Source organism: Streptomyces sp. NPDC055189, from assembly GCF_053606765.1.
Window position 1 is genome coordinate 1 of record NZ_JBSGSG010000005.1, and the last position, 57671, is coordinate 57671.

30 protein-coding genes (1 of these 30 running past the window's edge) are annotated in these 57671 nt (G+C 70.5%); 13 read left to right on the forward strand and 17 right to left on the reverse strand.

Annotated features, from left to right (window positions below; translation table 11 throughout):
• Positions 1-98: 98 nt before the first annotated feature.
• Positions 99-1640: a CehA/McbA family metallohydrolase gene (locus tag ACWFR3_RS05405; protein ID WP_453733228.1), complete on the reverse strand. Its 1542-nt coding sequence runs from the start codon at positions 1638-1640 to the stop codon at positions 99-101.
• Between the two features lie 130 nt (positions 1641-1770).
• A complete protein-coding gene (locus ACWFR3_RS05410; protein WP_453733229.1) occupies positions 1771-2109 on the reverse strand; it encodes a hypothetical protein in 339 nt (112 codons plus the stop codon).
• Between the two features lie 190 nt (positions 2110-2299).
• Here ACWFR3_RS05410 and ACWFR3_RS05415 point away from each other — a divergent pair, with 190 nt between their 5' ends.
• The 3 genes from ACWFR3_RS05415 to ACWFR3_RS05425 all read left to right on the forward strand — a co-directional run bounded on the left by ACWFR3_RS05415 (position 2300) and on the right by ACWFR3_RS05425 (position 6455).
• Positions 2300-2839 (forward strand): hypothetical protein, encoded by a 540-nt coding sequence (locus tag ACWFR3_RS05415; protein ID WP_453733230.1) that lies wholly within the window; start codon positions 2300-2302, stop codon positions 2837-2839.
• Positions 2840-2912: 73 nt separating this feature from the next.
• Complete coding sequence (locus ACWFR3_RS05420; RefSeq protein WP_453733231.1) at positions 2913-3785, forward strand: LLM class F420-dependent oxidoreductase; 873 nt, start codon at positions 2913-2915, stop codon at positions 3783-3785.
• A 36-nt stretch (positions 3786-3821) separates the two neighbouring features.
• Positions 3822-6455: a bifunctional FO biosynthesis protein CofGH gene (locus ACWFR3_RS05425; RefSeq protein WP_453733232.1), complete on the forward strand. Its 2634-nt coding sequence runs from the start codon at positions 3822-3824 to the stop codon at positions 6453-6455.
• 49 nt (positions 6456-6504) lie between these two features.
• On the opposite strand, the gene ACWFR3_RS05430 is transcribed toward ACWFR3_RS05425, so the two are convergent.
• Complete coding sequence (locus ACWFR3_RS05430) at positions 6505-7905, reverse strand: FG-GAP-like repeat-containing protein (protein ID WP_453733233.1); 1401 nt, start codon at positions 7903-7905, stop codon at positions 6505-6507.
• A gap of 384 nt (positions 7906-8289) precedes the next feature.
• Here ACWFR3_RS05430 and ACWFR3_RS05435 point away from each other — a divergent pair, with 384 nt between their 5' ends.
• Complete coding sequence (locus ACWFR3_RS05435) at positions 8290-9408, forward strand: ADP-ribosylglycohydrolase family protein (protein ID WP_453733234.1); 1119 nt, start codon at positions 8290-8292, stop codon at positions 9406-9408.
• A gap of 79 nt (positions 9409-9487) precedes the next feature.
• Here ACWFR3_RS05435 and ACWFR3_RS05440 read toward each other — a convergent pair whose 3' ends face one another.
• Positions 9488-11071 carry a sodium:solute symporter family protein gene (locus tag ACWFR3_RS05440; protein ID WP_453733235.1) on the reverse strand — a complete coding sequence of 528 codons (1584 nt, stop codon included), beginning with the start codon at positions 11069-11071 and terminating at the stop codon, positions 9488-9490.
• A 290-nt stretch (positions 11072-11361) separates the two neighbouring features.
• A complete protein-coding gene (locus ACWFR3_RS05445) occupies positions 11362-12150 on the reverse strand; it encodes an SDR family oxidoreductase (protein WP_453733236.1) in 789 nt (262 codons plus the stop codon).
• A gap of 90 nt (positions 12151-12240) precedes the next feature.
• Between ACWFR3_RS05445 and ACWFR3_RS05450 the strand changes: the two genes are divergently transcribed.
• Positions 12241-13104 (forward strand): hypothetical protein, encoded by an 864-nt coding sequence (locus tag ACWFR3_RS05450; RefSeq protein ID WP_453733237.1) that lies wholly within the window; start codon positions 12241-12243, stop codon positions 13102-13104.
• Between the two features lie 135 nt (positions 13105-13239).
• Here the strand turns inward: ACWFR3_RS05450 and ACWFR3_RS05455 are convergent, their stop codons facing one another.
• The 3 genes from ACWFR3_RS05455 to ACWFR3_RS05465 form a co-directional block, all read right to left on the reverse strand.
• Positions 13240-13449, reverse strand: coding sequence for a DUF397 domain-containing protein (locus ACWFR3_RS05455; RefSeq protein ID WP_453733238.1), 210 nt, complete (start codon positions 13447-13449; stop codon positions 13240-13242).
• A gap of 227 nt (positions 13450-13676) precedes the next feature.
• Positions 13677-14534 (reverse strand): helix-turn-helix domain-containing protein, encoded by an 858-nt coding sequence (locus ACWFR3_RS05460; protein ID WP_363211805.1) that lies wholly within the window; start codon positions 14532-14534, stop codon positions 13677-13679.
• Between the two features lie 386 nt (positions 14535-14920).
• A complete protein-coding gene (locus ACWFR3_RS05465; RefSeq protein ID WP_160505604.1) occupies positions 14921-15703 on the reverse strand; it encodes a GOLPH3/VPS74 family protein in 783 nt (260 codons plus the stop codon).
• Between the two features lie 144 nt (positions 15704-15847).
• Here ACWFR3_RS05465 and ACWFR3_RS05470 point away from each other — a divergent pair, with 144 nt between their 5' ends.
• Together ACWFR3_RS05470 and ACWFR3_RS05475 are read left to right on the forward strand one after the other, a co-directional pair.
• Complete coding sequence (locus ACWFR3_RS05470; protein ID WP_453733239.1) at positions 15848-18697, forward strand: D-alanyl-D-alanine carboxypeptidase; 2850 nt, start codon at positions 15848-15850, stop codon at positions 18695-18697.
• Positions 18698-18949: 252 nt separating this feature from the next.
• Positions 18950-20809: an MFS transporter gene (locus ACWFR3_RS05475; protein ID WP_453733240.1), complete on the forward strand. Its 1860-nt coding sequence runs from the start codon at positions 18950-18952 to the stop codon at positions 20807-20809.
• A gap of 61 nt (positions 20810-20870) precedes the next feature.
• Here ACWFR3_RS05475 and ACWFR3_RS05480 read toward each other — a convergent pair whose 3' ends face one another.
• The 4 genes from ACWFR3_RS05480 to ACWFR3_RS05495 all read right to left on the reverse strand — a co-directional run bounded on the left by ACWFR3_RS05480 (position 20871) and on the right by ACWFR3_RS05495 (position 26863).
• A complete protein-coding gene (locus ACWFR3_RS05480; protein ID WP_453733241.1) occupies positions 20871-21776 on the reverse strand; it encodes a MerR family transcriptional regulator in 906 nt (301 codons plus the stop codon).
• Positions 21777-21846: 70 nt separating this feature from the next.
• Positions 21847-22455, reverse strand: coding sequence for a serine/arginine repetitive matrix protein 2 (locus ACWFR3_RS05485; protein ID WP_453733242.1), 609 nt, complete (start codon positions 22453-22455; stop codon positions 21847-21849).
• Positions 22456-22530: 75 nt separating this feature from the next.
• Positions 22531-24585, reverse strand: coding sequence for a transglycosylase domain-containing protein (locus ACWFR3_RS05490; RefSeq protein ID WP_453733243.1), 2055 nt, complete (start codon positions 24583-24585; stop codon positions 22531-22533).
• 418 nt (positions 24586-25003) lie between these two features.
• A complete protein-coding gene (locus ACWFR3_RS05495) occupies positions 25004-26863 on the reverse strand; it encodes a BTAD domain-containing putative transcriptional regulator (protein ID WP_453733244.1) in 1860 nt (619 codons plus the stop codon).
• Between the two features lie 214 nt (positions 26864-27077).
• On the opposite strand from ACWFR3_RS05495, the gene ACWFR3_RS05500 reads away from it, so the two are divergent.
• Complete coding sequence (locus ACWFR3_RS05500) at positions 27078-27224, forward strand: hypothetical protein (RefSeq protein WP_453733245.1); 147 nt, start codon at positions 27078-27080, stop codon at positions 27222-27224.
• A 74-nt stretch (positions 27225-27298) separates the two neighbouring features.
• Here ACWFR3_RS05500 and ACWFR3_RS05505 read toward each other — a convergent pair whose 3' ends face one another.
• From ACWFR3_RS05505 to ACWFR3_RS05525, 5 genes are all read right to left on the reverse strand, one after another.
• Positions 27299-30304 carry a BTAD domain-containing putative transcriptional regulator gene (locus tag ACWFR3_RS05505; protein WP_453733246.1) on the reverse strand — a complete coding sequence of 1002 codons (3006 nt, stop codon included), beginning with the start codon at positions 30302-30304 and terminating at the stop codon, positions 27299-27301.
• 256 nt (positions 30305-30560) lie between these two features.
• Positions 30561-31280, reverse strand: a complete 720-nt coding sequence (locus ACWFR3_RS05510) for a DUF4097 family beta strand repeat-containing protein (protein ID WP_453733247.1) — start codon at positions 31278-31280, stop codon at positions 30561-30563.
• A 58-nt stretch (positions 31281-31338) separates the two neighbouring features.
• On the reverse strand, positions 31339-31758 hold the full coding sequence (locus ACWFR3_RS05515) for a hypothetical protein (RefSeq protein WP_453733248.1): 420 nt from the start codon (positions 31756-31758) through the stop codon (positions 31339-31341).
• 116 nt (positions 31759-31874) lie between these two features.
• On the reverse strand, positions 31875-32147 hold the full coding sequence (locus ACWFR3_RS05520) for a hypothetical protein (protein WP_453733249.1): 273 nt from the start codon (positions 32145-32147) through the stop codon (positions 31875-31877).
• Entirely contained in the window at positions 32144-32494 is a 351-nt protein-coding gene (locus ACWFR3_RS05525; protein ID WP_453733250.1) for an ArsR/SmtB family transcription factor, read from the reverse strand. The genes ACWFR3_RS05520 and ACWFR3_RS05525 overlap by 4 nt, the downstream gene beginning before the upstream one ends.
• A 254-nt stretch (positions 32495-32748) precedes the next feature.
• Here ACWFR3_RS05525 and ACWFR3_RS05530 point away from each other — a divergent pair, with 254 nt between their 5' ends.
• From ACWFR3_RS05530 to ACWFR3_RS05550, 5 genes are all read left to right on the forward strand, one after another.
• Positions 32749-32967 (forward strand): MbtH family protein, encoded by a 219-nt coding sequence (locus ACWFR3_RS05530; RefSeq protein ID WP_453733251.1) that lies wholly within the window; start codon positions 32749-32751, stop codon positions 32965-32967.
• Positions 32968-33024: 57 nt separating this feature from the next.
• Complete coding sequence (locus ACWFR3_RS05535; protein ID WP_453733252.1) at positions 33025-38091, forward strand: amino acid adenylation domain-containing protein; 5067 nt, start codon at positions 33025-33027, stop codon at positions 38089-38091.
• A complete protein-coding gene (locus tag ACWFR3_RS05540) occupies positions 38088-55394 on the forward strand; it encodes an amino acid adenylation domain-containing protein (protein ID WP_453733253.1) in 17307 nt (5768 codons plus the stop codon). The genes ACWFR3_RS05535 and ACWFR3_RS05540 overlap by 4 nt, the downstream gene beginning before the upstream one ends.
• A complete protein-coding gene (locus ACWFR3_RS05545) occupies positions 55391-56659 on the forward strand; it encodes an MFS transporter (protein WP_453733254.1) in 1269 nt (422 codons plus the stop codon). Before ACWFR3_RS05540 ends, ACWFR3_RS05545 begins: the two co-directional genes overlap by 4 nt.
• 113 nt (positions 56660-56772) lie before the next feature.
• Positions 56773-57671, forward strand: partial view of a TauD/TfdA family dioxygenase gene (locus ACWFR3_RS05550; protein ID WP_453733255.1) — the 5' portion only. The gene runs 43 nt beyond the window's last position; only the first 899 of its 942 coding nucleotides appear in the window; its start codon is at positions 56773-56775; the stop codon falls past the right edge of the window.

The following is a 57671-nucleotide window of genomic DNA, read 5'->3' on the forward strand; positions in this document are numbered from 1 at the left end:
CCCCTGAAAGGCGCGGCGAAGCCGCTGCCTCAGGGGCGCGGGGAACTGCGCGGCCCGCCCCCACCGGCGGTCAGGCGGTCACGGCCCGCGTCAGCCTGCTAGCTCCGGCCCAGGAAGATCGGGTTCGTGAAGGCGGCCAGCGGGCCGGGAAGGCCCGGCGTCACCGGCGCGTGGCGGACCTCGGCCCGTACGTACGCCGCGTACGAAGGCGTCGTCCGCCACTCCGCCGTCCCGGAACCGGATGAGGGCAGCGCGGGGGCCGTGAAGAGAGGTCCCTGGTCCGTCACGAAGTGGATCGTGCAGCCGGGGGCGCCCGTCACGTCCAGACGGACACTCACCGGGGCGTCCTGCTCGACGTAGAGACGGTCGCCGATACCCGCCTGCTTGCCCTTGCCGCCGGTGGCCGTGAACTTGACCGCGACGTTCTTGTTCTCGGCGACATAGCTGTGGCCCGCGCGGATGCCCGCCTGGATGGCGTCGCGAGTCAGGGACTCCGCGAGGACCACCGTCTGCGGGGTGCCGACGGGGTCCGGGTCGCGGTGGGCGTCGCTGTTGCCCGTGGCCGGGATCCACGGCTTGCGGCCCCTCACCGACGCGACCAGCGTGCCGTCCCACTCGGCGAGTGACACCTCGTCGTCCGGGGTGTACGCGCCGTTCCACACCTCCACCGCGTCCGCCTCCGCGAAGCCGAACTTCCAGTTGCAGCCGATGCAGGTGCCGTGCGGATGGGCGGGCACGACGAGGCCGCCCGCGTCGCGGACCTCGCGGGCGAACTTGCCGAAGCGGTTGTCGCGGGCGCGGTAGCGCCAGTCGATGAACGTGCCCGGGTCCGTGCCGAGGGCGACCACGTGGCCGTTGCGCGTGGTGACCTCCTCGCCCAGCATGACCAGGAGGTCGTCGCCGGCCGCTGCCGCCCAGTGGGCGTGCGAGGAGTGCGTGTTGTGGTCGGAGGAGTTGATGAAGTCCAGGCCCGCGGCCCGCGCGAGCGCCGCGATCTCGGCCGGGGTGCGCCTGCCGTCCGAGTGCCAGGAGTGCAGGTGGCAGTCGCCGCGGTACCAGGCGCGGCCACGCCCCTTCGCCCGCTCCGGCGGATAGACGGGCTTGGGCGTCTTGCCGGGCTCCCCGTACTTGAGCGTGATCGTGACCACGTAGGGCAGGCCCTGCGGGGCGACGGTGTACGGGCCGAGCGCGATGTTCCAGGTGCCCGCCTTGACCGGGCCCGGGATGTAGCCGGGGGTGGCCTCGTCGGCGCGGATGAAGAACTCCGTGCGCGCGCCGCCCGACCAGCCCCGGAAGCCCTTGCCGCCGAGGGCCGTGCCGCGCTGGTCGAAGACGCCGATGTCCAGGGCGTTGTTCTGGGTGCCCGCGGGGACGGTGACCTTCTCGTAGGTGTACGCGACGTGGATCTCCCGTACCCCGTCCGGGACTTCGACCGGGAGGTACACGAAGTCGGGTGACCCGGTGGGCAGCGTCCCGCGCACCACCTTGGTCTCGTCGCCACTTCCGGATTCACGCCCTGCGGCGCTCGCGAAGCTCACGCTGTTCAACGTAAGCGCGGCGGCGGCTCCCGTCACGAGCAGACCGCGCCGGTTGAGGGGCGTGTTGGCGGATCTGGTCCGGTGGTGTTCGTCCTCGCACATGTGTCGGCTCCCAGGGGTGTCGGAAGGGACTGCAGGGCAACCCTGGTATTGAGCCGTGAACTCGGGCGCAAGGGAAGGCAATTGACAGACTTACGGGTGGTGTCGGGCCTGCGCCGCTCTCTGCCGTGCTTCAGCGGCCGCCGCGGGCCTTGCGAACGCGGCGGACGGCGATCATGACGACGATGATGATCGCGATGACGGCGATGATTCCGATGATCAGCCCGACCCCGCCCTTGGACTTCTTCTTCTTTTTCGTCTTCTTGGGCTTGGACTGGGACTCGTCCGCCGCCTTGGTGTCCGTCCGGACGGTGACGGCTCCTGTCGCGTACGTCGTCGAAGCAGGAGCCGTGTCCGAAGCCGGTACGACCCTTGGAGCGGCCGCGTACGCCCCCGCGGAAGCCGCACCCCCCAGCAGCGTCCCGAGCAGCAGCAGTACGGTCGCGAAACGAAGTCGAAGTCGAAGTCGCATGAGGAATCCCCCGATTCCGTCGATTGCGCCGATTCAGTCGATTCCGGCGGATCCTAGGCCACCCGGGGCCGCGCGCCTAGGCGCGTGCGGCGGTCGTATCCCCCGCTCCCCCGTGCGGCGGAGGCGTGCGCGCGCCGATCGGCCCGTACGTCGATGTGACGGCCCCGGCCCCGCGGACAGCATGACTCGCATGTTGAAGATGAGCGCATTGCCGGACGTCCCCCGCTGGGCCGTGATCGCCGCCCACGCCGTCCCCCTCGCCACCCTCCCCTCCGGCCTGTGGCGCGTCGCCCTCGCCGCCGGGCTTCCGGTGGCGGACGAGCCCGTCGGTGACTGGGCCGAGATCGTCTACGTCCTCGGGCTCAGCGTCGTCGCCGAGTGCCTCGCCCTGCTGACCCTCGGCCTGGTGCGGGGCTGGGGCGAAGTGGTGCCGGGGTGGATACCGCTGCTCGGCGGGCGCGAGGTGCGGCCGCTCGCCGCCGTGGTTCCGGCGCTGCTGGGCGCGGTCGGCCTCTTCGGGCTCCTGGGCTGGTCCGCCTACGCCCAGTACGCGGACCTGGGGTCCGGCGTCACGGACCACCCCGTCAAGCAGGCGGTGCTCGTGGCCTGCTACGCGCCGCTCGTCGTGTGGGCCCCGCTGCTCGTCGCGGTCACGGTCGCGTACCACCGGCGCCGGAAGGGACACACGGGCCCGGCATGGACTCCTGCGCCGCTGACGGCTAGTAAGTGAGCCCCGCTCCCGTACGAGCAGGCCGTGCGCGCATCACACGGCCGCGTACGACGACGTGACCGGAGGCCACCACATGCGCGTTGCCGCCACGCTCTACCTCACCGACCAGACCATCACCCCTGTCCGCCTGGCCCGCGAGCTGGAACAGCGAGGCTTCGCGGGGCTCTACCTCCCCGAGCATTCCCACATCCCCGTGTCCCGCGAGACCCCCTACCCCGGCGGTGAACTCCCGCCCGAGTGCGCCCGCATGCTCAACCCCTTCGTCGCCCTCGCCCAGGCCGCCGCCGTCACCGACCGCCTTGGCCTCGGCACGAACATCACGCTCGTCGGACAGCACGACCCCATCGACCTCGCCAAGCAGATCGCGACCCTCGACCACCTCTCCGGCGGCGGCCGTCTCACCCTCGGCATCGGCTTCGGCTGGAACAGGGAGGAGGCCGCCGACCACGGCGTCGAGTGGCGCACGCGGCACGCGCTCGTGCGGGACCGGATGGCGGTCATGCGGGCGCTGTGGGCCGAGCGACCGACGGCGTACGAGGGCGAGTTCGCGAGCGTGCGTGCCAGCGAGGTCCACCCGAAGCCGGTGCGTGCGCCCCGCACGCTCATCGGGGGAGCGGCGGGCCCCAAGCTGTTCGCGCGGATCGCGGAGTACGCGGACGGCTGGCTGCCCATCGGCGGGGCCGGTCTTCGCGAAGCGCTCCCCGCACTCCGTGCCGCCTGGGCCGACGCGGGCCGGAAACCCGGCGACCTGTACGTGGCGCTCTCCGCCGTCGAGCCGACCGAGGGCAAGCTCGCCCACTACGAAGAGCTAGGCATCGACGAGGTCATCGTGCAGCTACCGGCGCGCGGAGAGACGGAGGTGCTGCGCGCGCTCGACGGGTTCCAGCGATACGTGCCCCGCACACCTGCCCCGGACGGCCGGCCCGTAACCAGCACTGACCTGTAGCTGTTTCTGTGGGAGGTCGCTCGTATGCTCGGACGCATGACCAACAGCGCGCCGCAGGACAAAGCACCCCAGGAGCCGACCCCCGCGCCGGCACGGCCCACCGCCAACGCCATGCGCCGCGCACTCAAACGCGCCAGGGACGGCGTCGCGCTCGACACCGCGGAGGCCGCCGTGCTGCTCCAGGCGCGCGGCGACGATCTGAAGGACCTCGCCGCGTCCGCCGCGCGGGTGCGTGACGCGGGGCTCGCGGCGGCGGGACGGCCGGGCGTCATCACGTACTCGAAGAAGGTCTTCATCCCGCTGACGCGGCTGTGCAGGGACAAGTGCCACTACTGCACCTTCGTGACCGTCCCCGGCAAGCTGCGGCGCGAGGGGCACGGGATGTTCCTGTCGCCCGACGAGGTCATCGACATCGCGCGGCGCGGCGCCGAAATGGGCTGCAAGGAAGCCCTGTTCACGCTCGGCGACCGGCCCGAGGACCGCTGGCCCGAGGCGCGCGAGTGGCTGGAGGCGGAGGGCTACGACGACACCCTCGCCTACGTCCGCGCGATGGCGATCCGCGTCCTTGAGGAGACGGGCCTGCTCCCGCACCTCAACCCGGGCGTCATGACCTGGACCGACCTCCAGCGGCTCAAGCCCGTGGCGCCGTCCATGGGCATGATGCTGGAGACGACGGCGACCCGGCTGTGGAGCGAGCCCGGCGGCCCGCACTACGGCTCGCCCGACAAGGAGCCCGCCGTGCGGCTGCGGGTCCTTGAGGACGCGGGACGCTCGAACGTCCCCTTCACCACCGGTGTTCTCATCGGGATCGGCGAGTCGTACGAGGAGCGGGCGGACGCGCTCTTCAAGCTGCGCTCGACGCAGCGTTCGTACCACGGCATCCAGGAAGTCATCGTCCAGAACTTCCGCGCCAAGCCGGACACGGCCATGCGCGGCATGCCGGACGCCGAGCTGGAGGAGCTGGCCGCGTGCATCGCGGTGTCCCGGCACATCCTGGGCCCCAGCGCCCGCATCCAGGCCCCGCCGAACCTCGTGGACGCCGAGTACGCGCTGCTCATCGGCGCGGGCATCGACGACTGGGGCGGCGTATCGCCCCTCACGCCCGACCACGTGAACCCGGAGCGGCCCTGGCCGCACATCGACGAACTCGCCGAGAAGACCGCCGAAGCGGGCTTCGAGCTGCGTGAACGCCTCACGATCTACCCGGAGTTCATCGAGCGCGGCGAACCCTGGCTCGACCCCCGTCTCCTCCCGCACGTGCGCGCCCTCGTCGACCCGGAGACGGGCCTCGCGAACCCCGATGCCCGCCCCGCAGGCCTGCCCTGGCAGGAGCCCGACGAGGGGTACGTGGCCTCCTCCGGCCGCACCGACCTGCACCGCACGATCGACACGACGGGCCGTACGTCCGACCGGCGCGACGACTTCGACGAGGTGTACGGCGACTGGGAGGCCCTGCGCGAGCAGGCCGCGCCCGGCATGGTGCCGTCCCGCATCGACGGTGATGTGCGGGCGGCGCTCAAGACGGCCGCCGACGATCCGACGCGCCTGACGGACGAGCAGGCGCTCGCGCTCCTGCACGCGGACGGGCCCGCGCTCGACGCGCTGTGCGGCATCGCTGACGACCTGCGCAAAACGATGGTCGGCGACGACGTCACGTACATCGTCACGCGGAACATCAACTTCACGAACGTCTGCTACACCGGCTGCCGCTTCTGCGCCTTCGCCCAGCGCAGGACCGACGCGGACGCGTACACGCTCTCCCTTGACCAGGTCGCCGACCGTGCCGCGCAGGCGTGGGACGTCGGTGCCACCGAGGTGTGCATGCAGGGCGGCATCCACCCCGACCTGCCCGGCAGCGCGTACTTCGACATCGCGCGGGCCGTGAAGGAGCGCGTGCCGGGCATGCACGTGCACGCCTTCTCGCCGATGGAGGTCGTGAACGGCGCGACACGGACCGGTCTGTCGATACGGGACTGGCTCAGCGCGGCGAAGGAAGCGGGCCTGGACTCGATTCCCGGCACGGCGGCGGAGATCCTCGACGACGAGGTGCGCTGGGTCCTGACCAAGGGCAAGCTGCCCACGGCCACCTGGATCGAGGTCGTGAGCACGGCCCACGAGCTGGGCATCCGCTCGTCGTCCACGATGATGTACGGGCACGTGGACCAGCCCAGGCACTGGCTCGGGCACTTCCGCACCCTCGCCAAGATGCAGCAGGACGCGCTGTCCAAGGGTGTGGAGGGCTTCACGGAGTTCGTGACGCTGCCCTTCATCCACACGAACGCCCCGGTGTACCTGGCGGGCATCGCGCGCCCGGGACCGACGACGCGGGACAACCGCGCGGTGGTCGCGATGGCGCGGCTCCTGCTCCACCCGCACATCCCGAACATCCAGACCAGCTGGGTGAAGCTGGGCACGGAGGGGGCGGCGGAGATGCTGCGCTCGGGGGCGAACGACCTGGGCGGCACGCTGATGGAGGAGACCATCTCCCGGATGGCGGGCTCCAGTTACGGCTCGTACCGCTCGGTCAAGGACCTCGTCGCGATCGCGGACGAGGCCGGGCGTCCGGCGAAACCACGGACGACGCTGTACGGAGAGGTGCCCCGGGAGCGCCAGGAGGCGGCCGCCGCTTCGGACGGCCACCTCCCGGAACTGCTGCCGGTTCTCGACTAGGGGCTCTCGGGGGTCAGGAGCCCCTGGCCGGAGTCCGCAGGGGCAGGGGTCAGCGGGTGATCCTGGAGCCGAAGCGGGCTCCTGCCTCCGGGGTGCCCAGGGAGGACGGGCTGAACGACGTGATGCCGGTCGTCGTCAGGCCCGTCTTGGCGCCACGGAACAGCCAGGCGGCGCCCGAGTCCTTGGTCGTGCCGTCTTCCTGCGGCACGCCCACGGTCAGGTCGGCGAGGCCGTCCTTGTTCACGTCGGTGAGCTGGACCTCCTCGCCGAAGTAGTCGCCCTTCTCCGAGACGCCGGGGACGGCCGCCGTGTCCTGGTTGAAGGCCTGGGCGCCGGTGCCGGTCAGGCCGTTCGCGCCGCCCTTGAGCAGGACGACCGCACCGGCGTCCGCGACGTTGCCGAGGTTCTCGCCGGGCACGCCGACCGCGATGTCGGCGTAACCGTCGCCGGTGGCGTCGCCCGCGGTGATGGAGTAACCGAACTGGTCGCCGTACTCCGGACCGTTGATCTCCGCCGCCTCGCCGGCGCCCGGGACGCCCGCGGTGTCCTGGTCGATCTTCGCGGTGCGGGTGGAGAAGCCGTCCTTGGAGCCGTAGATGACCCGGATCGCGCCCGCGTCGTACACCTGGGTCTCGGAGACCTCGTCGACCTCGTGGGCCACCAGGTCGCCGTACCCGTCCTTGTTCACGTCGGCGATGACGCCGTTCGTCGTGAACTTCTTGGTCGCCGTCGACGTCTTGGAGAGGCCGTCCTTGGTGCCCTTCCACAGGCGCGAGGAGTGCTGCATCTCCTCCATGGCGTGGCCCGTGACGAGGTCGTCGGCGCCGTCACCGGTCACGTCGCCCACGATGAGGTCCTGGGGGCCGTCGTCGCCGTTCTCGACGGACGAGGTGGAGGCGGGCTTCCCGTCGCGGGTGAACGGGCCGTAGCGCACCTCCATCTTGGACTGGTTGTTGGTGACGAGGTCGGTCTTGCCGTCGCCGTTGAAGTCGCCGGCCTTCAGCTGGTCCGTGTAATCGCCCACCAGCGGGCCGCCCTTGGTCAGGCCGGCGGCGGAACCCCAGACCACGGCGTCGACCTTGCCGTTGTTCACGACGAGGTCGGTGTAGCCGTCACCGTCGAGGTCGCCGGCGGTGGAGGTGCCGAAGCGGCCGTTCTCCTCGGGGTCGGCGGGTACGCCGGGGGTGGTGCGGTCGATCTGCTTGGGGTGCGCGGTGTCGGCGCCGGACGCCGAGCCGTACACGATGGAGACGTAGCCCGCGCCGGCCACGCCGTCGACGGTGCCACCGGGGGCGGAGATGGCGAGGTCGGCGTATCCGTCATGGTTGAAGTCGGTCACCGGCTTGGCGGCCGCGGTGGGGGCGGCGCTGGCTGAACCGGCCGTGGCCACGAGGGCGAACGGCGTCGCGAGCGCGGTGACGGCGACTGCGGCTATGAGTGAACGTCGCACTGATCCTCCTGTGGGGAAAACTGCTGTGACACAAGGTGTGACACAGGAGGAGACAGGCGCCTGGGGCAAGCGGTTGTACACCGCAGGTTCATCGTTACGACGCCCGGACATTTCCGTTACGAAGTCCCGGGTTTCCCATTGGACAACTCCCGCCCCAACCGCCGTAGTTCACTCATCGGCGAAACGACCGGACACCTCTCCCCATGTGGCCATTCCATGGACATTTCGCGATCCCTCTGAAGGCGGATAAAGAGAGCCCGTGAAGGCCGGTCAAAAGTGATCTCAGGGGCGACTCTTCAGATATCTCTTCGCCACCGAACCGACTGTTCCCGGTCGATTACAGTGCTGCGCAGAAGTGCAGGGGAGAGCAGGGGAGGAGGTGCGATGAGCACCGCAGCAGCCACCGGAGTCTGGGGCCGCACCGAGCAGCAGGACTTCCGCAGCCGGGTCCGCGGCACGCTCCTCGGCGCCGCCGTCGGGGACGCCCTGGGCGCCCCCGTCGACTCACTGAGCCTCGACGGGATACGGGAGGCGCACGGCGCCGAAGGGCTCACCGAACCCGCCCCCGCGCACGGCAGGCGCGGCGCCGTCACCGCCGCCACGCAGCTCACCCTCTTCACCGTCGACGGACTCATACGCGCCCAGGTGCGCCGCGACACCGGCGCCTGGCATCCGCCCACCGATCTGCACCGCGCGTACCGGCGCTGGTCGGCCACCCAGAGGGACTGGGGACCCGACGAGCGGCGCAAGGAGGACGGCTGGCTGGCCCGCGAGGAGTGGCTCTACTCGCGCCGCTCGCCCGCCCGTGCCTGCCTGGTGGGGCTCGGGGACGACACCATGGGGACGCTCGAAGCCCCCAAGAATCCGGCGGAGAAGGGGGCGGAGGCCGTCACCCGGTCCGCTCCCTTCGGGCTCCTGGTCGGCTGGGAGCCGCAGCTGGTGCTCCAGCTGGCCGTGGAGTGCGCGGTACAGACGCACGGCCACCCCACCGCCTACCTCGCGGCCGGCGCGCACACCGTCCTCGTGCACGGCCTCGCCCGCGGGGAGTCCCTGGACGGCGCCATCCAGCGGACGCTCGCCCTGCTGGCCGCCCGCCCCGGCCACCAGCCCGTCACGGACGCCCTGAAGCACGCGCTCGGGGCCGTCCGGCAGGGGATGCCGTCTCCCGTACGGGTGGAGGAGCTGGTGGGGGACGGCTCGGCGGAGGGCGTGCTCGCCGGGGCGGTCTACTGCGCCCTGGTCGGCGACGACATCCGCCACGGGCTGCGCCTCGCCGTCAACCACGGGGGCGCGTCGGCTGCCGCGGGCAGCTTGTGCGGTGCGCTCCTCGGCGCGCTGCACGGCGAGACCGCGCTGCCTCCGGGCTGGCTCACCGAGCTGGAGGGCCGGGCGACGATCCTCGAACTGGCCGACGACTTCGCGATGGAGATGACACAGGGTCCGGCACTGCACGGGCCTGCGGTTTCGTCGCCGGGGTGGTTGGCGCGGTATCCGCGGGCGTGAAGAGGGAAGGACGACACCGGACGGGCTGATGTGATCAGCCCGTCCGGCGTTTGAGGACGAACTCGGCGAAGCCGGTGATTTACGGCAACCGCTCCTGCGGGGTCACGACACCGTCCGCATCCTCCGCCGGGGGCGGAACAACTGCTGAACCGGCGGAGCCATCCCCATCCCCATCCGTATTGATCTTCTCGATGAGCGCGTCCCGCTCCGGAGTGTCCTCCGGCTTCAGGTAGCCGACCAGGATGTAGAGGACCAGCGAGACCGCGAGCGGGATCGAGACCTGGTACTCCAGGGGCACCCCGCCCTCGACGGCCCAGTTGATCGGGTAGTTGACCAGCCAGAAGGCGAGCAGACCCATCGACCAGCTGGTGAGCGCGGCCGTCGGTCCCGACTTGCGGAACGTACGCAGCAGACCCAGCATCATCGGGATCGCGATCGGACCCATCAGACCGGCCACCCACTTGATGACGACCGTGATGATGTCCTTGAACGTGGGCGAGTTGACCTGGGTGGCCACCGCCATCGAGAGGCCCAGGAAGATCACGGTGGTCAGACGCGCCGCGATCAGGCCCTTGCGGTCGTTCCAGCCCCTGGCCGCCTTGGACACCACCGGCGCCACGTCCCGCGTGAACACCGCAGCGATCGCGTTGGCGTCCGATGAGCACATGGCCATCGTGTGGGAGAAGAAGCCGACGATGACCAGGCCCAACAGGCCGTGCGGCAAGAGCTGTTCGGTCATCAGGGCGTACGAGTCGGAGCCGTCGGGCGCCTTCGCGTCGACCAGGAGCGGTGACATCCACATGGGGAAGAAGAGGACGACCGGCCAGACCAGCCACAGGATCGCGGAGAGCCGGGCCGAGCGCGCGGCCTCGCGGGGAGTCGCCGTGGCCATGTAGCGCTGGGCCTGGTTGAGCATGCCGCCGTTGTACTCGAAGAGCTTGATGAAGAGGAACGCCAGCAGGAAGACCGTTCCGTACGGCCCGACCAGCGGTTTCCCGTGTCCGGCCAGCTCGGGCTCGTCCCACACCCCGAAGAAGCCGCCGTGGTCGCCGAGCTTGGCCACCACGGCCACGAACATCGCGACACCGGCCAGGAGCTGGATGATGAACTGGCCGAGCTCGGTCAGTGCGTCGGCCCACAGACCGCCGATGGTGCAGTAGATGGCGGTGATCACGCCGGTGATCAGGATGCCCTGGTTGATGGAGATACCGGTGAAGACGGAGAGCAGCGTGGAGATGGCGGCCCACTTGGCGGCCACGTCCACGATCTTCAGGAGCATCCCGGACCAGGCGAGCGCCTGCTGGGTCTTCAGGTTGTAGCGGTTCTTGAGGTACTCGAGCGGCGATGCCACGTGCAGCCGTCCGCGCAGCCGGTTGATGCGGGGCGCGAAGAGCTTCGAGCCGATGGCGATGCCGAGCGCGATCGGGAACGACCAGGTGATGAAGGACGTGACGCCGTACGTGTACGCGATGCCCGCGTACCCGGTGAACATCACCGCGCTGTAGCCGGACATGTGGTGCGAGATGCCGGACAGCCACCAGGGCATCTTGCCGCCCGCGGTGAAGAAGTCGCTGACGTTGTCCACGCGCTTGTGCGACCAGACGCCGATCGCGACCATGATTCCGAAGTAGCCGATGAGCACGGCCCAGTCGAGACTGTTCATGTGCCCCCTCCAGGGGTCCGCCTTGTGAACTGCGCTGAAATGCCGTGCACTTCGCCAGTTTCGTGTCATAAGGGACGTGGGCGGCCTTGAAGTGCCCGCTCATGGTGGGTTCGGGCGCACGGTGCGGACAACCGCCCGTGAGGTCAAGAGCGAGTAAAATCGTTCTGTTTGCTGACCTGCGTTCACATCCTTGATCCTGCCGTGGGATCTCCGGAGAGCGCGAAAGCACGCAAAACGGCTGTACGGAACCCAAGGTCCGTACAGCCGTGATCAGTTCGGCGGCGCGGTGCCTACCGCATCAGCTCCCCCGCGTTCACCAGGAGCGACTGCCCCGTGATCGCCCGCGCCCTGTCCGACGCCAGGAACACCGCCGCGTCCGCCACGTCCCCGTCCGTCGCGAGGTCCGGCAGCGCCATCCGCTCCGCGAGGCGGCCCCGCACCTCGTCCTCCGGCACCCCCTCGGTGTGCGCGGTGAACTGGACGTACGCCTCGACCGGCGGACCCCACATCCAGCCGGGCAGCACCGTGTTGACCCGGATCCGGTCGGGCCCCACCTCGTGCGCCAGGGAGTACATCGCCGAGGTCAGCGCGCCCTTCGACGCCGCGTAGGCCGCCTGCCGCACCTGCGAGGGCGACGCGACGGCCGACTGCGTGCCGATGAACACCACCGAGCCGCCGCGTTCCTTCAGCGCGGGCAGACAGGCCCGCGTCATCCGCAGCGTGCCGAGCAGATTGACGTCGATGACCTGCTGCCAGGTCGCGAAGTCCGCGTCCTGTACGCCTCCGAAGTAGCTGTCCCAGGCGGCCACGTGGACCACGGCGTCGATCCCGCCGAAGCGCTCCCGCGCCAGTTCGGCCAGGGCCTCGCACTGGGACTCGTCGGTGATGTCGGTCGGGCGGTAGGCCGTGCACGTCCCCTCGGGATCGATCTCCGCGGCCGACTTGGCGAGGTTCGCCTCCGTGCGCGCCCCGAGGACCGCGCGGCCTCCGTCCCGTACGACGGCGGCCGCCACCTGATGGCCGAGACCGGCACCTACTCCCGAGACGACGACGGTCTTTCCTTCGAGGAGCGAGTGCATGGGGCGCCTCCCGACTCTGGCAGTTTTGCTGACGGGGCGTCAGAGTATGGGCGACCACCGGAGGAAGGAAGAGGGAGGAAGGGGAGAGGCATGAGTGACGACACCCGCGAGAACGCGCGCGACGCCACCCGCAGTGAGGTCTACGGCGAGCTGGCCGCCCTCGGCCCGTACGGAGTGCATCCGGGCCACGCCCTGATCACCATGGTCGAACCGCATCCGGGCCACGAGTACGCGTACAACCGCTGGTACGAGGACGATCACTACTACGCCGGCGCGATGGCGATGCCCTGGATGTACGCGGGCCGCCGCTGGGTCGCTCCCCGGGAGCTGCAACTCCTGCGATACCCCGAGAAATCGGCGGTCGCCCAGCCCGTGACCGCGGGCTGCTACCTCTCCACGTACTGGGTCACCGAGGGCCGCTACGACGACCACATGAAGTGGACCGTCGGCATCAACAAGCGCCTGAACCGCGACGGCCGCGTCTACCAGGACCGCACGCACGTGTTCACGGCCTTCCAGGACCACGAGGCCACCGTCTACCGCGACGGCGCGGCCGGGCCCCGCGACTTCCACGCGCTCGACCACCCCTACCGGGGCCTGGTGCTCGAAGTCGTGGACGCCGATTCGGGCGAGCAGCGGGAGGAACTGCTCGAGTGGCTGCGGGCCAAGCAGCTGCCGCGCGCACTCGCCGGGTCGCCCGCCGCGATGGTGACGATCTTCCGGCCGACTCCGCTGCCGGGGGACCGCATGACGTACGTGAAGCAGGTGGAGGGCGTCGACACGCGGCTGACGCTGCTGTGGTTCCTGCAGGCCGATCCGCGGGAGTGCTGGCAGGAGCATTTCGCCGGTCGGGCGGACGCGGTCGCGGAATCGGGGCTGGGGAGGGTGGAGCTGGTGGCGCCGTTCATTCCCACGGTGCCGGGGACCGACACGTACGTCGATCAGCTGCGGTAGCCCTTGGAGGATCCGGGACGGGCCGAGCCCCCTCGGCCGGGACGGCGGGCCAGTCGAGAGGGCTCAATCGGTTCTGCTTATGCGGTTGTTGATCTCTCGCTGATCCTGTGGTGCTGATGCGCAACGGGACGCGTATCAGCCGAGGTGTGACGTCTCCCGGCCGACCTCGGAGACGAACGCGCTCCACGACGCCGAGGGAAAGGCGAGGACGGGCCCCTCGGTGACCTTTGAGTCCCGCACCGAAATCGCTGCGGAAAGGGGGGACTTGACCTCGACGCATGCGCCGTTTCCCGTGGAATACGAGGACTTTACCCACGTATTCGTAGCGCCCTGATGAATTGCCATGGTTACTCCGGTTCGCCCAGTTGTTGAGTTTCGGTCACCGCCAAGAGCGGTTGCGCCAACTGATGTTGCTTGATGGCGTGAATGACGCTACTCGCCAACATCGCCGAGTGAAGGGAGCGTTCACTCGACCGGATGGCATATTCCAGTGGGGTCTTCCGCCTCGCCGAGGCTTAGGTGTACCGTGCGTCGCTTCTTCGCGGAGGGCCGTCAGATGTGCGGTGTATGCACTACCTTGCATACTCTTTCGCGATGTCTGCAATGAGTTGGCGCGATTGATCCACATTCAGTGCCTGGGCCCGGAGATGCTCGTACATCACGCTGTACTGCTGCACGTCGTTCGCCTTCTCCAGATAGAGGTCGCTCGTGACGCCCTCGATGTAGACCACGCTGGAATCCGCGGCGTCCGGGAATTCGAGAATCGCGTACTGGCCGTTGAGGCCCGGGTGCGCGCCCATCTCGAACGGGATCACCTGGACGGTCACGTGCGGCAGTTGGGACTGCTCCACGAGGTGCTCCAGCTGGTCGCGCATCAGATGCCGGGAGCCGACCACGCGGCGCAGCGCGGACTCGTCCAGGACGGTCCACAGGCGCAGCGGGTTCTCCGGCGCGTTGATGCGCTCCTGTCGGCGGACCCGGACCTGGACGCGCTTCTCGATGTCCGTCGGCGTGGTCTCCGGCAGCGCGCCGGTGATGAGGGCCTCCGCGTAGGCCCGGGTCTGGAGCAGTCCGGGGACGACCTGCGGGTCGTACACGCGCAGGGACGCGGCGTCCGTCTCCAGACCGATGTAGACGCTGTACGGGATGTCGCCGAAGGAGTGCCACCAGCCCTGCTGGCGGGAGTCCTTGGCCATCTGCATGAGGGAGTCGACGATGCGGTGGTCCTCGACCTCGTAGACGCCGCAGAGATCGCGGACGTCGCGCTGGCTGATCGAACGGCGGCCGTTCTCGAGACGGCTGATCTTCGACTGCGAGACCAGCAGGCGCTCGGCGACCTCCTCGGCCGTCATGCCCTTGAGCTCACGGAGCCTGCGGAGCTCCTGGCCCAACCGGCGTCGCCTGACGGTGGGATTGACGTTGGACGCCACGGACGTGCACCTCCGACTACATGCCTCTACTTTGCGTATCTGCTGTTCAGCAGAGTGCCACCAACGTGTCGCGCACCGCTGGGAAACAGCGGATGTGAAGTGCGGAGCGCACTGCGACGCGAAGAAGGACGTGAGGACTGCTGTGAAGGGTGCGGCCCGGCTGCACGGCGCCAAGAAGTGCGGCCGCGCGGGGCGGCGGTACCGGTGTCGTCGTCCGGACGTCCCGGTGCCAGTGCCCCGCGCGGCCCAGCGGCTCCCGTACCGGGTCTGGGGGACTGCGGTGCGGCGTTGCTGTTGCCGATGCTGCGGTCGGTCTCTGTTTCTTTTACTGCTTTTACTGCTTTTGCTGCCTTAACTGCGGTGCGGAGTTGCTGTTGCGACCTGCCTCAGTGGGCCACGGCACGTGCCATGGATCCGCGGCGCGGCTGCATCGGAACCCCGCCGGGTTCCGGAGCGGTCCTGGCCGGCTGTCGGCCACCGCCAGGTCCACCTGGTCCGCCCGGCCCGCCCGGACCCGCTGGGGCCGGACTGCGGCGCGGCTGAGCGGCCACGCCGTTCTGGACGTCCATCACGGCGTGTGCCACGAGGCCGCCCATCGGGTCGTGCCTGATCAGGTCCCGGAGACGGGAGCGCGATGAACGCCCTTCGTTGCCGGGGTAGAGGTGCTTGCCGAGTCCCACTGCGTGAGCGAGCGCGGCGAGCGCCGCGGTCCGCGGGTCCGGCGGGACGCCGGTGCGGATCGCACTGTCCAGCCGGGACCTGATGTCCCGGCTGATTGCCGTGTCCGTCGCTTGATAGCGAGTCGTCGGCAGCACTCCGCACATCTGGCCCGAAACGGCATGCACCATGCCGCACCGCTCCAGGTGCGCGAGGTAAATCTGGCGCAGCCCCAGTCGGGGCCCGCCAATCCAGTGGACTGCCCGAACCGGGCTGCCGCGCCTGCGCAGCAGTTCCAGTGCGGAGTCCAGAGTCGGATCTCCGGTCGGCCGTGGCATCACCACGGCGATACGATCCCCGTCTGGGGCTATCCGTCCGGCCAGCGCCAGCTCCACTAGCTGTGCTCCGGCCAGACCGAGGTCGAGCGACTGCGGCTGCGCTGTGGTACCCGTGGCCGGGTCCAAAGCGAGCAGCAGAAGCTCCTCCGGAATTGTTCTGCGGCTCCTGCCCATCCATGCCTCCCCGCGTGGATGAATGACAGGGTGACCCCTCTCACATTGGTCTGTCGAGAGTGCGTGACCGGTAAGTACGGGAACCAGTAGGTATGTCGTTCTCGTCTACCACGGGGGTTAAGCCCCCACACAGGACACTGGTACATGGTTCGGACAGCGGGTCCGGCCGTGTTTTGGCGCAACGGCAACGCGAGCGGCATGGCGTACGAGGAGGCATCGGTGGCGGGCGAGACCCCCGACAGGTCGAAGCAGCGGAAGTCGTCGGGGAACCCGACTGGGTCAGAACCGTCCGTTCCGGCGCAGTCGCCGGAGGAACGCGACCCGCGCCTCGCGGTGGCCCGCGAGGTCCCCGCGGCGCGCGAGGACCAGGCGACGGCGGTCTTCTCGACGAAGGCGGTGAAGGACGCGGCGGCGTCCGGTTCCAAGGACTCCGGGGGCTCCGGCGACTCCGCTGAGGGCGCCAAGGGCGCCGGGAGCGGGTCCAAGGGCGCGGAGAACGGCGACGCGCGGCTGCGGGCCGCTGTGGCGGCGTGGGTGGCAACGGCGGACGACGAGGTTCCTGAGGGCGCGGAGAAGGCGCCTGCGCCCGGCGAGGCGGCTGCCTCCGGCGACGACGCCCCGGCTGCCGACGAGGCTGAGGCTTCGACCGGCAGTGCGGCCGAAGAGCCCGCTGACGCGGGGGGTTCCTCCGGGGAGGCCGACGCCGACGCCGACACTGACTCGGGCAAAGCCGACGACGCGGACAGTTCCGGCAGTGCGGCTGATGAGCCTGCGGACGCGGAGGGGTCCTCCGGGGACGCCGACGGCGCCGAAAGCGCGTCCGGCGGGTCCGCGGGGGCGAATGGTTCCTCCGGGGACGTCAGCACCGACTCCGGCGAAGCCGACGTGGCGGACAGCACCGACAGCGCGTCCGGTGAATCCGCGGACGCGGAGGGTTCCTCCGAGAAGGCCGACACCGACGCTGACCCCGACGTAGCCGACGCCGTGGACAGCAGCGGTGGCGCCGTGGGCGAGCCTGCGGGCGCGGAGGGGTCCTCCGGGGGCGTCGACACGTCGGATGCCGCCGACAGCGCGGCCGATGAGCCTGCGGGCGCGGACGGCCCTTCCGGGAGCGCAGACGCCGCTGTGGCCGACAGCGCGGACGGCTCCTCCGGGGAGGGTGACGCGGCGGACAGTGCCGAGGACGCCGTCCCCGACGGTGCCGACAAGCCCGCCGCCGGCGAGGACCCCTCGAAGGGCGCCGACGCCGAGGACGAGGACGCCTCCGACAAGGCCGACGACGCCTCCGAAGCCGCCGACGACGACAAGGCCCCCACCGGCGGAGTCGACCAGGCCACCGCCGTTTTCAAGGCGCTGCCCCCGAAGGGCAAGGCCGTCGACCAGCCGACCACCATGCTCAAGATCGGCGACCACAAGCCAGGGGCCGAGAAGCCCGAGGGCAAGGTCGCCGACAAGGCTGAGGCGAAGCCTGAAGCAAAGCCTGATGCAAAGCCCGCTGCAAAGCCGGAGGGCGATGCCGAGCGCACCAGCAAGTTCGTCGCGCTCAAGCCGCTGGACAGCGCCCCGCCCCGCGGCGGCGCGCTGCCCCCGGCGACCCCCGCAGCCCCCGCAGCCCCCGCGACCCCCGCAGCCAAGGCGACCACGCCCGAAAAAGGCAACGTAGGCCCGGAGCGCACCACCCAGCAGCCGCTCCCTCCGCGACCCCCGCTCGACCTGCTCGCCGAGCTGACCAACACCCCGCCGCCGCCCGAGACCCGGGTCCGCACCACCGTGCGGCGAGTCAAGGTGTGGACGCCGCTGGTGCTGCTTCTGGTGATCGTCTTTGCGGTCGTACAGGCTGTCCGCCCGCTGCCGACGCCCACCCTGACGCTCACCGCGAAGGAGACCGTCTCCTTCGAGGGCGCGAAGCCGTCCATGCCGTGGCCGGGTGAGGGCCAGGCGGCGATGGACGTCAACGGCATCGGGACGTTCGGTACGTCCGGCGACCAGAAGCCCGTGCCGATCGCGAGCATCGCCAAGGTCATGACGGTCTACCTCGTCCTGCGCGACCACCCGCTGAAGCCGGGCAACAACGGCCCGAACATCCCGGTCGACGCCGCCGCGGAGAAGCACTACGAGACGGGCAAGGCGGAGAACGAGTCGGTCGTCAAGGTTTCCGAGGGCCAGAAGATCAGGCAGTACGAGGCGCTCCAGGCGGTCATGCTGCCGTCCGCGAACAACATCGCCAAGCTGCTCGCCCGCTGGGACAGCAAGAGCGATTCCGAGGACGAGTTCGTCGCGAAGATGAACAAGACGGCCAAGGAACTCGGCATGAAGAACACCCACTACACGGACCCCAGCGGCCTCGACAAGACGACCGTCTCCACCGCCGAGGACCTCGTGAAGCTGGGCCGGGCCGCGATGGAGGACCCGGTCTTCAACGAGATCTCCCGCCAGCCCAGCTACAAGGACCTCAACGGCGACAAGCAGAACAACTTCTTCGGGCTCGTCCCGACGGTCGCCATCGGCATCAAGACCGGCACCACCACCGCGGCGGGCGGCAACATCCTCTTCGCCGCGGAGCAGAAGGTCGGCGGCGAGACCCGCACGATCATCGGTGCCGCCCTCGGCCAGTACGGGGACAACGGCACGGCCAACATCGACGAGGTCACCGGGGTCACCCGCAAGCTCATCGAGGCCGGCCAGGACGCGCTCAAGGCCAAGAAGATCGTGAAGAAGGGTGATGTCGTCGGCGAGGTCGACGACGGCCTGGGCGGCACGACCCCGGTCGTCGCCACCAAGGACGTCACCGCCGCGGGCTGGTCGGGCCTGACCGTGAAGCTGAAGCTCGACGACGCGGACGGTCAGACGGTCCCGCACTCGGCGAAGGCCGGAACCAAGGTGGGCGTGCTGAGCGTCGGCGACGGCAAGGACGGCGCCGTGGAGGTGCCCGTCGCGCTCCAGGAGGACCTCGCAGAGCCGGGCTTCGGAGCCAAGCTCACGCGCGTCGGCTGACACCCGCGGCAGCGGTAGACAGCAGCAGTACGCAGGCGTGGGCGGAGGCGCAAGCCGCCGCCCACGCCCGTGCTTTGGCCGTGCTCGGCCGAACCCGCCCGGAGGGGGCCACCGCCCCCGGCACCCTTCGGGCGGTGCGTGCTAGCGTCACAAGTTCGGGGGAGTATGCCGGGGCTGAGTGACGGGGTGTTCCGGGACGGACCTCCTGGCACGGCCCCCCGGACGGACAGAACGACACGGGGAGTGCCGCAAGTGGCCACAGCGGAGCCGACGCGAGCCGACGACGCCGATCCTGATTCCGGCACCGGTGGCGGCACCCGCACCGGGGCGCGAATAAAGCTGCCCGCCCAGCGCAGCGCCCCCGTGGAACCCGAAGAGGCGCCCGCCTGGAAGCGGTTCCTGCTCCACCCCGTGACCATCGCGACCGGCACCGCGGCCGTCCTGCACATCCTGTGGTTCTTCATCTTCGCCAACAGCGGCGGAGACCTCGCCGCGCAGGACGCCTGGGCCGAGTTCGTCGGACGGCACCCCGACTCCGCGTACAACCTCGCCTGGTACGGCGGGATGCACCCGGTGTCGTACAGCGTCGTCTCGCCGTATCTGATGTCGGTGCTCGGCGTCCGGACCACGATGATGATCGCCGGGACGATCTCCGCGGCGATGCTCACGATGATCCTGGTCCGCAGCCGCGCGGTGAAGCAGCCCCTGTGGCCCGCGATGGCGGGTGTCTTCGCGCTGTTCTGCAACGCGGTGTCGGGCCGCGTGACGTACGGCCTCGGGCAGATGTTCGCGCTGATGGCGGTCGCCGCCGTCTTCTGCTGGCCCTACCGCTGGCGCTACAAGCGGTGGGCGAAGGCCCTGGTGGCGGCGCCCTTCGCCGCCCTCGCCACGATGGGAAGCCCGGTGGCCGGGCTCTTCGTGGGCATGGTCGCCGTCGCCCTGTTCCTCAGCAAGCGCTACCCCGGCGCGTACGCGCTCGGCCTCGCGCCCGCCGTCGTCGTGGGCATCTCCGCCTGGCTCTTCCCCTTCTCCGGCACGCAGCCGATGTCGTTCGGATCGGCCTCGCTGCCGCTGCTCTACTCCGCGTTCGTCTACTTCGCCGTACCGAAGGAGTGGAAGACCGTACGGATCACGACGGTCGTGTACGCCGCCTTCGTGCTCGGTGTCTGGCTGATCAACTCGCAGATCGGCTCCAACATCACCCGCCTCGCGATGTCCTTCTCGGCCGTCGCGCTGCTCGCGGCGCTGCCGTTCGCCGTACCGAAGACCCGCAAGTGGTACGTGGTCGTCGTGGCGCTCGTCGGCTTCGTCGGCTGGGTCGGTTACAAGGCGGGCGACGACGCGGTGCACACCACGCCCGTCGCCTCCTGGACGCGCGAGCTCGCGCCGCTCGTCAACGAGCTGCAGGAGGTCGGCGCGGAGAAGGGCCGCGTCGAGGTCATCCCCGCGCGCAGCCACCGCGAGGCCTCCGCGCTCTCCCCGTACGTGAACCTCGCCCGCGGCTGGAACCGCCAGGCGGACATGGAGCGCAACCCCCTCTTCTACGACGACACCCTCAACTCCGCGAACTACCACGAGTGGCTCCAGCGCTGGGCCGTGCATTACGTCGTGGTGCCCAACGGAGAGCCCGACGGCGACGGCGGCAAGCGCGAGGCCAAGCTGGTCGAGCGGGGCCTGCCGTACCTGAAGCAGGTGTGGGTCGACTCCAACTGGCAGCTGTACGAGGTCACCGACCCGACCCCGCTTGCCGATCCGCCCGCGGTCGTCGACCGTGCCGAGGCGGGCGGCATGACGATCGAGGTGAAGAAGGCGGGCCGCGTCCTGATCCGCGTCCCTTACTCGCCCTGGCTCAGCATCGTCGACGCCGAGGGCAAGGGCGTGGAGGGTCCGAAGGAGACCGAGGAGTCCAAGCGGCAGCAGGAGCTCGACGAGAACGCGCCCAAGAAATTCGACAACGTCAACGGCTGTCTGATGGAGGCCGAGGAGGACGCCGAGGGCGACAAGTGGACCGAGCTGCTCGCTCCGGGCCCCGGTGTCTACCGCCTCGGCGCGCCCTACCAGCTCCCGCGCGGCACGGCCTGCCCGGAAGAGATGCGCGAGAGCCTGCGCTAGGAGATGCGGGCAGGGAGATTTCCCTGCCCGCACGCCACTGGCGGCTCACACCACTAGCGGCTCACGCCGTCCCGTCCGCCGGGGCCACCGGGAACGCCACGTCGCACACCTGATCTTCCGGCCCTGCCGAGTCCCACTCCACGAAGTAGATCTCGCGGCACGCTCCCGCGACCCGCAGTCCTTCGCGGGCCACCCACGCCTCCACCGCATCGAACGCGCCGATGATCTGCGGATAGGAGACCTGGGCCTTGGTGATGCGGGTGTAGGCGAGCCGGTGTGCGGGCTCCACCCGGAAGCCGGTGCCACGCCGGCCGTCCGCCTTCTGCGCCCACGCCCGCGCCGCCTCCGCGTCCCTGACCGGGACGCACGCCTCCGCGGGGCCGTCGCTGTCCTGGGTCACCTCGGAGTGGTAGACGACGAACGGCGACGCCGCGACGCCACCGCACTCCCTCTCGGCCGCTTCCTCCAGGCGCTGCGTCGACGCGCCGATCCAGACCGGCAGCTCCTCGGCAAGGAGGTGCCTGCTCTCGCAGATCACGTACTGCTCCGGCACGTCGACGGTCTTGATCTCGAAGTCTTTCCCGTACATCTCACAACCTCTTCCGGACAGTCGTCCACGGAGGTACCCCACGAGCGTGCGCTGCTCCGCATGCCGTTCCTCGACGCCCGCCCAGTACGCGGCGACCGCCTGCCCCGCTCCCTCGCCGTCGAGCCGTACCGTCGCGGCGATGTCCGCGAGCGGCATGCCGAGACGGCGCAGCAGGACGACGGTGCGGGCGTGCTCCACCTGGGCCGCGCGGTAGTGGCGGTAGCCGGTGGACCCGTCGACGTACGCGGGGGTCAGCAGGCCGAGGCGGTCGTACAGGCGCAGGGCCTTGGGCGAGAGCCGTGCCCGGGCGGCGAACTCGCCGATGGTGAGCAGCGGTTCGTCGTTCGGCTGCCGGCCCTGCGGTGCGTGCGCGTCCATGGGGGCATCCTCCGTCACCGGGCCCCTCGGCCCGGCACGCAGGACGATGGGCTCTGCCCCTGGGGGAAGGTCAACGGCCGTAGTACGCCTGTGCCTCCAGCCACCGGCGGTGCCTGCCGCGTCGTACCCCCACGATGATCGCGATACCGGCGCCCGCGAGGAGGCCGAGGAGCGGCACGACCACGGTCACGACTATGCCGCCGACGAAGGAGGCGAAGTCGGCGTCGTCGCCCGGTGCGAAGGTGAGGGCGCCGCGCGGGTCGTCGCACTGCACGCGGTAGTCCGCGGCGGTGTCCGCCTTGAGCACGAACACCCGCTGCCACTCGACGCTGCCCTTGGTCACGGTGAACGTGCTGTCGGGCGTGGTCACGCGCGGTACGGAGCCGGCGGGAGCGGAGACCACCTCGCAGTGCGCGCGGGAGATGAACGGGCTGCGTACGTAGATGGCGGCGGCGTCGTCGGGGCCGATCCGCAGCGTGACGGACTGCCCGCTGGTGAACGCCTCGCTGTCGTCGACGGAGTCCACCGTCGAGGTCAGCGTCATCACGAAGCTCGCGATGCCGATGCCCACACAGAGGGCCGCGATGAGCCCCGCGACGACGAACCACCGCCGCCGGGGCCGCAGTTCTCCCGCGTCGATACGGGGCGGCGGCCCGGGCGGTGGCCCATAGGGATACATATCGGAACGATGGCAGCAGGCCGGGGGCCGGGGGAAGAGACCTGAGGATGAGCCCGGGGTGCACCCCGGGCGGAGCTAGCGGGAACTGCCGTGTGCGACGGGGTACTTCGCGTACGCCTTCAGGTCGCCCTTCAGCTCCTCCTTCAGGTAATCCCGCCAGATCCGCACCGGAAAGACGTTCCCGTGCTGGGATTTGGCGCCGCCCACGCCCGACATGGGCAGCAGCTGCGGCTCGTCGGGGCTGGTGCGGAACATCGTCACGGCGGTCGAAAGGTCCTCGGTGGTTGCGGTGAACCAGGCCGACCGGAGGCGGTCCTGGTCGCCGGTGCGCCCCGCGACGACCGGCCGTTCGACGGAGGACATGCCGACGCCCCGCATCGCGTCGGCGGTTTCGTCGGCCACGTCCGGGTCGAGGGCGCGCCGCGCACCCGGCCGCGCGAGCCCGTCGACGGTCACGTCGTCCTTGACGACCTTGGTCACCGAGTAGGGATCGTGCTGCAGGCCGCGATTGACGAAGGTTCCGTAGGCCCCGGCCATGCGGATCGCGCTGGGGGTCGACGTACCGACGGGGAAGGTCTTCTCCAGGCGCGCCATGCTCCCTTCGAGCAGCCCGGAGGCGACGGCGGTGCTCCGCACCCGGTCCCACCCGACATCCTTGCCTAGACGCATGTAGGTGGCGTTGCCGCTCTTCGCCAGGGCCTGGCGCAGGGTGGGGTGGGAGTCGTCGGGCCGGCCGCCGGGGGTGGCGGGCGTGGTGCCCCCGGTGACCCCGGTGGGCACGGCTAGGCCCAGCAACCGGCCGCCGTCGTCGTAGAAGCTCTCGGCCGACACCGTCTGCCACGGGGCGTCGCGCCCCGCCGATGCACGAGTGCCGTGCTCAAGGGCGGCGGCAAGGACGAAGGGCTTGAAGGCGGACCCGACGGGGACGCCGGAGGTGTCGGCATTGTTGGTGAAGTGCTTGGTGGCGTCGGCGCCTCCGTACAGGGCGACGATGGCGCCGTCGTCCGGTCGTACGGAGGCGGCGCCCACCTGCACGCCCTTGTCGGCGGCACGCTTCCCGGGGTCGATGTCGCGGTCGAGTACGCGCTCGACCGCGCACCTCAGGCGCCGCACCTTCTCCTTGTCGAAGGTGGTGTGGATCTTGTAGCCGCCGAGGGCGAGGTCCTTGTCGGTCAGGGAGGTGTGCTGCTTGATGTACTTGTTGGCGGCGTCGACGAGATAGCCGGTCTGCCCGCCCAGGCTGGTGGCCCGGGACTGTTTGTGGGGCTCGGGGTAAGTCGTGAACTTCGCGCGCGCTTCGGGCTTCATGAGCCCGGCCTTGACCTGCCGGTCGAGGATCCACTTCCAACGGGCCACGCTGCGCCGGTGATTGGCGCGGCTCGCGGACGGGTCGTACTGCTCGGCGCCCTTCAGGAGGGCGGCGAGGGCGGCGCCCTGACCGGCGTCGAGTTCCTTGGCGGGGATCCCGTAGTAGGCGTGGGCGGCGGCTTCGATGCCGTAGGCGCCGCGTCCGAACCAGCTGGTGTTGAGGTACCCCTGGAGGATGTCCTGCTTGGTCTTGCGCTGGTCCACCTTCAACGCGATGACGAACTCCTTGACCTTCCGGGTCACCGTCTGGTCCTGGGAGAGGTAGGTGTTCTTCACGTACTGCTGGGTGATGGTGGACCCGCCCTGCGTCTCCTGGCCGCGGACCATGTTGACGGCGGCGCGGGCCAGGCCCTTGGGCGAGACGCCGGAGTCGCTGTAGAAGGTGTCGTTCTCGGCTGCGATGACGGCGTTCTCGACGGCATCGGGTATCTCCGAGAGCCGGACGTTCTGCCGGTTCACCTCGCCGGTGCTCACCATCTGGGTGCCGTCGGCCCAGTAGTAGACGTTGGCCTCGCGCCGGGCGGCCGCGTTCTCGTCGGGGATGTCGACGGAGAGATACACGACGGCGAAGAGGCAGACGATGGCGCAGACGCCGAGGCCGAGGGATCCTGCCCACTGCCGCCAGGACGGCAGCCAGCGGCGGATGCCGCGTCTGCCGTGGCGGGGGTAGTCGATGAGGCGGCGGCGTGGCGTGCGGGCGCGGGGGCGGCGGCGGCGGCGGCCGGGCCCCCGCACCGGCTTCCCCAAAGTGTGTGTCCCCATGGTGGGGGAGAGGGGGCGCCGGGGCCGGGGGGTTGGCCGGGAGCGTATTAGGGGGGCGTAACAAGGACGGGGCGCCGGGGGGCGGAGCCGGCGGGGGCGGGAACAACGACCGGGCGGGTGCGAGCGGATCCGGCGGGGGCGGGACGGCTGCCGCGGGAGAACCCGCTGGCAGGGCCCGGCCGTGGCGGCTCCCCTTGGCCACGGCCGGCCCGCCTCAACCATGGGAGCCGATCAAGCGGGAGTGCGCCGACCTCCATGGGAGCTGCAGGATCAGTGGCGCCATCACGGCGGGGCCACAACGGCCCGCCACCACCGGTCCATCTCCTGTGTGCCCGGGACAAGCCGTTCAACACACGTTGAAACCGGGAGCAGCTGCCACGTCCCGATCCGGGGTGGTGGCGCATCGGTCCTGCCGGGTTCAGCACGCGGTGAGGTCCTCCCGGTGCACCAGGCCGGCCAGCGAACGCAGGTACAGCAGCACCAAGGGGTGGAAGTGGTACTCCACCTGGTCACGGCGGTTGACACCGGTGATGTCCAGAAGTGAGGCGTCGACGAGGGCTTCGAGGAACTCCTCGGCGCCGGACTCGGACTCCGCGAGCAGACCCGCGGCGTCCAGAGCGGTGAACGTGCCGTCGCCGAGCAGCGCCAGCGCGGGCAGCGGCCCGAGCAGGCGGCCGTCGAGCTGCCCCGTCGCCGACCGCAGCGTGCCGGCGAGCCCGAGGTGGCCGAAGCGCAGTTCGGCCAGGCCGGCCCGTGGGTCGGTGAGCCGGGCCGCGAGGCGCGCCGCGGGCCAGTGCGGGCGTGCGGCGAGGCGGCCGCCCGCGATGCGCACGGCCAGGGGGAGCCCCGCACAGAACTGCACGATCCGGCTGGTGGCGTCGGGGTCGGCGGTGGCGGTGCGGCCGCCCGCGACGGCGGCGAAGAGGTCGAGGGACTCGGCGGGAGCCAGCAGGCCGAGCGCCACCGTGTGCGCGCCGTCGGCGACGGCGAGCCGGGTGCGGCCGGTGATGAGCACCGCCGTCCGGGGCCCGCTGGGCAGCAGCGGGCCGAGCAGGTCGCCGCCCGCCGCGTTGTCGAGCAGGATCAGGAGCCGCTTGCCGAAGGTGCGGGTGCGGTAGCGGCGCACGAGTTCGTCCAGGCCGTGATCGCCGCCGTGCGGTGCCGGGGCCTCGTCCCCGAGGGCGTGCAGCAGTTCGGTGAGGACGTCGCGCGGGTCCTTCGGGGAGCCGTCGGGGCGGCAGAGGTCCGCGGCGAGCTGACCGTCGGGGAAGTACCGCACGCAGGAGTGCGCGGCCCGTACGGCCAGGGCCGTCTTGCCGATGCCCGCCATGCCGGTGATCAGCACCCGGCGTGGCCGGTCCGCCTGGTCCGAGGGGGCCAGCAGCGATTGGATCTCGGCCAGTTCGGCGTCGCGGCCCGTGAAGTCCGCGGTGTCGGGCGGGAGCAGGGCGGGTACGGCGGGCTCGGTCTGCTCGGCCGGCGCTTCCGCCACGGGGTCCGGCACCACGCTGAGCGTCACAGGGGCGGCGTCCGGCACGTCGTCGGCGTACGAAGGAAGCAGACTCCGCTGCGGTTCACCGCGCAGCACGGTCTGGTAGATGTCCGTCAGTTCGCTGCCGGGGTCGATGCCGAGCTCTTCCGCGAGGACCTTGCGGCCCTGGTGGAAGACGTGCAGCGCCTCGGCCTGCCGGCCGGAGCGGAAGAGGGCAGTCATCAGCTGGGCCCGCAGCCGTTCGCGGACCGGGAAGCGGGTGACGAGGCCGGTGAGCTCGGAGGTGAGCGCCGCGTGCCTGCCAAGAGCGAGGTCCGCCTCGATACGGCTTTCCAGAGTGGTCGTGTACTCGTCCTCCAGACGGGGGAGTTCGGCCGCCGAGAGGTGCTCGGTCACGTTGGCGAGCGCCGTGCCCTGCCAGAGGCCGAGAGCCTTGCGCAGCAGGCGGCCCGCTCCCTCGTGGTCCTCCTCCCGGAGGGCGGCGCGGCCGAGCCGGTCCAGGCGCTCGTACTCGACGACGTCGAGGAAGAAGCCGTCCTCGGCGTGCAGGGCGTAGCCGGGCTGCCTGCGGACGATGTCGATGTCGGGGCCGAGTCGCTTGCGCAGCCGGGAGACGTACGTGCAGATCTGCGCGCTGACGGTGGGCGGCGGCGCACAGCCCCAGAGCAGCGCGCTCAGCCGGGAGTCGGAGACGACGCGGCCGCGGGCCATCAGGAGCGCCGCGAGCATCGTGTGGATCTTCGAACCGGAGAGCGCGACCACGGTCCCGCCACGTCGTGCTTCCACTGGGCCAAGCACTCGGAATTCCATGGTGCGAGAGCGTAGCCAGCACCATTTTTCATGGGTTTTCGGCTTGATTTCCATGGATCGAAATCGAGCCGAAATGGCGTCGATAGGAGTGAGCCATACAGTCGAAGACGTCGCATCAGACCAGTCGTTGAGGAGAAACACAATGCGTAAGCTCCGCACCCTTCTTGCTGTTGCCGTGGGTGCAGCGTGCGTGAATGTCGCACTGTTGGCGGGACCCGCGAGTGCTCAGGCAGCGGAGGGGGACCTGCCGTGGACCAAGGGGGCGGGAATCTCCCTCGAGCTGCCGGTGATCGGTGAGATATCCCTGGACCTGGACGTAGACCTTCCGTGGACCTGACCGTTCTGCTGCGGCATGCCTGAAAAGCCCCGGGCCATCGGCCCGGGGCTTTTCCGTGCGTGGTCGCGTCGCCGTCAGTTCTCGATCAGGCGGGTCAGTGTCATGACGGACGGCTTTCCCGGACCGGCCGTGCGCACCGCGTCGAGCAGCCTCGCCGTGTACTCCTGCCAGGAGGTCGCGGTCATCGAGCGGAACGCCTCATGGGCCCTTTCCAGCCAGGAGGCCGCCGCGTCGTTCCCCCGGATCGCCTGGGCGCAGCCGAGATCTGTCTCGATACGGGCGAGCAGGAACCGGTCGTGCACGTCCTCGGCGGCGCGCACCGCGGTGGTGAGGGTCCGCACCGCTTCCTGCGGGCGGTTCTGACGCCACTGGGCCTCGCCGAGACCGCGCAGGCCGTGCGCCTCGCCCAGCACGTCGCCCTGGCTGCGCGTCATCGTGATCACTTCGAGGCAGGCCTGTTCGGCCTGCTTGGCCTCGCCGGCCCGGAGCAGCGCCTCGGCGAGGCGGTAGATGTTCTGCGCGCGCCCGCGCAAGGAACCGGCTTCCTGGCTCGCGGCGATCGCCTTGGTGCTCAGCTCCATGCCCAACTCGGCGTTGCCGCTTTCCAGTTCGATCTGGGCGAGCAGGCCAAGTGCGTGCGAGCGGCCCGCGAGGTCGTCGGTGCGCTCGAAGTCCTCGATGGCGGCGCGGCAGCGGCTCGCGGCCAGGGGCAGGTCGCCGCCGAATCGCGAGCAGAGGGCGAGGTTGCGCAGTGCGATGGCGTGGCCCTGCAGCTGGCCCATCCGCTTCAGGAGCGGGAGTGCCGGGGTGAGCCAGGACTCCGCTTGTTCGTAACGGCGGCGGTAGATCGCGAGGGTGCCCAGGGAACGCAGCATGGTGCCCTCGCCGACGGGGTCGCCCACGGCGCGCGCGGCGGCCAGGCCGCGGGTGGCGGTGTCCCGCCAGTCGTCGAGGTAGTTGCGGGTCTCGAAGAGGGGGACGGCGCGCGAGGCGAGCGCCCAGGCGTGGGCGGCATGGCCGGTCTGCGCGGCATGGTCGACGACGTCGACGATGGCGGCGCGCTCCGCCTCGAACCATTCGATGGGCTCGGTGAGCAGTTCCTCCACGCGGTGCGCGGGCAGTGTGACGCCCAGGCTCGCGCGGTGCTCGGTGAGGTCCTTCCCGTACAGCATCTCGTGGGCTCGGTCGGCGAGCGCGAGCCAGGTGCCGAAGGCGCGCTCCAGGGCGGCCGCACGGTCCGCCTCCGAGTCCTCGGCCTGAGCGCGTTCCCAGGCGAAGAGCCGCAGGAGATTCTGGAAGCGGAAGTGGGTGAGGCCGCCGGGCGGGCCGGGGCAGGTCTCCAGGAGCTGGGCGTCCACGAGCTGCTCGATGAGGTCCTCGGCCTCGATGATGTCCGTGTCCAGGACGGCCGCGCCCACCCAGGCGGCGAAGTCGGGGACGGTGAGCAGGCCGAGCCGTCGGTACAGACGGGCGGCGGCCGGGGTCAGATTGCGGTAGCTCAGCCAGAATCCGGCACGTACGCCGCTTTCGCCCGGGCTCAGTTCGTCCAGGCGCCGCCGGTGGTCCTCCAGGCGGGTGACCAGCTGCCCCACCGACCAGTGCGGGCGCGTGGTGAGGCGGGCTCCCGCGATGCGCAGGGCGAGCGGAAGCCGGTCGCAGAGCTCGACCAGGCGTGCCGTGGCCTCGGGGGCGGCGGCCATCCGTTCGGCGCCGACGACCGCGCCGAGCATGGCGGCGGCCTCGTCGGGCTCCATGACGTTCAGGTCGATGCGCACCGCCGCGTAGTCACCGGCGAGGTCATCGAGGGCGTCCCGGCCCGTGATGATGACGCAGCAGCCGCCCTGGCCGGGCAGCAGGGGCTGGATCTGGTCGAAGGAGCGGGCGTTGTCCAGGACGATCAGGACGCGCTTGCCGTCGAGGACGCTGCGGTAGAGCGCGGCACGCTCCTGGGGGTCTTCGGGGATCTGCGGCTGCGGCACGCCGAGGGCGCGCAGGAACTGGTCGAGGACGGCGCCGGGGCCGAGCGGCTGGTCGTGTTCGTGGTAGCCGCGCAGGTCCATGAAGAGCTGGCCGTCGGGGAAGACGTCGGTGGCGCTGTTCGCCCAGTGCACGGCGAGGGCGCTCTTGCCGACCCCGCTGACCCCGCTGATGGCCGCGATGGCCAGCGGCGACTGTTCGCCGCGGTCGTCGAGGAGCCGGTCGAGGACCGCGCTCTCGGCGGCGCGCCCGGTGAAGGACGCCGATGCCAGGGGCAGCTGGGCCGGTGAGGTGCTGAGCCGGACCGCGGGAGCGGGCGCGGGCGCCGGGGTGACGGGCGGAGCGTTCAGTTCCTCGGCGCCGCTCAGGATCAGATGGTGCAGCTCCTGCAGGGCCGTACCGGGCTCGATGCCCAGCTCGTCGACCAGGACGCGGCGTCCCTCACGGAAGACCTCCAGTGCCTCGGCGCGGCGGCCCGAGCGGTGATGGGCCAGCATCAGATGGGCGCGGGCCTGTTCACGCAGCGGGAACTCCCTGACCAGCTCGGAGAGGGAGGTGATGAGGGAGCGGTGGCGGCCGAGCTTCAACTGCGCGGCCGCGTGCTCCTCGTTCACGTCCAGCCACAGTTCGGTCAGGCCCGTCGCGGTGTCCTCGATGCGGCCACCGGTCAGGCCCTCCAGGGCACGGCCCCGCCACAGCGCCATGGCCTGCTCGAAGTGGTCCGCGCCCTCGGCGAAACGGCCGGAGCGGACGGCGGCGCGGGCGTCGGTGACCTGTTCGTCGAGCTCGCGGAGGTCGATGTGGTGGCTGCCGGCGGTGAGGGCGTAACCGGGATGGTCGGTCCTGATCAGGTCGTCGGTGCCGGCGGCCTCGCGGAAGATCCGGCGCAGGGCCGTGACGCAGATGGCGATCTGGTTGCGGGCGGTGGCCGGAGGTGTGCCTCCCCAGACCGCTTCGGTCAGGTCGTCCAGCGAGACGATGCGGTCGGGTGTGAGCAGAAGCATGGCGAGAATCGTGCGCTGGCGGGCGCCGCCAAGTCTGACCGGTCTGCCGTCGGCGTGTACTTCCAGTGGTCCCAGTAGTCGGAATGAAAGCCGGCGCACAAAGTCCTCCCCCGGGCTCGACGGCCCCCCGCCGTCGAGCTGTGAACTAAGTGTGTGCTGTCAAACACTTGACGTCAACGAAACTCTTTCGTAACCCGCATCGCACCCATTCCGGCAGGTACGCGCGTCACGAAGTGCGGATGGGCGGGTGCGCCGCCGGAGCGGGCGGGCATTAATTGATGATTCATCAATACCCGACGGCCTTCGCCCGTGCCCGGGGCGAAGGCCGTGTGCGGGACGAAGCCCGTTAAACCGGTCAGTCCGTCGTCGTCACGGTGACGTTGCCGCCGCCGGTGTGGGCCTTCACCTTGTGCGGGGAGGATGGCGTGTTCGTGACCCCGACATCGCGGTTGCCGCCATCGGTCTTGGCGTCCACGGAGTACTTTCCGTCCGGCAGTCGCACGCTGACGTTGCCGCCGCCCGATTCGGCGTTGACCTGGTCGGGAGCGCCGGTGAACGAGGTGTCGACGTTGCCGCCGCCGGTGGACGCGTCGACCTTCTTCGCGCCGGATTCCTTGACGCGTACGGTGCCGCCGCCCGTCTTCGCCGCGGTGTCGCCGGAAAGGCCGCGCACCGTGATGTCACCGCCGCCGGTCTCCAGATTCACGGCGGTGCCCGCGGGAACCTCCACGGTGTAATTGACGCCACACTTGCTGGCGTCGTCGTTCTCGCATCCGGGAGCGTTCAGGGAGAGTTCACCCGACTTCACGTCGTGCTCGGCACGAGGCTTTCCGTCGGTGTACTCGAACTCCTCGGTGACACTGATCCCCGAGCCGCCCCCGGTGACCACTTCGATACTGCCGCCGTAGTTCTTGATGCCAAGAGATGTCACTTTCTCATTGACCTGATACTGCGACTTCTCTGTCTTGATCTCGCCGTCGCAGGCCGTGAGAGCGCCGCCGGCGAGGGCGACGGACGCGGCGACGAGCAGCAGGCTCTTGGTCTTCTTCATCGACTTCTTCGACGGCATCGTCATCGTGCTTCTTCCTCAGGTCGGTTGGAAGGGCGAAAAAAAGAGAGCGGAAAGGCCGTCGTCAGCGAGCGGCGTGCGTGGCACGGCTGACGCGGTGCGGGAAGGCCGCGACCGAGTCGTACGTGCCTGCGGTCTCCGCCACCCAGAAGTGGTCGGCGATGGTGACGGGCGATACGGAGTGCACCGTGCGCGGCAGCCGGAAGGCGAGCCGCAGGTCGTCCGTGCCCGGGGTCAACTGGCCCCATGCCAGGGTCCATTCGCCCTGTGTGCCGGTACCGTACACCGCGTTTCGCAGCGAGAAGGCGGTCGGCCGGCCCGCGGTGAAGGTGTCCAGAAGCCGCTGCCCGCTGTAGAGGTCGAGCGTGGGTTCACCGAGGTGGCCCCGGCCGATCCGCAAGGACCGGCCGCTGAGCGGAAGAAGGAGGGTGTGGAGGTCTATGCCGTCCGTCAAGACCTGTGTCGACTTGCTCTTGAGCAGCATGAACTGCTCTCCTTTCCGGCGAAGGGGTTCCAGCGACTTCTCTTCACCGGTCCGTCGGGTGGCAGCCCGGCGGACCGATCGCGTACAGGGCGCCGTGCGGCGCGTACGGCTCGGTGTTACTCGACGTCCTTGAGGGTGCGCTCCATGGACTCGACCCGCGAGCGCATGTCGGAGAGCTGTGCGGCGATGTCCGTGAGCTTGTGGTCCGTCAGTTCCTGGGTGGTCACGGCGAGTTCGGTCAGCCTGCGGTAATCCTGCTCGCGGGCGAGCTGTGCCTCGGCCCGCTGGGTCTTGCCGCGTTGGCGCAGGGCCACGATGATCACCGGCACGAGCAGCAGCAGGCCGCCCAGCGTGAAGATGATCGCGTCCAGATCGTAGATGTTGTTCATCGTTCCCCCTGGGCCTGACCGGCCTTTTCGTCGGTGGCGATTGTGATCGTCTCGGCTACCGGGATGATGCTGCGCGGCGTCAGGTCCAAGGCGAACGGCACGACTTCGTAGTACTTCATCGCCTTCCCGTCCTCCGAGACCTCGAGCGTCGAGGAGACCAGTCCGACACTCTCCAGCTTGCGCAGATGCACCTGCAGCAACGCCCGGCTGATGCCGAGATCGCGAGCCAGGCGGCTCACGTAGTTGCGTTCCTTGGCCACGGCGGCAACTACTCGCAGCCGATGGGGATTGGACAGAGCCGCGAGCACTTTCGTCAATTCGTCTCCGCTGAGATCGGAGAGGTTCATGTGGACTCCTTGCTCGTGCCAAAAAAAGTTAGCAGGTGCCAGCGAGACGTACAACCGGAAGGCGCAGGGGAGTTGGACCTTGCTGGCCGAAAGCAGCCGGTGTCCATATCGGCACGGAGAGTGAAGCTCGGCCGTATAGGCCGGATATAGGCCCGGTATGAGAACTCCGCCGAGGCTGACGGGCGAAGAGGTTTCACCAGAGGCCCCCACGTCGCTCAGCGAGTGAGGTCCCACGTCACCCAGGGAGTTCTGACATGGCCGACGCGCCGACGGACGAGCGCACGTACCGCGTGGTGCTCAACGACGAGGAGCAGTACTCGATCTGGCCCGCCGACCGCGACGTACCCGCCGGCTGGCGCGCCGAGGGCACCGAGGGTGCCCGCGAGGCCTGCCTCTCCCACATCGGGGAGATCTGGACGGACATGCGGCCCCGCAGCCTGCGGCAGCGCATGGAGAGCGCGCCCGCCGCCTGACCGGCGCCGCTCCGTCCGCCCACCGCCCTCCACCGCCGCACACATCAAGGGATTCCGATGTCACCCGAGCCTCAGCAGTCCGGTTCAACCGACGAGTTCGCGCCGACCCACGCGCTGATCGAGCGCCAGGCCGCCGCCACCCCTGACGCGATCGCGGTGGTCGAGGGCGCCACACACCTCACGTACGGCCGACTCGACCGCGCGGCGAACCGCCTCGCCCACCACCTCATCGGCATCGGCGTCCGCCCCGAGGAGCCCGTCGGCGTCTGTGTGCGGCGCGGCGCCGATCTCCTGGTGGCGCTGCTCGGGGTGTGGAAGGCGGGGGCCGCCTATGTGCCGCTCGACGCGGCGCATCCGCGCGGGCGCACCGAATGGATCCTGGGCGACACCGGCGCACGCACCGTCGTCGTCGACAGCGCGTCGGCCGCCGCCGTGACCGGAGCCGCGGCCGACGGCGCCGGGCCGCACGTCGTCGACCTCGACGCCGACCGCGCCCTGCTCGCCGCCCGGCCCGACGGCGCGCCCGCCGTCCCGGCCGACGCCGGGCACATCGCCTACGTCCTGCACACCTCCGGCACCACGGGCCGGCCCAAGGGCGTCCTCGTCCCGCACGAGGGAGTCGCCAACCTCAACCGGTACATGGCCGAACGCCACGGCTTCGGCCCCGGCGACCGGGTGCTGCACAAGACCGCCGTCACCTTCGACGCCGCGGTCTGGGAGCTGTTCGCCCCGCTCGTCGCAGCGGCCACCGTCGTCATGGCGCGCCCCGACGCGGAGAAGGACCCGGCGTCCCTGCTTGCCGAGGCCGCACGCCACGGCGTCACCGTCCTGCAGACCGTGCCCTCCGTACTGCGCCTGCTGGTCGAGGAGCCCGGCCTGCGCGAGTGCTCCGCGCTGCGGCTGCTGTTCTCGGGCGGCGAGCAGCTGCACGCCGAGCTCGCCCAGCGCGTCCTCGCCACGCTGCCCGACGTCGAGATCTGGAACAGCTACGGCCCCACCGAGTGCTCCGTCAACGCCACCGAGCACCCCTTCGACCCGGCGCTGCGCTCCGGCCCGGTGGCCATCGGCCGACCCGTCCGACGTACCCGTGTCCTCGTCCTCAACCGCGACGGCGAACCGGTGCCGCCGGGCGTCGTCGGTGAACTGCACATCGGCGGTGCCGGCCTTGCCCGCGGCTACCTCGGCCGCCCGGACCTCACCGCCGAGCGCTTCGTCCCCGACCCCTACGGCGCCGCGGGCAGCCGCCTCTACCGCACCGGCGACCTCGTGCGCTGGAGCACCCGGGGCACGCTGGAGTACGTCGATCGGGCCGACCACCAGATCAAGGTCAACGGCGTCCGTCTCGAACCCGCCGAGGTCGAGGCGACCCTCGCCGCCCACCCCCGCGTACTGGCCTCGACGGTCCTCGCCCACACCACCGACGCCACCGCGCGCCTGGTCGCCTACGTACAGACCCGCGACGGCGCCGGACTTCCGCCGTCCGAGCTCCGCGCCCACCTGCGCGCGTCGCTGCCCGACACCCACGTCCCGCACGTCTTCGTCGCCGTCGACGACTTCCCGCTGACCTCCAGCGGCAAGGTCGACCGCCAGACGCTCAAGACCCGGTTCGGGCTCGGCGAAGGCCGGAGCTCAGCCGCCCGGCTCGCGCCGCGCACTTCGGCCGAGCGGCTCGTCGCCACCGTGTGGCAGCAGATCCTCGACACCGACGACGAGCCCGGCGTGCACGACGACTTCTTCCAACTGGGCGGCAGCAGCCTCCAGTTGACGCGCCTCGCCAACCAGCTCCGGGCCGCGACCGGCACCGACATCCCGCTCCGGTCGCTGCTCACCGACACCACCGTCGCGGCACAGGCCGCCCTCATCACCGACCAGGCCACCGACGCCCCGCCGGTCAATCCCGTACCGCGCGACGGCACCCCGCTCGGCCTCTCCTTCGGCCAGCGCCGCCTGTGGTTCATGGACCGGATGAACCCCGGCAGCCCCGAATGGGTCACCGGCCTCTGGCTGCGGCTGCCCGCGGGCGCCACCGACACCGTCGTACGCGACGCGCTCGCCGCCCTGGCCGCCCGCCACGAGACGCTGCGCACGACCTTCGCCTCCGTCGACGGCGAACCGGTCAGCCACATCCACGAGCACGGGAGCATCGCGCTGCGCTCGGTGCGCGTCGAACGCTCCGACCTGGACGGCGTCCTGAAGGAGGAGTTCGGCACCGGCTTCGACCTGGAACGCGGCCCCCTCGCCAAGGCCGCCCTCATCGACATCGCGGGCCGGGGCGCCGTCCTCGTCCTCACCGTCCACCACATCGCGTCCGACGGCTGGTCCGCCGGTGTCATGGAGCGCGAACTCGCCGCGCTCATCGAGGCGGCCGTCTCCGGCGAGGACTGCGAGCTGCCCGCCCTTGACGTGCAGTACGCCGACTACGCGGCCTGGGAGCGGGCACGGCTCACCGAAGACGCCGTCGAGCGGGAGATCGACCACTGGCGGAGCGTCCTGGACGGCAGCGTCCCGGTCACCGTGCCCGCCGACCGCCCCCGCCCCGCGGTGCGGGACGCGCACGGCGACTCGGTGACCTTCACCGTGCCCGCCCACATCGCCGAACGCGTCACGGGCCTGGGCCGCGAGCAGGGCGCCACCGCGTTCATGACCCTGCTCACCGCGTACGCGACGCTGCTCGCCCGGCACAGCGGAACCTGGGACGTGCCGATCGGCACCCCCGTCGCGGGCCGCAACCGCCCCGAGACCGAAGGCATCGTCGGCTTCTTCCTCAACAGCCTCGTCGTGCGCTGCGCGCTCGACGCCGACCTGACCTTCCCGGAGGCGCTGCGCCGCGTCCGTGAGGTCGCCCGGGAGGCCTTCGCGCACCAGGAGCTGCCGTTCGAGCGGCTCGTGGAGGCGATCGAGCCGGAGCGGGACATGTCCCGCACGCCGCTCTACCAGGTGGCGTTCGACCTGCACGACGCCTCGTTCGCCGGCCAGTCGGGAACCGCCGGCGGCGCGGATGACGGCGGGCTCGACGACCTGGAGGCGGTGCAGGACGTCCTGCACGTCGCCAAGACCGACCTGACCCTCTACCTGCGGCGCGAATCCGACGGCTCGTACATCGGCAGCCTGGAGTACGCGACCGCCCTCTACGACGAGTCGACCGTGAGCCGCCTCGCGTCCGGTTTCGTACGGCTCCTGGAGACGCTTGCCGTGAGCCCGCGGACCACCCTCGGCGGCGCGGAGATCCTCGGCCGCCGGGAGCGGCGCACGCTGCTCGCCGAGCACACCTTCGGCCGCGGGATTCCGTTCGTCCCCTCGGTGTTGGGGATGTTCGAGGCGCAGGTGGGGCGGACGCCGGGTGCGGTGGCGGTGGCTTCGGTGGTGGGTTCGGTGTCGTTCGCGGAGTTGGATGCGGCGGCGAATCGTGTGGCGCGGTTGTTGTCGGGTGTGGGTGTGGTGCCGGGTTCGGTGGTGGGTGTGCTGCTGGACCGGTCGGTGGATCTGGTGTCGGTGTTGTTGGGGGTGTGGAAGGCGGGGGGTGCGTATGTGCCGTTGGATCCGTCGTATCCGGGTGAGCGGGTCGGGGGGATGCTGGCCGATGCGGGTGCGTCGGTGGTGGTCACGCAGGCTGCCGCGGCTGCCCGTTTCGGTGGTGGTGTCTTCGACGGCCCCGTGATCGTCCTGGAAGAGCAGGCCGACGCACTGGCCCAGCTTCCCGCGGCCTCCCTCGGACTCAAGGCGGACCCGGAATCGGACGCCTACATCATCTTCACCTCGGGCTCGACGGGCCGCCCCAAGGGCGTGATGGTCCCGCACCGGGGCCTTGCCAACCACGTCGCCTGGGCCGTGGAGGACCTCGCGCCCCACGGCACCGGCGGAGCCCCGCTGTTCTCCTCCGTCGCCTTCGACCTGGTGGTGCCCAACCTCTGGGGTCCGCTGTGCTCCGGCCAGACCGTGACGGTCATCGGCCAGGACGTCGGCCTTGAGGACCTCGGGAAGTCACTCGCCGCCGCGGGGCCGTTCAGCTTCATCAAGCTGACCCCGGCCCACCTGGAGGTCCTCACACATCAGCTGGGGGAGGAGCAGGCCCGCTCCCTCGCCGGTGTGCTTGTGGTCGCGGGCGAAGCTCTCCCCGGCCGGCTCGCCTCGCAGTGGGTGGAGTGGCTGGGTGCGGGGCGGGTGATCAATGAGTACGGGCCGACGGAGGCGTCGGTGGGTTCGACGGTTCATCCGGTGGATGGTCCGGTGGTGGGTGATGTGGTGCCGATCGGGCGTGCGTTGCCGAACATGGCGACGTATGTGCTGGATGCGGGGATGCAGGTGGTGCCGCTTGGTGCGGTGGGGGAGTTGTATGTGGGGGGCCGTGGGGTGGCCCGGGGGTATGCGGGGCGTCCTGATCTGACGGCGGAGCGGTTTGTGCCGGATCCGTTCGGCGGGTCGGGGGGCCGGTTGTACCGGTCGGGTGACTTGGTGCGGATGCGTGGGGACGGGGCGATCGAGTTCCTGGGGCGGATGGATGACCAGGTCAAGATCCGTGGGTATCGGGTGGAGCTGGGGGAGATCGAGGCCCGGCTTGTGGAGCATCCGCTGGTGCGGGACGCGGTCGCGGTGGTGCGTGAGGACGGTCCGGGCGGTAAGTCGCTGGTCGCCTATGTGGTGGCCGCCGAGGGTGCTGAGGTGCCGTCGGGGGAGGAGCTGGCGGAGTTCTGCGGGGTGCGGCTTCCGGAGTACATGGTCCCGCAGGCGATCCTCGCCCTGGACGCGATTCCGCTGACCGCCAACGGCAAGACCGACAAGCGCGCACTCCCCGCACCGGACACGGCCGTGAGCGAGGAGAAGACGGCTCCGAGCACCATGGCGGAAGAGGAGATCGCCGGTATTTGGGCGGACCTCATGGGCAGCGCGCCCGGCATCCACGACAACTTCTTCCAGAGCGGCGGCAATTCGATCCTGGCGATCCGGCTGATCGCCGAGCTGCAGAACGCCTTCGGGATCGACCTGCCCGTCCGCGCCATCTTCGAAGGCCCGACCGTCGCCAGGCTCGGCGAAGCGGTCGAGGCATGCATACGTGACGAAATCGATCGGATGACGGACTCCGAGGTTCTCGCGGAGTCGCAGCGTCTTGGGGGGAACGAGGCATGAGCAGCAGCATCGAGCAGGGCCCGCAGAGAGAGCAGGGCCCGCAGAGCGAGCAGGGCCAGGAGAGAACGGCACCGCGACCGGCGGGCGCCGACGCACTGCGCGACGAGCTGATGCGCCGCCGCCTCGCCGCACGCCGGGCCGGCGCGGCCACGGCAGGACGCCGCACCGCCATCCCCCGTGCCGACCGCGGCGCACCCCTGCCGCTGTCGTACGGACAGCAGCAGATGTGGTTCCTCAACCGCCTCGACCCGGAGAGCTCCGAGTACCTGGTACCGCTCGCCCTGCGGCTGCGCGGACCGCTCGACGCGGCAGCGCTGCGCGGCGCGCTCGGCTCCGTCGTCGCCAGGCACGAGATCCTGCGTACCCGTTACGTGCTCGACGGCACCGCTCCCGTGCAGGTCGTCGACGCCGCACCGGCCGAGTTCACGCTCGAAAGCACCGATCTCGCGGCTGCCGGTGCCGGTGCCGATGCCGATGCCGAAGGCGGCACCGTCGGCGGACGCGAGAAGCAGGCGCTCGAAGCCGTGCGCGAAGAGGCCGGGCGCCCCTTCGACCTGGAGCAGGAGTGGCCGCTGCGGGCCCGTCTGATCCGGCTCGGCGCCGACGATCACGTCCTCGTCGTCGTCTTCCACCACATCGCCGTCGACGCCTGGTCGAGCAGCCTGTTCTGCCAGGAGCTGAGCGAGCTCTACCTCGCGCGCGTCGAGCAGCGTGACGCCAGGCTGCCCTCGGTCGAGATCCAGTACGCCGACTATGCCGCCTGGCAGCGCGAGCACCTCTCCGGCGAACGCCTGGAGAAGGAACTCGCCTACTGGCGGGGCCATCTGGACGGCGCCCTGCCCGTTGACCTGCCCACCGACCTGCCCCGCCCCGCCGCCCGCAGCGCGCACGGCGCGGAGGTCGAGGTGCCCTTCCCCGCAGGCCTCGCCGAGCAGGTGCGGGAGCTGGCGGCGCGGCACGAGACCACGCCGTTCGTGGTGCTGCTCACCGCCTTCCAGGCACTCGTCGCCCGCTACACCGGGCAGCAGGACGTCTCGGTCGGCACGGTCGTCTCGGGCCGTTCCCGCCCCGAGCTGCAGCAGATGATCGGCTACGGCATCAACAACCTCGTCATGCGCGCGAGCTGGAACGGCGAGCGCAGCTTCGACGAGCTGGTCTCCGCGTCCCGCGAGACCGTCCTCCAGGCCTACGACCACCAGGCCGTACCGTTCGCCCAGCTGGTCGACGAGCTGGAGCCGGAGCGGGACATGTCCCGCACCCCGCTCTACCAGGTCGCCTTCACCATGCACGAGGCGCGCGACGAGGCGCCGCGCCTCTTCGGGCTCGACAGCGAGCCGTTCGGCGCGTCGAGCGGCGTCGCCAAGTGCGACCTGGAGCTCCAGGTCGTGGAGTCCGGCGACGGCAGCTTCTACGCCCGCATCGTCTACGCCACGGCCCTCTTCGAGCGGCCGACGGCCGAACGCCTCGCCGGCCACTGCGTACGACTCCTTCAGGGCATGGCCGCCGACCCGGCCGCTCCGACGTCCCGCATCGGCATCCTCGACGGCGCCGAACTCGCCGTCGCAGCGGCGGCGCCGGTCACCCGGGGTTCGGTGGAGCGGTGTGTGCATGAGGTGTTCGAGGCGCAGGTGGCCGCGACTCCGGATGCCGTGGCGGTTGTCTTCGAGGGGCAGTCGCTGACGTATGCGCAGGTGAACGAGCGGGCGAATCGCCTTGCGCACCATCTGCGGGCGCGGGGAGCCGGTCCGGAGGCGTTCGTCGGGCTGTGCCTGGAGCGCGGTCTCGAACTGATTCCGGCTCTGCTGGGGGTGCTCAAGTCCGGTGCCGCCTATGTGCCGTTGGACCCGGTCAACCCCGTGGAGCGCCTCGGCTATGTGACGTCGCATTCCGGACTCTCGGTGGTCGTGACGGACATGGCTTCGGTGGGTGTGGTGCGCGAGTTCCACGCCGGTGACGTGGTGGAACTGGACGGCGCGGACGCCGACCGTGTCGCCGCGTGCGAGGCGACGAATCTCGGTGTCCCGATGACTCCGGACAATGCGATCTATGTGATCTATACGTCGGGTTCGACGGGGCGCCCGAAGGGTGTGTGCCTGTCGCACGCGAATGTGGCGCGGTTGTTGGACGTGGCGCAGGAGCACTATGCGTTCGACGAGTCGGACGCGTGGTCGTTGTTCCACTCGTACGCCTTCGATGTGTCGGTGTTCGAGATGTGGGGTGCGCTGCTGAACGGTGGCCGCCTGGTGGTCGTGCCGCGGTCCGTCACCCGCTCTCCCGAGGACTTCCTGGACCTGCTGGTGCGGGACGGGGTGACCGTTCTGTCGCAGACGCCCTCCGCGTTCCGCTCGATCGTCGCGGCGGCAGCCGACGGCGACCCGCGGGTCGGTGAACTGGCTTTGCGTGCGGTGGTGTTCGCGGGCGAGAAGCTGGAGATTCCCGAGCTGAAGCCGTGGGTGGCGCGCAAGAGTCTGGATGATGTCGCGCTGGTCAATATGTACGGCATCACCGAGACCACCGTGCACACCACCTACTACCGGCTGGTGGACGGCGACCTGGCGACGGACGCCGGGAACGCCATCGGTCACCCGCTGAGCGACCTCACCATCCATCTCCTCGACGCCTACGGCAACTTGGTGCCGGTCGGTGTTCCCGGTGAGATTCATGTCGGTGGTCCGGGTGTGGCGCGCGGGTATCTGAACCGGCCCGACCTGACCGCCGAGCGTTTCGTGCCGGATCCGTTCGGTCCCGCGGGTTCGCGTCTTTATCGCAGTGGTGACCTGGCCCGTCGTCGCGCCGATGGTTCGCTGGACTTCCTCGGTCGTATCGACGATCAGGTCAAGATCCGCGGTTACCGCATCGAGCTGGGCGAGATCGAGGCCGTGCTGACCGCGCAGCCCGTTCTGCGCGATGGCGTCGTGATCGTCCGCGAGGACACCCCGGGCGACAAGCGCCTGGTCGCCTACTGCGTGCCGCAGCCGGAGACCGACCTCGACCCGGCCGCGCTCCGTGCCGAGCTGGGCCGCGATCTGCCGGACTACATGGTGCCGTCGGCCTTCGTCGTCCTGGACAAGCTGCCGCTGACCCCCAACGGCAAGCTCGACAAGCGTGCCCTGCCCGCCCCTGACCAGGAGGCCTTCGCGCAGGGCGCGTATGTCGCCCCGCGCACTCCCGTCGAGGAGCGCATGGCCGCTGTCTGGGCGCAGGTACTCGGCCTGGAGCGGGTCGGCGTCGAGGACAGCTTCTTCGACCTCGGCGGCGACTCCATCCGCGCCGTGGCACTCGTCGGCGCCCTGCGCACCGAGGGCTTCAAGGCCGCCGTCCGTGACGTCTTCGAGGCGAGGACCGTCGCTGCGCTCGCCGAGCTTGTGGGCGCCGACGACGCGCAGGACGGAACCGACCTGGCCTTCACCGGCGTCGAGCCCTTCGCGTTGATCTCCGAAGAGGACCGCGCCGCGCTGCCGGCCGACGCCGTCGACGCGTACCCGCTGTCGCGTGTGCAGACCGGCATGGTCGTCGAGATGCTCTCCGACACCAGCAGGAACCACTACCACAACGTCTCGACGTACCGGATCCGAGACGACAAGCCCTTCTCGCCCGAGGCCTTCGCCGAGGCGGGCCGCGTCGTCGTGAGCCGGCACGAGGTCCTGCGTACGTCGATAGCCCTCGACACGTACTCGGTGCCGATGCAGGTGGTGCACGCCGCCGCCGAGCCGGATATGAGCGTCGCCCACCTGCCGGGCCTCACGCGCGAGGAACAGCACGAAGTCCTTCGGAAGTTCACCGTCGCCGAGCGCGCCCACGTCTTCGACTTCGCCTCGCCGCCGCTCATGCGCTACTCCGCGCACGCCGCCGACGACGGCTGGTGGATCTCCGTCACCGAATGCCATCCGATCATGGAGGGCTGGAGCTACCACTCCCTCCTGATGGAGCTGCTCGACTGCTACATGCGGCTGCGTGACGGCCTTGAGCCCGAGCCGTTCGAGGCTCCTGCCGTGCGGTACGCGGACTTCGTCGCCGGTGAGCTGGAGTCCCTGGCCGACGAGGACGACCGGGCGTACTGGCGCGGGATCGTGGCCGACCACACCAAGTTCACCTTCCCGGCGGGCTGGAACGACAGCCCGGACGTACCGCGCAGGACCGAGCAGATCGGTATCTCCTGGACTCATCTGGAGGACAGGCTCCGCGGACTCGCCAAGGCGGCCGACGCCTCGCTGAAGAGCGTCATGGTCGCGGCCCACATGAAGGTGATGAGCCTTCTGACGGACGAGCGGGAATTCCACACGGGTCTCGTCTGCGACGCGCGTCCCGAGGCGCTGGGCGCCGACCGGGTGTACGGCATGTACCTCAACACCGTGCCCTTCCCGGTCGAGCGGACCGCCCGCACCTGGCGAGAGCTGGTGCGCCACACCTTCGACCGCGAGGTCGAGCTGTGGTCGCACCGCCGCTTCCCGCTCCCGGAGATCCAGCGCGAGGCCGGCAGCAGCGGGCGTCTCCTGGACGCCTTCTTCAACTACCAGGACTTCCGGCAGGTCGACCACTCGCTCGTCGACCCGCTCGGCGGCATCGACGACAGCCCCACCGAGCTCCCGCTGACGGTCTCGGCGCGCGGCGGCCACATCATCCTGACCATCGGCGTGCCCGCCCTCAGCCTTGCCCACGGCGAGCGCATCCTCGACCTGTACCGCCAGGTGCTCGACGCGATGGCCGCCGATTACGACGGCGACGCCCGCGCGACGTTCCTGCCGGAAGGCGAGGCGGAGCTGCTGCACGCAGCGGCGGCGCCGGTCACCCGGGGTTCGGTGGAGCGGTGTGTGCATGAGGTGTTCGAGGCGCAGGTGGCCGCGACTCCGGATGCGGTGGCGATTGTCCTGGGGGACGAGTCGTTGACGTATGCGCAGGTGGATGAGCGGGCGAATCGGCTTGCGCATTATCTGCGGGCGCGGGGTGCGGGTCCGGAGGCGTTCGTGGGGCTGTGCCTGGGGCGCGGGCTCGATCTGATTCCGGCTCTGCTGGGTGTGCTGAAGTCCGGTGCGGCGTATGTGCCGTTGGATCCGGTCAACCCGGTGGAGCGGCTGGGGTACATCGCGGAGCATTCGGGTCTGTCGGTCGTGGTGACGGACATGGCTTCGGTGGGTGTGGTGCGCGAGTTCCACGCCGGTGACGTGGTGGAGCTGGACGGCGCGGACGCCGAAGCCATCGCCGCGTGCGAGGCGACGAGCCCGGCCGTCGCCATGACTCCGGACAACGCGATCTATGTGATCTATACGTCGGGTTCGACGGGGCGCCCGAAGGGTGTGTGCCTGTCGCACGCGAATGTGGCGCGGTTGTTGGACGTGGCGCAGGAGCACTACGCCTTCGACGAGTCGGACGCGTGGTCGTTGTTCCACTCGTACGCCTTCGACGTGTCGGTGTTCGAGATGTGGGGTGCGCTGCTCAACGGCGGCCGTCTGGTGGTCGTGCCGCGGTCCGTCACCCGCTCTCCCGAGGACTTCCTGGACCTGCTCGTACGGGACGAAGTGACCGTTCTGTCGCAGACGCCTTCCGCGTTCCGTTCGATCGTCGCGGCGGCAGCCGACGGCGACCCGCGAATCAATGAACTGGCGTTGCGGGCGGTGGTGTTCGCGGGCGAGAAGCTGGAGATTCCCGAGCTGAAGCCGTGGGTGGCGCGCAAGAGCCTGGATGATGTCGCGCTGGTCAATATGTACGGCATCACCGAGACCACCGTGCACACCACCTACTACCGGCTGGTCGAGGAGGACTTCGCTCCCGGCGCGGGCAATGCCATCGGCCACCCCTTGAGCGACCTCACCGTGCAGCTTCTGGACGCGCACGGGAACCTCGTCCCCGTCGGTGTTCCCGGTGAGATTCATGTCGGTGGTCCGGGTGTGGCGCGCGGGTATCTGAACCGGCCCGACCTGACCGCCGAGCGTTTCGTGCCGGATCCGTTCGGTCCCGCGGGTTCGCGTCTTTATCGCAGTGGTGACCTGGCCCGTCGTCGCGCCGATGGTTCGCTGGACTTCCTCGGTCGTATCGACGATCAGGTCAAGATCCGCGGCTATCGCATCGAGCTCGGTGAGATCGAGACCGTGCTGACCGCGCAGCCCGTTCTGCGCGATGGCGTAGTGATCGTCCGCGAGGACACCCCGGGCGACAAGCGCCTGGTCGCCTACTGCGTGCCGGCCCTTGACTCCGATCTGGAACTCGCTTCTCTGCGTACGGCATTGGGCCGCGATCTGCCGGACTACATGGTGCCGTCGGCCTTCGTCGTCCTGGACAAGCTGCCGCTGACCCCCAACGGCAAGCTCGACAAGCGTGCCCTGCCCGCCCCTGACCAGGAGGCCTTCGCGCAGGGCGCGTACGTCGCCCCGCGCACTCCCGTCGAGGAGCGCATGGCCGCTGTCTGGGCGCAGGTACTCGGCCTGGAGCGGGTCGGCGTCGAGGACAGCTTCTTCGACCTCGGCGGCGACTCCATCCGCGCCGTGGCACTCGTCGGCGCCCTGCGCGCGGCAGGTTTCGAGGTCAGCATCCAGCAGGTCTTCGAGGCCCGCACCATCGCCGCGCTCGGAGGCGACCTCGATGAAGCCCCGGGCTCCGGTGCGTCATCGGCCCGGGTCGTCGGTGTCGAGCCCTTCGCGCTGATCTCCGACGAGGACAGGGCCAAGGTCCCGGCCACGGTCGTCGACGCCTATCCGTTGTCGCAGGTGCAGACCGGCATGGTCGCCGAGATGCTCGTCGACGCGGACCGCAACACCTACCACGGTGCCGTCTCGCACCGCGTCCGTGACGACAAGCCGTTCTCCGCCGACGCGCTGCGTGCCGCCGCCGCCGTGGTCTGCGCGCGACAGGACGTACTGCGTACATCCTTCGACTTCTCCACGTACTCGGTTCCGCTCCAACTCGTCCACGCACAGGACGAGATCGAGATCCCCGTGCACGTACTCGACCTGCGCGACCTCGACGAGACGGCCCGGCACGAGCGGCAGCTGGCCTTCTTCCTCGACGAGCGCTCCTCGGTCTTCGACCTGGAGCGCGGGCCGCTGCTGCGGATCGCGGCCCACCTGGAGGACCGGGCGGGCTGGCGGCTCTCCGTCACCCAGCACCACGCCATCACCGAGGGCTGGAGCTACCACTCGCTGATGATGGACGTCATCGCCTGCTACCGGCGCATCCGCGACGGCCTGGCGCCGGAACCCTTCGAGGCGGCGGCCGTCCGGTACGCGGACTTCGTGGCCGGAGAGATCGAGTCCCTGGCTGACGAGCGCGACCGTGCGTACTGGCGCGGCATCGTCGACGACCACGTGCCCGTGTCCCTGCCGGACAGCTGGGCCGACGGAGAGCAGGGCGACCCGGAGGAGTACGGCCTCGCCATCCCCTTCGACGGTGACGTCACCGAGCGCCTTCGCGTCCTCGCCTCGGACTCCGGCACCTCCGTGAAGAGCGTGCTGCTCGCCGCCCACGCGAAGGTGATGAGCCTGCTCACCGACGAGGAGCGCTTCCACACGGGCCTCGTCTGCGACGCGCGTCCCGAGGCGCTCGGCGCGGACCGGGTGTACGGCATGTACCTCAACACCGTGCCCTTCCCGGTCGAGCGGACCGCCCGCACCTGGCGCGAGCTGGTGCGCCGCACCTTCGACCGCGAGGTCGAGCTGTGGTCGCACCGCCGTTATCCGATGCCGCAGATGCAGCGCGAGGCGGGACGCGGCGGGCAGCGGCTCGTCGACGTGCTGTTCAACTTCCAGAACTTCCACGTCCTCGACGAGGAGTCCGTCGACACCGATGCCGGCTTCGGCAACGGCGTCACCGAGTTCGCCCTGAGCGTCGGGGCCCACCCGGGCGGCTTCTCGCTGCAGTCGAGCACGGCCAGGCTGCGCCGGACCGACGCCGAGCGGATCGCCTCCCTCTACCGGCAGGTCGTCGCCGCGATGGCCGCCGACTTCGACGGTGACGCGGACGCCGCCTTCCTGCCGGACGGCGAACGGGAGCTGGTACTCGACGCCGGACGGGGGCAGGCCGTGCCGCTCGGCGCGCAGACCCTGCACGAGCTGGTCGAGGCGCAGGTGCGCCGCGGCCCGGACGCGCCCGCGGTGGTCTTCGAGGGTGCCTCACTGACGTACGCGGAGGTCAACGAGCGGGCGAACCGGCTCGCGCACCACCTGCGCGACCTCGGCGTCGGCCCCTCCACGATGGTGGCCGTCTGCCTGGAGCGGTCCGTCGAACTGGTCGTCGCCGTGCTCGCCGTGGCCAAGGCGGGCGGCGCGTTCGTGCCGCTCGACCCGGACTATCCGCGTGCGCGCCTGGAGCTGATGCTCGACGACGTGCTGCCCCCGGTCCTGCTGACCGACGCGCGGCTCGCCGAGGGTCTCCCGTACGCCGGCGGGGCCACCGTCCTCATGGACGACGCGACGGCCTGGGCGCACGCGTCCGCCGCCGACCCGCAGCCGCTCGCCACCGCCGACGACGCCGCGTTCGTGGTGTTCACCTCGGGCTCCACCGGCCGCCCCAAGGGTGTCGTCAACACGCACCGCGGCCCGGTCAACCGCCTGGAGTGGACGCAGCGCGTCTTCTTCCGGCTCGGCGCCGACGACGCGCTGCTGCAGAAGGCGCCCGCCGGCTTCGACGTCTACGTCGCCGAGGTCTTCGGCGCGCTCATGTCCGGGGCCCGGCTCGTCGTGGCCCGGCCGGGCGGACACCGCGACCCCGCTTACCTGCGCGCTCTCATCGCGGAACAGCGGGTCACCATGTTCCACTTCGTGCCGTCGATGCTGGCCCTGCTGCTCGTCGACGGCGGGCTCGCGGACTGCCCCTCGGTGCGGATCGTCACCTGCGGTGGCGAGGCCCTGCCGAAGGCACTCGCCGAGGAGGTCCTGACCACTCTGCCCGGCGTCGAGCTGTTCAATCAGTACGGGCCGAGCGAGGCCGCCATCGACACCGCGCACTGGCGCGTCAGCGGCCGCCTCCCCGACGGGCTGCGGCAGATACCGATCGGCGGCCCCGTACAGAACGTCGGCCTCTACGTCCTCGACGCCGGCCTGCGTCCGCAGCCGGCGGGCGTGCCGGGCGAGCTGTACATCGGCGGCACCGCCGTCGCGACCGGCTACGTGCGACGGCCCGCCCTGACCGCCGAGCGCTTCGTGCCCGACCCGTTCGGCACCCCGGGCTCGCGCCTCTACCGCACCGGCGACCGAGCGCGCTGGAACGCCGCCAGTGAGCTCGAATACCTCGGCCGCGTCGACGACCAGGTCAAGATCCGGGGCGTGCGCATCGAGCCCGGCGAGATCGAGGCCGTGCTCACCGCGCACCCGGCGGTGCGCGACGCCGCCGTCCTCGTCCGCGAGGACACCCCTGGCGACAAGCGACTCGTGGCCTACGTCGTGCCCGCCGACGACACACGTACAGACGACACCTCCGCCGGCATCACGCTCGCCGACACGGCCGCGCTCCGTGCGGACCTCGCGCGGGACCTTCCCGCCCACCTGGTGCCGGCCGCCTTCGTCACTCTGGAGCGAATACCCCTGAACCCGAACGGCAAGACCGACAAGCGCGCCCTGCCCGCCCCGGACCAGGACTCCTTCGCACTGACGCAGGGCACGTACGTCGCCCCGCGCACCCCCGCCGAACAGCTCGTCGCCGACGTGTGGAGCCGGGTGCTCGGCGTGGAGCGGACCGGCGCCACGGACAGCTTCTTCGACCTCGGCGGCGACTCCATCCGCGCCGTCGCCCTCGTCGGCGCCCTGCGTGCCGCCGGATTCGGCACCTCCATCCAGGAGGTCTTCGAACTGCGCACCGTCGAGGCGCTGTGCGCAGCCGCTGACGGCCGCGGCCCCGCGACGGTCGCCGTCAAGGCCGTCGCGCCGTTCGCGCTCATCGACGCCGACGACCGCGCCAAGCTGCCGGCCGACGCCGTCGACGCCTACCCGCTCTCGCAGGGACAGACCGGCATGGTCGCCGAACTGATCGCGGGCGGCACCGGGGAGAACCCCGGCGCGAACAGCTATCACACCGTCTCCGTCATCCGCGTGCGCGACGAGCAGCCGTTCACCGCCGACGCCCTGGAGCGCGCCGCCGCTCTCGTCGCCGAGCGCCACGACATGCTCAGGACGTCCATCCACCTCAACGGCTACAGCGAGCCCCTCCAGCTGGTGCACGCCGCCGCCCGCATCCCCGTCGCCGTGACCCGGCTGAGCGGCGACAAGGCGGCCGACGAGAACACCCTGCGGGCCTTCGTCGCCGAAGAGCGCGCGCACCTCCTCGACCTGGAGGCGGCCCCGCTGCTGCGCCTCTCCGCCCACACCGCGGACGACGGCGGCTGGTGGCTCTCCTTCGCGAGCCCGCACGTCATCCTCGACGGCTGGAGCCACAACTCCCTGGTCATGGAGCTGCTCGGCGCCTACATGCGGCTGCGTGACGGCCTTGAGCCCGAGCCGTTCGAGGCTCCTGCCGTGCGGTACGCGGACTTCGTCGCCGGTGAGCTGGAGTCCCTGGACGACGAGGACGACCGCGCCTACTGGCGGGGCGTCGTCGACGGCCACGCCCGCTTCCAGCTGCCCGCCGACTGGGCGGACCAGACCCGGCCGGCGGAGGCCTACAGCGCGGAGGTGACGTACGGCGATCTCACCGAGGGCCTGCGTGCCGCCGCCGCGGCGGCCGACGTACCGCTCAAGAGCGTCCTGCTCGCCGCGCACGTGAAGGTGATGAGCAGCCTCACCGTCGAGTCGGAGTTCCACACCGGTCTCGTCTGCCACGCCCGCCCCGAGGCGGAGGGCGCGGACCGTCTGATCGGCATGCAGCTCAACACGCTGCCCTTCGCGTCCGACCGCTCGGCGGGCACCTGGCGCGAGCTGGCCCAGCAGGTCTTCGGACGCGAACTGGAGCTGTGGTCGCACCGCCGCTTCCCGCTCCCGGAGATCCAGCGCGAGGCGGGCGGCGGGCGCCTCGTCGACGTCCTTTTCAACTACGTCGACTTCCGCCAGGTCGACGAGGACCTCGTCGACACGGGCCTGGCCGTCAACGACGCGCCGAAGGAACTCGGCCTCTCCGTCGACGCCACCCCGGTCCGGATGAGCCTGAGCAGCAACACCCGTGCCGTCGGACGTGCCGACGCAGAGCGTCTGGCGGCCATGTACCGCCTGGTCCTCGAGGCCATCGCGGAGAACGTGGACGGCGACGCCCGCGCCGCGTACCTCCCCGGCGGCGAGCGCGAACGCCTCCTCGGCGAGGCATCGGGCGGCACACCCGCCGTCCCGGTGGAGCGGTGTGTGCATGAGGTGTTCGAGGCGCAGGTGGCCGCGACTCCGGATGCGGTGGCGATTGTCCTGGGGGACGAGTCGTTGACGTATGCGCAGGTGGATGAGCGGGCGAATCGGCTTGCGCATTATCTGCGGGCGCGGGGTGCGGGTCCGGAGGCGTTCGTGGGGCTGTGCCTGGAGCGCGGGCTCGATCTGATTCCGGCTCTGCTGGGTGTGCTGAAGTCCGGTGCGGCGTATGTGCCGTTGGACCCGGTCAACCCGGTGGAGCGGCTGGGGTACATCGCGGAGCATTCGGGTCTGTCGGTCGTGGTGACGGACATGGCTTCGGTGGGTGTGGTGCGCGAGTTCCATGCCGGTGACGTGGTGGAGCTGGACGGCGCGGACGCCGGAGCCATCGCCGCGTGCGAGGCGACGAGCCCGGCCGTCGCCATGACGCCGGACAATGCGATCTATGTGATCTATACGTCGGGTTCGACGGGGCGCCCGAAGGGTGTGTGCCTGTCGCACGCGAACGTGGCGCGGTTGTTGGACGTGGCGCAGGAGCACTATGCCTTCGACGAGTCGGACGCGTGGTCGCTCTTCCACTCGTACGCCTTCGACGTGTCGGTGTTCGAGATGTGGGGTGCGCTGCTGAACGGTGGCCGCCTGGTGGTCGTGCCGCGGTCCGTCACCCGTTCCCCGGAGGACTTCCTGGACCTGCTGGTGCGGGACGAAGTCACCGTCCTGTCGCAGACGCCCTCCGCGTTCCGCTCGATCGTCGCGGCGGCAGCCGACGGCGACCCGCGCATCAAGCAGCTCTCGCTGCGGGCGGTCATCTTCGCCGGCGAGAAGCTGGACGTCCCGGAGCTCAAGCCGTGGGTGGCGCGCATGGGACTCGGGCGCACCGCGCTCGTGAACATGTACGGCATCACCGAGACCACCGTGCACACCACCTACCACCGCCTGGTGAAGCGGGATCTGGAGCCGGACGCGGGCAACCCGATCGGCCGCCCGCTGAGCGACCTGTCGGTCCATCTCCTCGACCCCTACGGCAACTTGGTGCCGGTCGGTGTCCCCGGTGAGATCCACGTGGGTGGTCCGGGTGTGGCGCGCGGTTATCTGAACCGGCCCGACCTGACCGCCGAGCGTTTCGTGCCGGACCCCTTCGGTCCCGCGGGGTCGCGTCTCTACCGCAGTGGTGACCTGGCCCGTCGTCGCGCCGATGGTTCGCTGGAGTTCCTCGGCCGGATCGACGATCAGGTCAAGATCCGCGGCTACCGCATCGAGCTCGGTGAGATCGACACGGTCCTCGCCGCCCAGAGCGGTGTACGCGACGGAGTCGTGGTCGTCCGTGAGGACACCCCCGGCGACAAGCGCCTGGTCGCCTACTGCGTGCCCACCCCCGGAGCCGACCTCGATCCGGCCGCGCTGCGGACCGGGCTCGGGCTCGGACTGCCGGACTACATGGTGCCGTCGGCCTTCGTCGTCCTGGACGCGCTGCCGCTGACGCCCAACGGGAAGCTCGACAAGCGTGCCCTGCCCGCCCCGGAGCAGGAGGCCTTCGCACAGGGTGCGTACGTCGCCCCGCGCACTCCCGTCGAGGAGCGCATGGCCGCGGTCTGGGCGCAGGTGCTCGGTCTGGAGCGGGTCGGCGTCGAGGACAGCTTCTTCGACATCGGCGGTGACTCCATCCGTGCCGTGGCCCTCGTCGGCGCCCTGCGCACGGCCGGACTGCACACGGTCATCCAGGAGATCTTCGCCGCCCGCACCGTCGCCGGACTGTGCAGGGTGCTCGCCGAACGGGACGCCGACGGCACGGTGCCGCAGGAGGCCGCGCCGGTGGAGCCGTTCGCGCTCGTCCCCGCGGCCGACCGCGCCCTGCTCCCCGCGGCCGGCGTCACCGACGCCTACCCGCTCTCCCAGGCGCAGACCGGGATGGTCGTCGAGATGATGACCGGCGCGGGCGGTGAAGGGCCTGCCCGCTACCACAACGTCTCCTCGCTGCGGCTGCGCGGCGAAGCCCTCGACCTGGCCGCGCTGCACCGCGCCGTGGACGCCGTCACCGAACGGCACGAGATCCTTCGTACGTCCGTCGACCTCGACACGTACTCCGTGCCCATGCAGCTCGTGCACGCGGACGCCGAGGTGCCCATGGGCACGACGTACCTCAGCGGGATCGACGCGGCACAACAGGAGCGGCTGATCGGCGAGTTCGTCGCCGCCGAAGGGGTCGCCGCCTTCGCGCTCGACCGGGCGCCGCTGCTGCGACTGCACGTCCACGACTGCGGCGCCGACGAGGGCTGGCAGTTCACCGTCACCCAGGCGCACGTCATCCTCGACGGCTGGAGCTACCACCAGCTCCTGAACGAACTCGTCGACCTCTACCGCAGGTTCCGTGACGGCACCGAGCCCGCACGGCGGCCCGAGGCCCCGGCGGTGCGGTTCGCCGACCACATCGCGGGCGAGATCACCGCGCTCGCGTCGGCGGATGACCGTTCGTACTGGAGCGGGATCACCGCCTCGTACGGCAAGTTCACCCTCCCGGAGAGCTGGGCCGAGCCGGCGGACACCCCGCGCGAGACGCAGGTCATCCCGGTCAGGTTCGCCGACCTCGACGAGCGCCTGCGGGCCTTCGCCGCGGCGTCGGGCATCTCCGTGAAGAGCGTGCTGCACGCCGCCCACCTGCGGGTCATGAGCCTGATCGCGGAGAACGAGGCGTTCTGCACCGGCATCACCTGCCACACGCGGCCGGAGGCGGACGGCGCGGACCGCGTGCACGGCATGTATCTGAACATCCTGCCGTTCGCCACGGACCGCTCCGCCGCGCGCACCTGGCGCGAGCTCGCCCGGCAGACGTTCGACCGCGAGGTCGAGCTGTGGCCGCACCGGCGCTTCCCGATGCCGGTGATCCAGCGTGAGCTGACCGACGAGCAGCGGCTCATCGAAGTCCACTTCAGCTACCAGGACTTCGGGCGCCCGGAGGAGACCCCGGTCGACGCGGACGCCAGCCTCGGGTCCAGTTCCAACGAGTTCTCGCTGATGGTGATCGCGGGCCCCGGCCGTCTCGACGTCCACACGCACACGCACGCCGTCGGCCGCCGGCACGCCGAACTGCTCGGCGCGATGTACCGCGCGGCACTCGAAGCGATGGCCGCGGAGCCGGACGCCGTGATGGACGAGACGTCGCTGCTGCCGACGGCCGACCACGACCGGCTCACCGGCACGCTCGCCGCGGGCCCCGGACTCGACTCCCCCTCATCGGTGTTGGGGATGTTCGAGGCGCAGGTGGGGCGGACGCCGGGTGCGGTGGCGGTGGCTTCGGTGGTGGGTTCGGTGTCGTTCGCGGAGTTGGATGCGGCGGCGAATCGTGTGGCGCGGTTGTTGTCGGGTGTGGGTGTGGTGCCGGGTTCGGTGGTGGGTGTGCTGCTGGACCGGTCGGTGGATCTGGTGTCGGTGTTGTTGGGGGTGTGGAAGGCGGGGGGTGCGTATGTGCCGTTGGATCCGTCGTATCCGGGTGAGCGGGTCGGTGGGATGCTGGCCGATGCGGGTGCGTCGGTGGTGGTCACGCAGGCTGCCGCGGCTGCCCGTTTCGGTGGTGGTGTCTTCGACGGCCCCGTGATCGTCCTGGAGGAACAGGAGGCGGCGCTCGAAGAGCTGTCCCCGGAATCCCTCGGTCTGGTGCCGGATGCCGAAGAAGCCGCGTACGTCATCTTCACCTCGGGTTCGACCGGTCGCCCCAAGGGCGTGATGGTCCCGCACCGGGGTCTGGCCAACCACGTGGCCTGGGCCGTGGCCGAACTGGCCGTGCAGGGGACGGGCGGCGCGCCGCTGTTCTCCTCCGTGGCCTTCGACTTGGTGGTGCCCAACCTCTGGGGTCCGCTGTGCTCCGGCCAGACCGTGACGGTCATCGGCCAGGACGTCGGCCTTGAGGACCTCGGGAAGTCACTCGCCGCCGCGGGGCCGTTCAGCTTCATCAAGCTGACGCCCGCCCACCTGGAGGTCCTCACGCACCAGCTGCGTGCCGAGGACGCGAGGGAGCTGGCGGGTGTGCTTGTGGTCGCCGGTGAGGCACTGCCGGCGCGCCTCGCGGAACGCTGGGTGGAGTGGCTGGGTGCGGGGCGGGTGATCAATGAGTACGGGCCGACGGAGGCGTCGGTGGGTTCGACGATTCATCCGGTGGATGGTCCGGTGGTCGGTGATGTGGTGCCGATCGGGCGTGCGTTGCCGAACATGGCGACGTATGTGCTGGATGCGGGCATGCAGGTGGTGCCGCTTGGTGCGGTGGGGGAGTTGTATGTGGGGGGCCGTGGGGTGGCCCGGGGGTATGCGGGGCGTCCTGATCTGACGGCGGAGCGGTTTGTGCCGGATCCGTTCGGCGGGTCGGGGGGCCGGTTGTACCGGTCGGGTGACTTGGTGCGGATGCGTGGGGACGGGGCGATCGAGTTCCTGGGGCGCATGGATGACCAGGTCAAGATCCGTGGGTATCGGGTGGAGCTGGGGGAGATCGAGGCCCGGCTTGTGGAGCATCCGCTGGTGCGCGATGCGGTCGCGGTGGTGCGTGAGGACGGTCCGGGCGGTAAGTCGCTGGTCGCCTATGTGGTGGCCGCCGAGGGTGCTGAGGTGCCGTCGGGGGAGGAGCTGGCGGAGTTCTGCGGGGTGCGGCTTCCGGAGTACATGGTCCCGCAGGCGATCCTCGCCCTGGACGCGATTCCGCTGACCGCCAACGGCAAGACCGACAAGCGCGCACTCCCCGCACCCGATCTCGAAGGCGCCGTCGGGGCACGGGAGTTCATCGCTCCCGAAACGCCCACCGAGCAGCGGCTCGCGGCCATCTGGTCCGAGGCGCTCGAACTGGAGCGGATCGGGGCCGGGGACAACTTCTTCGACCTCGGCGGTCACTCCATCCTGATCATCAAGGTGGTGTCCGAGGCCAGGAAGGCCGGCCTGGCGCTCTCCCTCTACATGCTCTACCAGCACACGACGCTGCGGGATCTCGCGGCGGACGTCGACGCGGCGACGGCGGCGGAGACGCCTGCCGTGGCGGTGGCCCCGACGGCTCCGGCCGTCTCGTCCTTCTTCGACGGCATCGACATGACCCTCGTACCCGGCGCGAGCGTCGCGGTGATCGAGGGGGGTGAGCTGGTCGCCGTGGAGACGTACGGCGTGCTCGCGTCGGGCGGTGACGCCCCGGTCACGCAGGACACCGTCTTCCAGGTCGGCTCGGTCAGCAAGCACCTCACCGCGCTGGCCGCACTGCGGCTCGCGGACAACGGGGTGCTCGACCTGGACCAGGACATCAACGCCTACCTCAAGGGCTGGCAGGTGCCCGGTGTCGACGGACGCCCCGCGCCCCGCATCACCGCGCGGCAGCTGCTCGGTCACCTCTCCGGGCTGCTGCCCACGGTGAGCAAGGGCTTCGTGCCCGGCCTGCCTGTTCCGTCACTGGAGGACGTGCTGCACGGCAGGGCACCGTCGGACACCCCGGCGGTCCGCCCCGACCTGACGCCCGGCGAGGTCTTCCGCAAGGCCAACGTTCACTACTCGGTGCTTCAGCAGGTCATGACGGACGTCACCGGCAAGACCTTCCCCGCGCTGATGCGGGAGCTGGTCCTCGACCCGCTGCACCTCACCGGCAGCAGCTTCGACCAGTCCTTCCCCGAGCGGGGCGGACATCCCGTGGCCCTCGGGCACGACGCCGACGGGGTGACGGTCGAGGGCGGCCGGCGGGTGCGGCCCGACATGGCGGCGGCCGGACTGTGGTCCACCGCGGCCGACCTCGCCAAGGTCGCCCTGGAGGTACGGCGCTCCTGGCTCGGCAGGCCACAGGCACTCATCGGCAAGGACGCGGCACAGCAGCTGCTCACCCCGCACGGGGGGACCTTCTACGGCCTGGGCACGGTCGTCGACACGACGGGCGCCGAGCTCCAGTTCGGGCACGGCGGCGAACCGACCGGCTACCAGGCGCTGATGATGACCCGGGCCCGCAGCGGTGACGGCGTGGTCGTGCTGACCAACGGCGACGGCGGCAAGGATGTCGTCAAGGCCGTCGCCGACTCCGTGGGGAGCGCGCGCCGATGAGCGTCACGGAGGAATCAGCGGTCGGCGGCGACTCCCCGGCTCCCGAAGAGGAGTTGCCGCCGCTGCGCAAGAACAGGGACTTCCTGATGCTGTGGCTCGGCGCCGGTGCCGCGCTGCTCGGCGTGCGGGTGGCGACCGTCGCGTATCCGCTGCTCGCCGTCTGGCACGGCGGGTCCACCGTCGGCGCGGGTCTGGTCGGATTCGCCGCACTGCTGCCGCAGTTGCTGGTGCAGCTGCCCGCCGGCGTCCTGGTGGACCGCTGCGACCGCCGCCTCGTGATGATCGTCTGCGATGTGCTGAGCCTGCTCGCGATGGGCAGTGTCGCCGTGGCCCTGGTGCTCGGCCACTTCTCGGTCGCGCACCTCATGGTGGCCGCGTTCGTCGAGGGCGCGGCGGCCATCGTCTACCGGCTGTGCGAGCGCGCCGCCGTACGCAATGTCGTGCACGAGAAGCATCTGCCCGCCGCGCTCTCGCAGAACGAGGCGCGGGCCCAGACGGCGACGCTGCTCGGCCAGCCCGCGGGCAGCGTGCTCTACACGGGCGCCAAGTGGCTGCCGTTCGCGTTCAGCGCGGTGGCCCACCTGACGGCCCTGGTGACGCTGCTCTTCATCAAGAAGGAGTTCCAGAAGGAGCGCACCAAGAGCTCACGCGATCTGCGGGCCGAGCTGGTCGAGGGCATCGTCTGGGTGTGGCGCCAGCGCTTCGTCCGGGCCGCCTCACTGATCATCGCGGGCAGCAACGTCCTTTTCCAGGTGCTCAGCCTGGCCATCGTCGTCGTCATCAAGGAGGACGGCGGGTCACCGGCCGCCATCGGCATCATCGGGGCGGTGGCCGGGGTCGGCGGCATCTGCGGGGCGCTCACCGGCTCGTGGTGGATGCGGCACGTCAAACCGCACGCGATCATGATCGGCTCGATCACGGCGTGGGCGGTGTTCATGACGGCGATGGCGTTCACCGCCCAGCCCGTCCTGCTCGGCGCCCTCTACGCCGGACTGAGCTACGCGGCGGCCCTCCTGAACGTGGCGGGCGGCGTCTACCAGGTGCGGATCACGCCCGACCACATGCAGGGCCGCGCCACCAGTGTCGGCGCGCTGCTCGCGTCCGGAGCCAACTCGGCAGGGGCGATGGCGGGCGGGTTCCTGCTCGCCTCCTGGACGACCACGAGCACGCTCCTGGCCGTCGGAGTCGCCATGGCCGTGATGGCCGTCGCCGCGGCCGTGAGCCCCGCGGTGCGCAGCGTGCGGGACATCGATCTCGCCGGCTGAGCACCGGATATGCGGCTGAGCTCCGAAGCAGTGGCTGAGTACTGAAGAAATATAGGTCCGCCCCGAAAACTGGGACGGACGAGGTTGCCCAATCTCTCGGGGAGAAGAGAAAAATGACGGAAAATCTGGACTGGGTACCGCTGGAGATCACGTCCGAGGACACGGGAACGCCCGCGACGGCCGAAGGCCTCATGGACCACCTCCGCGGCCTCGACGACCTCGGCGCACTGCTGGCCCGCGAGAAGGCCCTCGTCTTCCGCGGCTTCAAGGTCGACCCCGATGAACTCGACGGCGTCATGGACCTGTTGCTGCCGAACAGGCTCGCGTACGTGCACGGAAACTCCCCGCGCACCAAGGTCGGCAAGAACGTCTACACCTCGACGGAATACCCGCAGGAATTCACCATCTCGATGCACAACGAGATGAGTTACGCCTATCAGTGGCCGGCGCGGCTCCTCTTCTTCTGCCACACCCAGCCGGGCGGCGGCGGCGCGACCCCCGTCGTCGACGGCGTGCGCTGGCTGACCTCCCTGGAACCGGAGGTCCGCGAGGCATTCAAGGGAGGCGTCCGCTACACCCAGAACCTGCACGGCGGCCGCGGTCTGGGCAAGAGCTGGCAGGACACCTTCGAGACGGAGGACCGCGCCGAGGTCGAGGAGTTCCTCGGTGCCACCGCCGCCGAGTGGGAGTGGCGGCCCGACGGCAGCATCCGCATCCACCAGGTGCGGCCCGCCACCGTGCGGCACCCGGTGACGGGTGTCGAGGTGTGGTTCAACCAGGCCGACCAGTGGCACCCGGCAGGACTCGGCGACGACACCGCCGCCGCGCTCGCGCAGATCATGCCCGCCGACGAGCTGCCGCAGAACGTGACCTTCGCCGACGGCACCCAGATCCCCGCCGACTACGTGACGCAGATCCGTGACCGGGGCCTTGAGCACGCGGTGAACGTCGACTGGCGCACCGGCGACCTGCTGCTGATCGACAACGTGCTGGTGGGCCACGGCCGCCGCCC

What these genes read in the sequence shown, in the direction of transcription:
- ACWFR3_RS05405 (WP_453733228.1), bottom strand. Translation starts at nt 1,640, where the DNA reads ATGTGCGAGGACGAACACCACCGGACCAGATCCGCCAACACGCCCCTC.
- ACWFR3_RS05410 (WP_453733229.1), bottom strand. Translation starts at nt 2,109, where the DNA reads ATGCGACTTCGACTTCGACTTCGTTTCGCGACCGTACTGCTGCTGCTC.
- ACWFR3_RS05415 (WP_453733230.1), top strand. Translation starts at nt 2,300, where the DNA reads ATGTTGAAGATGAGCGCATTGCCGGACGTCCCCCGCTGGGCCGTGATC.
- ACWFR3_RS05420 (WP_453733231.1), top strand. Translation starts at nt 2,913, where the DNA reads ATGCGCGTTGCCGCCACGCTCTACCTCACCGACCAGACCATCACCCCT.
- ACWFR3_RS05425 (WP_453733232.1), top strand. Translation starts at nt 3,822, where the DNA reads ATGACCAACAGCGCGCCGCAGGACAAAGCACCCCAGGAGCCGACCCCC.
- ACWFR3_RS05435 (WP_453733234.1), top strand. Translation starts at nt 8,290, where the DNA reads ATGAGCACCGCAGCAGCCACCGGAGTCTGGGGCCGCACCGAGCAGCAG.
- ACWFR3_RS05440 (WP_453733235.1), bottom strand. Translation starts at nt 11,071, where the DNA reads ATGAACAGTCTCGACTGGGCCGTGCTCATCGGCTACTTCGGAATCATG.
- ACWFR3_RS05445 (WP_453733236.1), bottom strand. Translation starts at nt 12,150, where the DNA reads ATGCACTCGCTCCTCGAAGGAAAGACCGTCGTCGTCTCGGGAGTAGGT.
- ACWFR3_RS05450 (WP_453733237.1), top strand. Translation starts at nt 12,241, where the DNA reads ATGAGTGACGACACCCGCGAGAACGCGCGCGACGCCACCCGCAGTGAG.
- ACWFR3_RS05455 (WP_453733238.1), bottom strand. Translation starts at nt 13,449, where the DNA reads ATGGCAATTCATCAGGGCGCTACGAATACGTGGGTAAAGTCCTCGTAT.
- ACWFR3_RS05465 (WP_160505604.1), bottom strand. Translation starts at nt 15,703, where the DNA reads ATGGGCAGGAGCCGCAGAACAATTCCGGAGGAGCTTCTGCTGCTCGCT.
- ACWFR3_RS05470 (WP_453733239.1), top strand. Translation starts at nt 15,848, where the DNA reads ATGGTTCGGACAGCGGGTCCGGCCGTGTTTTGGCGCAACGGCAACGCG.
- ACWFR3_RS05480 (WP_453733241.1), bottom strand. Translation starts at nt 21,776, where the DNA reads ATGGACGCGCACGCACCGCAGGGCCGGCAGCCGAACGACGAACCGCTG.
- ACWFR3_RS05485 (WP_453733242.1), bottom strand. Translation starts at nt 22,455, where the DNA reads ATGTATCCCTATGGGCCACCGCCCGGGCCGCCGCCCCGTATCGACGCG.
- ACWFR3_RS05490 (WP_453733243.1), bottom strand. Translation starts at nt 24,585, where the DNA reads ATGGGGACACACACTTTGGGGAAGCCGGTGCGGGGGCCCGGCCGCCGC.
- ACWFR3_RS05510 (WP_453733247.1), bottom strand. Translation starts at nt 31,280, where the DNA reads ATGACGATGCCGTCGAAGAAGTCGATGAAGAAGACCAAGAGCCTGCTG.
- ACWFR3_RS05515 (WP_453733248.1), bottom strand. Translation starts at nt 31,758, where the DNA reads ATGCTGCTCAAGAGCAAGTCGACACAGGTCTTGACGGACGGCATAGAC.
- ACWFR3_RS05520 (WP_453733249.1), bottom strand. Translation starts at nt 32,147, where the DNA reads ATGAACAACATCTACGATCTGGACGCGATCATCTTCACGCTGGGCGGC.
- ACWFR3_RS05525 (WP_453733250.1), bottom strand. Translation starts at nt 32,494, where the DNA reads ATGAACCTCTCCGATCTCAGCGGAGACGAATTGACGAAAGTGCTCGCG.
- ACWFR3_RS05530 (WP_453733251.1), top strand. Translation starts at nt 32,749, where the DNA reads ATGGCCGACGCGCCGACGGACGAGCGCACGTACCGCGTGGTGCTCAAC.
- ACWFR3_RS05535 (WP_453733252.1), top strand. Translation starts at nt 33,025, where the DNA reads ATGTCACCCGAGCCTCAGCAGTCCGGTTCAACCGACGAGTTCGCGCCG.
- ACWFR3_RS05540 (WP_453733253.1), top strand. Translation starts at nt 38,088, where the DNA reads ATGAGCAGCAGCATCGAGCAGGGCCCGCAGAGAGAGCAGGGCCCGCAG.
- ACWFR3_RS05545 (WP_453733254.1), top strand. Translation starts at nt 55,391, where the DNA reads ATGAGCGTCACGGAGGAATCAGCGGTCGGCGGCGACTCCCCGGCTCCC.